The organism is Nocardia carnea (assembly GCF_029868855.1).
GTDB classification, from domain to species: domain Bacteria; phylum Actinomycetota; class Actinomycetes; order Mycobacteriales; family Mycobacteriaceae; genus Nocardia; species Nocardia carnea_A.
Window position 1 is genome coordinate 1 of sequence record NZ_JARWOV010000195.1, and the last position, 49,850, is coordinate 49,850.

The 49,850-nt window shown below is 64.8% G+C and carries 46 protein-coding genes and 2 pseudogenes; 28 read left to right on the forward strand and 20 right to left on the reverse strand.

The window, feature by feature from the left end; translation table 11 throughout:
* The 10 genes from QH195_RS18460 to QH195_RS18505 all read left to right on the forward strand — a co-directional run.
* Positions 1 to 805 (forward strand): acyl-CoA dehydrogenase family protein (locus QH195_RS18460; protein ID WP_280436318.1); only part of this gene is annotated, 805 nt, incomplete at its 5' end.
* Positions 806 to 830: 25 nt separating this feature from the next.
* On the forward strand, positions 831 to 1,778 hold the full coding sequence (locus tag QH195_RS18465; RefSeq protein ID WP_280436319.1) for a VOC family protein: 948 nt from the start codon (positions 831 to 833) through the stop codon (positions 1,776 to 1,778).
* A gap of 206 nt (positions 1,779 to 1,984) precedes the next feature.
* A complete protein-coding gene (locus tag QH195_RS18470) occupies positions 1,985 to 3,604 on the forward strand; it encodes a flavin-containing monooxygenase (protein WP_280436362.1) in 1,620 nt (539 codons plus the stop codon).
* 41 nt (positions 3,605 to 3,645) lie between these two features.
* Positions 3,646 to 4,650, forward strand: coding sequence for an alpha/beta hydrolase (locus QH195_RS18475; protein ID WP_280436320.1), 1,005 nt, complete (start codon positions 3,646 to 3,648; stop codon positions 4,648 to 4,650).
* Positions 4,651 to 4,705: 55 nt separating this feature from the next.
* The gene (locus tag QH195_RS18480) at positions 4,706 to 5,596 is read left to right on the forward strand and encodes an SDR family NAD(P)-dependent oxidoreductase (protein WP_280436321.1); all 891 of its coding nucleotides are present in this window, start codon (positions 4,706 to 4,708) and stop codon (positions 5,594 to 5,596) included.
* Positions 5,596 to 6,480 (forward strand): SDR family NAD(P)-dependent oxidoreductase, encoded by an 885-nt coding sequence (locus QH195_RS18485; protein ID WP_280436322.1) that lies wholly within the window; start codon positions 5,596 to 5,598, stop codon positions 6,478 to 6,480. The genes QH195_RS18480 and QH195_RS18485 overlap by 1 nt, the downstream gene beginning before the upstream one ends.
* The gene (locus QH195_RS18490) at positions 6,477 to 8,450 is read left to right on the forward strand and encodes a flavin-containing monooxygenase (RefSeq protein WP_280436323.1); all 1,974 of its coding nucleotides are present in this window, start codon (positions 6,477 to 6,479) and stop codon (positions 8,448 to 8,450) included. The genes QH195_RS18485 and QH195_RS18490 overlap by 4 nt, the downstream gene beginning before the upstream one ends.
* A complete protein-coding gene (locus QH195_RS18495; protein WP_280436324.1) occupies positions 8,447 to 9,640 on the forward strand; it encodes an NADH:flavin oxidoreductase in 1,194 nt (397 codons plus the stop codon). The genes QH195_RS18490 and QH195_RS18495 overlap by 4 nt, the downstream gene beginning before the upstream one ends.
* 155 nt (positions 9,641 to 9,795) lie before the next feature.
* Positions 9,796 to 10,056, forward strand: coding sequence for a hypothetical protein (locus QH195_RS18500; protein WP_280436325.1), 261 nt, complete (start codon positions 9,796 to 9,798; stop codon positions 10,054 to 10,056).
* A 144-nt stretch (positions 10,057 to 10,200) separates the two neighbouring features.
* Positions 10,201 to 11,067 (forward strand): alpha/beta fold hydrolase, encoded by an 867-nt coding sequence (locus QH195_RS18505; RefSeq protein ID WP_280436326.1) that lies wholly within the window; start codon positions 10,201 to 10,203, stop codon positions 11,065 to 11,067.
* On the opposite strand, the gene QH195_RS18510 is transcribed toward QH195_RS18505, so the two are convergent.
* Complete coding sequence (locus tag QH195_RS18510) at positions 11,039 to 11,692, reverse strand: Dabb family protein (protein ID WP_280436327.1); 654 nt, start codon at positions 11,690 to 11,692, stop codon at positions 11,039 to 11,041. The genes QH195_RS18505 and QH195_RS18510 overlap by 29 nt on opposite strands.
* Before the next feature lie 52 nt (positions 11,693 to 11,744).
* Complete coding sequence (locus tag QH195_RS18515; protein WP_280436328.1) at positions 11,745 to 12,092, reverse strand: hypothetical protein; 348 nt, start codon at positions 12,090 to 12,092, stop codon at positions 11,745 to 11,747.
* Positions 12,093 to 12,185: 93 nt separating this feature from the next.
* On the opposite strand from QH195_RS18515, the gene QH195_RS18520 reads away from it, so the two are divergent.
* On the forward strand, positions 12,186 to 12,854 hold the full coding sequence (locus tag QH195_RS18520) for a PadR family transcriptional regulator (protein WP_280436329.1): 669 nt from the start codon (positions 12,186 to 12,188) through the stop codon (positions 12,852 to 12,854).
* 18 nt (positions 12,855 to 12,872) lie between these two features.
* Here the strand turns inward: QH195_RS18520 and QH195_RS18525 are convergent, their stop codons facing one another.
* Positions 12,873 to 13,652 (reverse strand): IclR family transcriptional regulator, encoded by a 780-nt coding sequence (locus QH195_RS18525; RefSeq protein ID WP_280436330.1) that lies wholly within the window; start codon positions 13,650 to 13,652, stop codon positions 12,873 to 12,875.
* Between the two features lie 247 nt (positions 13,653 to 13,899).
* Here QH195_RS18525 and QH195_RS18530 point away from each other — a divergent pair, with 247 nt between their 5' ends.
* The gene (locus QH195_RS18530; RefSeq protein WP_280436331.1) at positions 13,900 to 14,403 is read left to right on the forward strand and encodes a thioesterase family protein; all 504 of its coding nucleotides are present in this window, start codon (positions 13,900 to 13,902) and stop codon (positions 14,401 to 14,403) included.
* Positions 14,404 to 14,487: 84 nt separating this feature from the next.
* Here QH195_RS18530 and QH195_RS18535 read toward each other — a convergent pair whose 3' ends face one another.
* Together QH195_RS18535 and QH195_RS18540 are read right to left on the reverse strand one after the other, a co-directional pair.
* Positions 14,488 to 14,757: a ferredoxin gene (locus tag QH195_RS18535; protein ID WP_280436332.1), complete on the reverse strand. Its 270-nt coding sequence runs from the start codon at positions 14,755 to 14,757 to the stop codon at positions 14,488 to 14,490.
* Positions 14,754 to 15,902, reverse strand: coding sequence for a Rieske 2Fe-2S domain-containing protein (locus QH195_RS18540; RefSeq protein ID WP_280436333.1), 1,149 nt, complete (start codon positions 15,900 to 15,902; stop codon positions 14,754 to 14,756). Before QH195_RS18540 ends, QH195_RS18535 begins: the two co-directional genes overlap by 4 nt.
* A gap of 296 nt (positions 15,903 to 16,198) precedes the next feature.
* Here QH195_RS18540 and QH195_RS18545 point away from each other — a divergent pair.
* Together QH195_RS18545 and QH195_RS18550 are read left to right on the forward strand one after the other, a co-directional pair.
* A pseudogene (locus QH195_RS18545) lies at positions 16,199 to 17,746 on the forward strand (FAD-binding protein); the annotation flags it as partial.
* A gap of 6 nt (positions 17,747 to 17,752) precedes the next feature.
* Positions 17,753 to 18,304, forward strand: a complete 552-nt coding sequence (locus QH195_RS18550) for a flavin reductase family protein (RefSeq protein WP_280436363.1) — start codon at positions 17,753 to 17,755, stop codon at positions 18,302 to 18,304.
* Between the two features lie 147 nt (positions 18,305 to 18,451).
* Here QH195_RS18550 and QH195_RS18555 read toward each other — a convergent pair whose 3' ends face one another.
* The 5 genes from QH195_RS18555 to QH195_RS18575 form a co-directional block, all read right to left on the reverse strand.
* On the reverse strand, positions 18,452 to 19,675 hold the full coding sequence (locus QH195_RS18555) for a DegT/DnrJ/EryC1/StrS family aminotransferase (RefSeq protein WP_280436334.1): 1,224 nt from the start codon (positions 19,673 to 19,675) through the stop codon (positions 18,452 to 18,454).
* 191 nt (positions 19,676 to 19,866) lie between these two features.
* Complete coding sequence (locus QH195_RS18560) at positions 19,867 to 21,162, reverse strand: LLM class flavin-dependent oxidoreductase (RefSeq protein WP_280436335.1); 1,296 nt, start codon at positions 21,160 to 21,162, stop codon at positions 19,867 to 19,869.
* Between the two features lie 79 nt (positions 21,163 to 21,241).
* Positions 21,242 to 22,135, reverse strand: a complete 894-nt coding sequence (locus tag QH195_RS18565; protein WP_280436336.1) for an aldo/keto reductase — start codon at positions 22,133 to 22,135, stop codon at positions 21,242 to 21,244.
* Positions 22,132 to 22,854 carry an SDR family NAD(P)-dependent oxidoreductase gene (locus QH195_RS18570; RefSeq protein WP_280436337.1) on the reverse strand — a complete coding sequence of 241 codons (723 nt, stop codon included), beginning with the start codon at positions 22,852 to 22,854 and terminating at the stop codon, positions 22,132 to 22,134. Before QH195_RS18570 ends, QH195_RS18565 begins: the two co-directional genes overlap by 4 nt.
* Before the next feature lie 268 nt (positions 22,855 to 23,122).
* Positions 23,123 to 24,442, reverse strand: coding sequence for an MFS transporter (locus QH195_RS18575; protein ID WP_280436338.1), 1,320 nt, complete (start codon positions 24,440 to 24,442; stop codon positions 23,123 to 23,125).
* Positions 24,443 to 24,680: 238 nt separating this feature from the next.
* On the opposite strand from QH195_RS18575, the gene hsaA reads away from it, so the two are divergent.
* The 4 genes from hsaA (at position 24,681) to QH195_RS18595 (ending at position 28,285) form a co-directional block, all read left to right on the forward strand.
* Entirely contained in the window at positions 24,681 to 25,847 is a 1,167-nt protein-coding gene (hsaA, locus tag QH195_RS18580; RefSeq protein ID WP_280436339.1) for a 3-hydroxy-9,10-secoandrosta-1,3,5(10)-triene-9,17-dione monooxygenase oxygenase subunit, read from the forward strand.
* A gap of 2 nt (positions 25,848 to 25,849) precedes the next feature.
* Positions 25,850 to 26,314 (forward strand): VOC family protein, encoded by a 465-nt coding sequence (locus tag QH195_RS18585; RefSeq protein ID WP_280436340.1) that lies wholly within the window; start codon positions 25,850 to 25,852, stop codon positions 26,312 to 26,314.
* Positions 26,315 to 26,558: 244 nt separating this feature from the next.
* The gene (locus tag QH195_RS18590; protein WP_280436341.1) at positions 26,559 to 27,305 is read left to right on the forward strand and encodes an SDR family NAD(P)-dependent oxidoreductase; all 747 of its coding nucleotides are present in this window, start codon (positions 26,559 to 26,561) and stop codon (positions 27,303 to 27,305) included.
* Positions 27,306 to 27,424: 119 nt separating this feature from the next.
* Positions 27,425 to 28,285 carry an IclR family transcriptional regulator gene (locus QH195_RS18595; protein WP_280436342.1) on the forward strand — a complete coding sequence of 287 codons (861 nt, stop codon included), beginning with the start codon at positions 27,425 to 27,427 and terminating at the stop codon, positions 28,283 to 28,285.
* A gap of 250 nt (positions 28,286 to 28,535) precedes the next feature.
* Here QH195_RS18595 and QH195_RS18600 read toward each other — a convergent pair whose 3' ends face one another.
* The 5 genes from QH195_RS18600 to QH195_RS18620 form a co-directional block, all read right to left on the reverse strand.
* Positions 28,536 to 29,567 (reverse strand): ABC transporter ATP-binding protein, encoded by a 1,032-nt coding sequence (locus QH195_RS18600; RefSeq protein ID WP_280436343.1) that lies wholly within the window; start codon positions 29,565 to 29,567, stop codon positions 28,536 to 28,538.
* Between the two features lies 1 nt (position 29,568).
* Entirely contained in the window at positions 29,569 to 30,579 is a 1,011-nt protein-coding gene (locus QH195_RS18605; protein WP_280436344.1) for an ABC transporter ATP-binding protein, read from the reverse strand.
* Between the two features lie 119 nt (positions 30,580 to 30,698).
* Entirely contained in the window at positions 30,699 to 31,604 is a 906-nt protein-coding gene (locus QH195_RS18610) for an ABC transporter permease (protein WP_280436345.1), read from the reverse strand.
* Positions 31,601 to 32,590 (reverse strand): ABC transporter permease, encoded by a 990-nt coding sequence (locus QH195_RS18615; protein WP_280436346.1) that lies wholly within the window; start codon positions 32,588 to 32,590, stop codon positions 31,601 to 31,603. Before QH195_RS18615 ends, QH195_RS18610 begins: the two co-directional genes overlap by 4 nt.
* Positions 32,591 to 32,603: 13 nt before the next feature.
* The gene (locus QH195_RS18620; protein WP_280436347.1) at positions 32,604 to 34,136 is read right to left on the reverse strand and encodes an ABC transporter substrate-binding protein; all 1,533 of its coding nucleotides are present in this window, start codon (positions 34,134 to 34,136) and stop codon (positions 32,604 to 32,606) included.
* Between the two features lie 566 nt (positions 34,137 to 34,702).
* On the opposite strand from QH195_RS18620, the gene QH195_RS18625 reads away from it, so the two are divergent.
* From QH195_RS18625 to QH195_RS18635, 3 genes are all read left to right on the forward strand, one after another.
* Complete coding sequence (locus QH195_RS18625) at positions 34,703 to 35,593, forward strand: crotonase/enoyl-CoA hydratase family protein (RefSeq protein WP_280436348.1); 891 nt, start codon at positions 34,703 to 34,705, stop codon at positions 35,591 to 35,593.
* Positions 35,594 to 35,604: 11 nt separating this feature from the next.
* Positions 35,605 to 36,582: an NAD(P)H-dependent flavin oxidoreductase gene (locus QH195_RS18630; protein WP_280436364.1), complete on the forward strand. Its 978-nt coding sequence runs from the start codon at positions 35,605 to 35,607 to the stop codon at positions 36,580 to 36,582.
* Between the two features lie 278 nt (positions 36,583 to 36,860).
* On the forward strand, positions 36,861 to 37,643 hold the full coding sequence (locus QH195_RS18635; RefSeq protein WP_280436349.1) for a hypothetical protein: 783 nt from the start codon (positions 36,861 to 36,863) through the stop codon (positions 37,641 to 37,643).
* On the opposite strand, the gene QH195_RS18640 is transcribed toward QH195_RS18635, so the two are convergent.
* A complete protein-coding gene (locus QH195_RS18640) occupies positions 37,621 to 39,093 on the reverse strand; it encodes an MFS transporter (RefSeq protein WP_280436350.1) in 1,473 nt (490 codons plus the stop codon). The genes QH195_RS18635 and QH195_RS18640 overlap by 23 nt on opposite strands.
* A 333-nt stretch (positions 39,094 to 39,426) precedes the next feature.
* On the opposite strand from QH195_RS18640, the gene QH195_RS18645 reads away from it, so the two are divergent.
* The 5 genes from QH195_RS18645 (at position 39,427) to QH195_RS18665 (ending at position 44,201) form a co-directional block, all read left to right on the forward strand.
* Entirely contained in the window at positions 39,427 to 40,344 is a 918-nt protein-coding gene (locus QH195_RS18645; RefSeq protein ID WP_280436351.1) for a TIGR03619 family F420-dependent LLM class oxidoreductase, read from the forward strand.
* A 66-nt stretch (positions 40,345 to 40,410) separates the two neighbouring features.
* On the forward strand, positions 40,411 to 41,946 hold the full coding sequence (locus tag QH195_RS18650; RefSeq protein ID WP_280436352.1) for an NAD-dependent succinate-semialdehyde dehydrogenase: 1,536 nt from the start codon (positions 40,411 to 40,413) through the stop codon (positions 41,944 to 41,946).
* A gap of 111 nt (positions 41,947 to 42,057) precedes the next feature.
* The gene (locus QH195_RS18655) at positions 42,058 to 42,840 is read left to right on the forward strand and encodes an SDR family NAD(P)-dependent oxidoreductase (RefSeq protein ID WP_280436353.1); all 783 of its coding nucleotides are present in this window, start codon (positions 42,058 to 42,060) and stop codon (positions 42,838 to 42,840) included.
* Positions 42,841 to 42,995: 155 nt separating this feature from the next.
* The gene (locus QH195_RS18660; RefSeq protein WP_280436354.1) at positions 42,996 to 43,934 is read left to right on the forward strand and encodes an MFS transporter; all 939 of its coding nucleotides are present in this window, start codon (positions 42,996 to 42,998) and stop codon (positions 43,932 to 43,934) included.
* Positions 43,935 to 43,958: 24 nt separating this feature from the next.
* Positions 43,959 to 44,201 (forward strand): hypothetical protein, encoded by a 243-nt coding sequence (locus tag QH195_RS18665; RefSeq protein WP_348536851.1) that lies wholly within the window; start codon positions 43,959 to 43,961, stop codon positions 44,199 to 44,201.
* 53 nt (positions 44,202 to 44,254) lie between these two features.
* Here the strand turns inward: QH195_RS18665 and QH195_RS18670 are convergent, their stop codons facing one another.
* Together QH195_RS18670 and QH195_RS18675 are read right to left on the reverse strand one after the other, a co-directional pair.
* Positions 44,255 to 44,884, reverse strand: coding sequence for a TetR/AcrR family transcriptional regulator (locus QH195_RS18670; protein ID WP_280436356.1), 630 nt, complete (start codon positions 44,882 to 44,884; stop codon positions 44,255 to 44,257).
* A 163-nt stretch (positions 44,885 to 45,047) separates the two neighbouring features.
* Complete coding sequence (locus tag QH195_RS18675; RefSeq protein ID WP_280436357.1) at positions 45,048 to 45,995, reverse strand: SDR family NAD(P)-dependent oxidoreductase; 948 nt, start codon at positions 45,993 to 45,995, stop codon at positions 45,048 to 45,050.
* A gap of 400 nt (positions 45,996 to 46,395) precedes the next feature.
* Between QH195_RS18675 and QH195_RS18680 the strand changes: the two genes are divergently transcribed.
* Positions 46,396 to 46,905, forward strand: a complete 510-nt coding sequence (locus QH195_RS18680) for a MaoC family dehydratase (protein WP_280436358.1) — start codon at positions 46,396 to 46,398, stop codon at positions 46,903 to 46,905.
* A gap of 36 nt (positions 46,906 to 46,941) precedes the next feature.
* On the opposite strand, the gene QH195_RS18685 is transcribed toward QH195_RS18680, so the two are convergent.
* Both QH195_RS18685 and QH195_RS18690 read right to left on the reverse strand, forming a co-directional pair.
* Complete coding sequence (locus QH195_RS18685) at positions 46,942 to 47,571, reverse strand: PadR family transcriptional regulator (protein WP_280436365.1); 630 nt, start codon at positions 47,569 to 47,571, stop codon at positions 46,942 to 46,944.
* 543 nt (positions 47,572 to 48,114) lie between these two features.
* Positions 48,115 to 48,348: a hypothetical protein gene (locus QH195_RS18690; protein WP_280436359.1), complete on the reverse strand. Its 234-nt coding sequence runs from the start codon at positions 48,346 to 48,348 to the stop codon at positions 48,115 to 48,117.
* Between the two features lie 20 nt (positions 48,349 to 48,368).
* Here QH195_RS18690 and QH195_RS35090 point away from each other — a divergent pair.
* A pseudogene (locus QH195_RS35090) lies at positions 48,369 to 49,014 on the forward strand (dihydrodipicolinate synthase family protein); the annotation flags it as partial.
* Positions 49,015 to 49,850: the final 836 nt, after the last annotated feature.

Below are 49,850 nucleotides of genomic sequence, written 5' to 3' on the forward strand. Positions count from 1 at the left end.
GATGAACGGCCGCTGGCAGTTCTCCTCCGGTACCGACCACTGCGACTGGATCTTCCTCGGCGCGATGGTGGGCGGCGCGGACGGGAAACCGCTGATGCCGCCGCAGGGCCTGCATGTGATCCTGCCCCGCTCCGATTACGAGATCGTCGCGGACTCCTGGGATGTGGTGGGTCTGCGCGGAACCGGCAGCAAGGACATCATCGTCAAGAATGCCTTCATTCCCGATTACCGGGTGATGGATTCGGCGAAGGTGATGGACGGTACCGCCGCCAAGGAATACGGCGTCACCGAAACCCTGTACAAGATGCCGTGGTCGACCATGTTCCCGTTGGGCATCACCTCCGCGACCATCGGCATCTGCGAAGGCGTTCTTGCGGCCGGCGTCGACTACCAGCGCAACCGCGTGGGCGCCACCGGCACCCTCGTCAAGGACGACCCGTATGTCCTGCACGCACTCGGGGAGGCGGCGTCGGAGATCGATGCGGCGCGCCAGCAGTTGCTGGCCAATGTCGACCGCATCTTCGATCTGGTCGACCGGGGCGAGGAGATCGACTTCGAAATGCGTGCCGCGGTGCGCCGTGATCAGGCCCGCGCCGCGTGGCGGGCGGTGCGCGCCGCCGACGAGATCTTCGACCGCGCCGGTGGCAACGCGCTGCGGATGGACAACCCGTTGCAGCGGTTCTGGCGTGACGCGCACGCCGGCCTGCACCACGCGATCCATGTCACCAGCATCACCTATCACGCGGCGGCCATGGCGTCGCTCGGTGTTGAGGTCCCGCAGGGGCCGCTGCGCGTGATGATCTGACGGTTCGGAAGGAAGACCCACAACGATGACGGAAATCAAAGCGCTCGGCTATGTACGAGTGCAGGCCACCGATATGGAACGCTGGCGTGAACTCGGTTTCGAGGTACTGGGTTTCGCTCCGGGTTTCGGTGACGAAACCGACGCCCTGCACTTCCGGATGGACGAGCGGCCCTCGCGCATCACCGTCGAACACGGCGACGTCGACCGGGTGACGGCGGTCGGCTGGGAGGTCCGGGACGCACCCGCGCTGCGGCGGCTGACCGCCATCCTGGACAAGGCCGGGTTCGCGTACACCCCGATGTCCCAGGAGCTGGCCGATCGGCGCAAGGTCGAGGCCGGTATCTGCATGAAGGATCCTGGCGGCACCCCGCTGGAATTCTTCTACGGGCCGGTGCTCGAGCACAGCCCCGTGATCACCAAGTACGGCCAGAAGTTCATCACGGGCGACCAAGGCCTGGGGCATGTGGTGATGCCGACGACCAACTTCGACGAATCGTTCGCCTTCTACACCGAGACGCTGGGATTCCTGTCCCGGGGCGCCTTCCGGATGCCGGCACCGCCGGAAGCAGGTCCGCTGCGGATCCGGTTCATGGGTGTCAATCAGCGCCATCACAGTCTGGCGATCATGCCCAGTATGGAGGGCCGTGATCCGGGGCTGATCCACGTGATGGTGGAGGTGGACGAACTCGACGCGGTCGGCCGTGCCTACGACCAGGTGATGGCCCGCGATTTCCCGGTGTCCTCGACACTGGGCCGGCATACGAACGACAAGATGATCTCCTTCTACGTACGGGTACCCGGCGGCTGGGATATCGAATACGGCACCGGCGGCGTGCCTGTCGACGAGACCTATTACACGGCCGAGGAGATCACCGCCGACAGCTACTGGGGTCACGAATGGCTGTGGGCCCGGGAGATGAAGGAAGCCCAGCGCGCCGCGGAAGCCGGCAACGGAGAGCCGGCGCGAGCCTGATTCAGCATTGGCAGCTCACGGGCCTCATAGGCACATGGTGGCCGAAACGGTGCACGCACCACAGGAATACAGGCGGCGGGTTCCCAGGTCGGCGACGGCAGGACTCGAATTGGTGGACCACTGGGTGGGAACAAGCGCTCGACTCATGCCGCAGAGCACTTAATTTGACTTCGAACACCGGTACCTCAGCGAGGGAAGTGAATGTGGTGACAAACCAGGACAGCGATTTCGATGCCGTCGTCGTCGGTGCCGGGATCTCCGGCCTGTACGCGGTGTACAAATTCCGGCAGCGTGGTATGCGAGTGCACGGATTCGAATCCGCCGAGGGAGTGGGCGGCACCTGGTATCACAATCGCTACCCGGGCGCACGGTGCGATGTCGAGAGCATCGACTACTCGTACTCGTTCGACGAGGAGTTGCAGCAGGAATGGACCTGGACCGAACGGTTCGCCACCCAAGAGGAGATCCTGCGCTACCTCGACCATGTCGCCGATCGCCACGATCTCCGGTCGGCCTACGATTTCCTGACCCGGGTGACCTCGGCCGTCTACAACGAAGAGGCCGGCCGGTGGACCGTCACCACCGATACCGGGAAATCCGTGACGGCCCGCTTCTGCATTATGGCCACCGGCGTACTGTCGGCCACCAACAAACCGGATATCCCCGGCCGCGACACCTTCGCTGGCGAGACCTATCACACCGGTGAATGGCCGCACGAACCGGTGGACTTCACCGGCAAACGCGTAGGCGTCATCGGGACCGGGTCCTCAGGCATCCAGGCCATTCCGATCATCGCCGAAGAAGCCGATCAGGTCGTCGTATTCCAGCGGAGCCCCAATTATTCGATCCCCGCCGGCAATCGGCGCCTGACCGACGATCTGCTCGCCGAGGTGAAAGCCAATTATGCCGAGCGGCGGCGGCTGTCCCGGATCAGCGGCGGCGGCACACCGAACAGCCCACACCCCAAGGGCGCGATGGAGGTCGACGGGGCCGAGCGGACCCGTATCTACGACGAATGGTGGCAGCGCGGCGGATATCTGTTCACCAAAGCGTTCCCGGATCAAATGGTGAGCAAGGCGGCCAACGACACCGCGCGCGAATACGTCGAGGCAAAGATCCGGGAAATGGTGGAGGATCCGGAGATCGCTGATCAGCTGATCCCTACCGATCACCCCATCGGCACCAAACGGATCGTCACCGATACGGGATACTTCCAGACCTACAACCGTGACAACGTCACGCTGGTCAACCTGCGGCGGACGCCGATCACCGAGATCACCGAATCCGGTGTGCGCACCGCCGACGCTTCCTACGACCTGGATATCCTGATCTTCGCGACCGGTTTCGACGCGATGACCGGTTCGCTGTCGCGGATCGATATCCGCGGCCGGGACGGACGGGAACTCACCGCGGAGTGGTCGGCGGGGCCACGGACTTATCTCGGGCTGGCCGTCGACGGTTTCCCGAATATGTTCATCATCTCCGGTCCGGGCAGCCCCAGTGTGCTCGCGAATATGGTGCTGATGGCGGAACAGCACGTCGACTGGATCGCCGACTGCCTCGACCATCTGGATTCCCACGGAATCGCCTCGATCGAGGCGACCCGGGAAGCGGCCGACGACTGGGTGGCCGAATGCAATGAGAAGGCCGCGGGAACTCTTTTCCCGGCCGCGAATTCCTGGTATCTGGGCGCGAACATTCCGGGTAAACCACGTGTATTCATGCCTTATATCGGCGGTTTCGGAACCTACAACGCGATCTGCGCCGAGGTGGCGGCGGCCGGATACAAGGGTTTCGCGCTCGACGGCCGAGCAGCGGGCAACTGAGCTTGCCGCACCGAATTCATGGCGCGAGCGCGCTTTCCCGTATGTCGAAGAGTGAGGACGTGGTCGAGATGGGCGGACAACGAAGGCCCGACCTGCATCCGGATGTCGAGGCGATGCTGATGGCGCTCGAATCGTTTCCCGATGTCACCCAGCACACCGCGGCGGAGGTACGCGAGATCATCGCATCGCGTCGCGCACCGTTGACGCGCGAGCCGCAGATGCGGATGGCCCAGGACCGGACGATCGACGGGCCGGGCGGCGAGCTGGCTGTTCGCGTCTACGTGCCGCACGGCGGCACCGGTACGCGGCCGGTGGTGGTTTTCGCCCACGGCGGTGGTTTCGTCTTCTGCGATCTCGACAGCCACGACGAATTCTGCCGGTCGATGGCCGAGGCGGTGGATGTCGTGGTCGTCTCGGTCGACTACCGTCGAGCCCCCGAGCATCCCGGACCGGCTGCGCTGGAGGATATGTACGCCGCCCTGCGCTGGACCGCCGAACACGCATCCCAGTACGGCGGCGACCCGAACCGCTTGGTGGTGGCCGGTGACAGCGCCGGCGGCAATCTGGCGGCGACGGTGAGCCTGGCCGCCCGCGATCGCGGTGGCCCGGCGATCGCGGCGCAGGTCCTGCTGTACCCGGTGATCGACGACGATTTCACCACCGAGTCCTACCGGCTCTACGGCGAGAACTACTACAACACCACCAAAGCAATGCGCTGGTACTGGCAGCAGTACGCCCCGAACGGAACCGACAGCCCGTACCTGGTGCCCACCCGCGCCGAATCACTGGCCGGACTACCCCCGGCCATCGTCGCCACCGCCGAACTCGATCCACCGTGCTCGGCCGGCGACGACTATGCCCGTCGGCTCGCCGCCGCCGGGGTCCCGGTCACTGCGCACCGGTTCGACGGACTCTTCCACGGTTTCCTCACCTTCCCATCGCTGTCGCTCACCGGCCCGGCCCGCGAGAAACTCTGGCAGATGATGCGGGATGCGCTCGCAGCTTCCGGCAACTCGTCCGCCGAGGTGCGCGGTGCGGCCGGGTGACCGCCGCCGAACAAGGACCGGAGCGGACGCGACACCAGTGAGCAGGGAGAGGAATATGACACAGCGACTGGCGGGCCGGACAGCCCTGGTGACCGGTAGCAGCCGTGGAATAGGCCGCGCTATCGCACAGCGGCTGGCGGCCGAAGGCGCGACCGTCGTGGTGACCGCCCGGTCGGCGTCGGCGCCGACACCGTCGGTCCGGGCGGGCGAAGCCCAGCTGCTGTCCGGTTCGCTGGGCGAGACGGTGCAGATGATCGAGAGCGCCGGCGGTAAGGCCATCGCGATCCCTGCCGATCTCGAGGACGCCGAGCAGCGTGCCGGACTGGTCGACCAGGTCGTCGATGCGGTAGGTGGCATCGATATTCTGGTGAACAACGCGGGATTCGCGGACTACAGCTCGATCGCCGAGATGAGCGACGACACTTTCGATCGTACAGTCGAGCACTATCTGAAGGTTCCGTTCGTTCTCAGCCGCGCCGCAATACCGCATATGCGTCAGCGTGGTGGTGGCTGGATCGTCAATATCGGATCCTCGACCGGGCTCGACCCCATCCGACCGTTCCGTGAGTACAACAAGACCTCCGGCGATGTCGTCTACGCCTCCGCGAAAGCCGGGCTGCACCGGTTGACCCAGGGGCTGGCCGCGGAAGTGCTCGACGACGGTATCGCGGTCAATGCGGTCGGGCCGTCGACGGCCATCTTGACGCCGGGTGCGGCGGCGCTGCTACCGGACGGCTACGACACCGAACCCGTCGAGTACCTCGTGCAGACGGTGCTGGAGATGTCCACGGTGCCGGCGGCGGAACGCACCGGACTGGTCGCGTTCAGCCTGCACTACCCGTACGCGACGAACACCCCTGTCATGTCGCTCGACGGACGCACCGAACTGCCACGCCGGCAGCCGCCGACCTGGGCCAACCCCAACATCCGTCCGGAGGGAATTTGATGGCCACCGCTGCGAAGGAACGGTTTTCGGGGGGGACCGCCGTGGTCACCGGTGCCGCGGCGGGGATCGGAAGAGGTCTGGCGCAGCGGCTGGGTGAGTACGGAATGTTCGTCGTCGTCGCTGATATCGATACCGGCCGCGCCGCGCGGGTCGCGGCGGAGATCGTCGAAATGGGCGGCCGCGCGGAAGGGTTCGGCGTCGATGTCGCCGACGCGGCGCAGGTCGAGGCGTTGGCGGCGACGATATTCGAGCGCTACGACAGTGTGGAACTGCTGATCAACAATGCCGGTGTCGAATCATCCGGCCTGCTGTGGGAAATCGAGCCGCAGCGGTGGCAGCGGGTGATGCAGATCAACGTGGACGGCGTCTTCTACTGCCTGAAATCGTTCGTGCCGCGGATGATCGACGCCGGGACGCCGGCCTGTATCGCCAACCTCTCCTCGGTCGGCGGACTCAACACCGTGGCGGTGCAGTCGCCCTATATCGTCAGCAAATTCGCGGTACAGGCGATGACCGAATGTCTGCACCAGGATCTGTCCATCGTGAATGCGCCTATCCAGGTCAGTGCGGTCGTGCCGCATTCCATCCGCAGCGAGATCTTCCTCGCGGCGCAGCGCGAGGCGCCCACGGCCAACTCCACGGCCAACGCCGTTTTCGCCGCTATGCAACGCGACAACGTGGAGAAAGGGCTTGATCCACGCGACGCTGCCGCCCATATGCTCGAACAGATCGCCCGCGGTGATTTCTGGGTCTTCTCCGACGACGAGATGTGCACCGAGGCGGTGGCCCGGCGCGGCCGGCAGCTCCTCGACCATGCCCCTCCCTCGAACCCACGCGATATGCTCGCCCGGATGGGCGTGCCGCTTCCGGAAGGCAGCTCATGACCGACACCATGGACACCGGTATCGACACCGCGACGGACCCGGAAACTCTGCTGTACAACGCGATTGCGGAAGCCGACCCAGCTCCGCTGCTGATGTCGATGGTGCACGTGACCGGGGATATCGGTCTGCTCGAGGAATTCGGCGCTCGGCTCACGATCACCGAACCCGGCAATCACTACCGCACCGGCGCGCGCCCGGCCACCCCGCCCGGCACCTACCCCGACGACGTCGTCGCCGATATCCGTGCCCGCGCCCGCGAGGTCCTTACACCGGAACTCGAACCGAAGCTCGGCGTACCCGACGACGAACTGTTCGGCCGGATGGCCACCGTGTGCACCTCGGAACGAGTGGACGCCGAATTCCTTCCGCTGCTGCTGGAACAGGCGGGCTTCATCAAGGACCGGCGACATGTGCGGGTGACCACCGCCCCTCCTGCCGATTTCGAGGTCATCGTGATCGGCGCCGGGATGGTCGGTATCAATGCGGGAATCAAACTGGGTGAGGCCGGATTCCCGTTCACCATCTTCGAGGAACGCGACGATATCGGCGGTACCTGGCATCGTAATACCTACCCCGGTGCGGCCGTCGACACGCCCAGCCACTACTACTCCTACTCGTTCGAACTGAATCCGAACTGGTCGAGGTACTACCCGACCGGCGTCGAGTATCAGGACTATCTGCTCGACGTGGTCGAGAGGTACCAGTTGCGCGAGCATATTCAGTTCGGCACGCGAGTGCGGTCGGCCACCTGGCTGACCGAGGAGAACCGGTGGGAGGTAGTGACCGAGGATCGGGCCGGTACCGTGCGCAGGCATCGGGCGCGCGCTGTCGTCACCGCGCTGGGCATGCTCAACGCGCCCAATATCCCCGATGTGCCGGGAGCAGACAGCTTCACCGGCACGATCACGCATACAGCCGAATGGAATACCGACCTCGACCTGCGCGGCAAGCGGGTCGTAGTCCTCGGAACAGGCTGTACTTCGGTGCAGGTTGTGGCGAACATCGTCGATGAGGTCGAATCCCTGGACGTCGTTGTCCGCAGCCCGCACTGGCTGGTTCCCGAGAAGGCCGTGGGCGGCGAAGTGCCCGAGGGCGAGAAATGGGCGATGGCCCACCTGCCCTACTACGACCGGTGGTTCCGGCTCCGGACATACTGGTTCGCTTCGGACAACCTCTACGTGCTGCCCCGGATCGACAAGGAGTGGGCCGCTACGCACCTATCGGCCTCACCCGCCAACGATATGGTGCTCAACACGGCGTTGGAGTATCTGCAGAAGAGTTTCCCGGATCGCCCCGACATGATCGAGAAACTCACGCCCGATTTCCGGCCGTACTCGAAACGGATCGTGAAGGATCCCGGATTCTTCGCGGCACTGAACCGCGACCATGTGAACCTGCACCGCGCGTCGTTCCGTGAGATCACCCCGGACGGTGTTGTCACGACGGAAGGGACGTTCATCCCCGCCGACGTGATCGTGCTCGCCACCGGATTCCAACTCCAATTCACCACCGCGATCGATATCACCGGCCGAGATGGCCGTACCCTGGCCGACATATGGAAGGGTGGCGAGGACCCCCGGGCGTACCGGGGCGTGCAGGTGTCGGGTTTCCCCAACCTGTTCATCACCGCCGGCCCCAACTCGGCCCCGAACCACGGTGCCGGTCACAACATCACCGGTGAGGAGCAGGTCCACTACCTCATCGAATGCCTGCAATACCTGCTCGAGAACGAGCATGCCGCCATGGATGTCTCGCAGTCGGCGCAGGACGAATACAACCGCAGGGTCGACGAAGCGCTCGATGAAACAGTATGGGTGCACCCCGGCGCGGAGACCAACGGGTACTACCGCAACAGCTCGGGCCGGGCTGTCGTTCCCTGCCCGTGGCGCCTGGTCGACTACTGGACCTTGATGCGCGAACCACAACCCGAGGACTTCATTTTCCTCTCTGACGGGAAGGCCAGGAAATGACCGACCCGCAAGTCCCTGACGCTCTCACCCCCGCCCGCCTCGGCCCGGTGACCCTCCGGAACCGGATCATCAAATCAGCGACCTTTGAGCATATGTCTCCTGGTGCGCTGGTCAGCGATGAACTCATCGATTTCCATCGTCGGCTGGCGGCCGGCGGAGTCGGGCTCACCACCGTCGCCTACTGCGCGGTCGCTCCGGAGGGCCGCACCGAAGTCGACCAGCTCTGGATGCGCGATGAGGCCGTCCCCGGGCTGCGCCGGCTCACCGATGCGGTGCACGAGCACGGTGGCGCTGTATCCGCGCAGATCGGACATGCCGGGCCGGTCGCGAATGGGAAATCGAACGGGCTGCCCGCACTGAGCGCGTCCCGGCGGATCACGCCGATGGGTCCGCGTATCACCCATGCCGCGACACTGGGCGATATCGCCAGGATCCGGGAAGCGCACGGTACGGCGACCCGATACGCTATCGAATCCGGTTTCGACGCCGTCGAAATCCATTTCGGGCACAACTATTTCGCGAGTTCCTTCCTGAGCCCGCTGCTCAACAAGCGCACCGATTCCTACGGCGGCTCTCTGGGCAACCGGGCCCGGTTGGTGCGCGAGACCGCCGCCGAGGTCCGTGCGGCCGCCGGTGACCGGATCGCGGTGATCGCGAAACTCAATATGGACGACGGCGTGCCCGGCGGTTTCTGGCTCGACGAGGCGATTCAAGTCGCGCGATGGCTCGAAGAAGACGGCAGCCTGGACGCCATCGAACTGACCATCGGTAGTTCGCTGCTCAATCCGATGTACTTGTTCAAGGGTGACGCGCCGCTGGCCGAATTCGGCGCGGTGATGCCGCCGCTGATGCGGTTCGGGGTGAAGCTGGCCGGGAAGTACTTTCTGCACAGCTACCCGTACGAGGATCTGTTCATGCTCGATGCGGCACGCCAGATCCGCGCCAACGTGGATATGCCCCTGGTACTGCTGGGCGGAATCACCGACAAGACCGCGATGGACACCGCGATGGCCGAAGGTTTCGAGTTCGTCGCCATGGCCCGGGCGCTGCTGCGTGAACCGGACCTGATCAATCGGATCCGCGCAGACCACGAAGCGAAATCGCTGTGCATCCACTGCAATAAGTGTATGCCGACGATTTTCTACGGTACGCACTGCCCGCTGGCCACTCCGAGGGTAGCGGCCGGCTAGCCGACGCGGGATACGGCGCGCATCGATCCGGGCGTTCCGGTGACCGGGAGGCACCGGTCCCGCCGGTGGCGGAGCCGATACCGTCGCATCGTGCCGATGCCGAGCATGAGGAGTAATCGAATGATGCGCGATTCCGGTATGCGGGGGTGGACGTGATGACAATGCGTCCGCTCGCCTGCGAAAAGTGCGGTACTCGGGTCCTGGTGGAAAAGTTCAGTCCGGTCCATACAGCGGTGCAATGGACCGCCGACGCTCGGGAATGCCCGGTGATCTCGGCCCGTAGGCTGGGCATCGGCGAACGGGAACGCGGATGCGAGGCCCTGCACCGCAGCATCGATCACGCGGTGCGGGAGCACGAACTGTACGAATCCCGGATCGAACTGCCTCGTGACGACGCGATACCCAGGCTGCATTGACGGGCGCTGTTCCGGGACTTCGACGGCGTGTGATCCGTCCGGTGCAGCGGTAACGGTGCCGGCCGCCGGTTTTGAGGGCGTGCTGTGCCGCTGACCGGGAGTATGCGCCGACAAGCTGCCGTACCGGTGGCAGGCTCGGTATCCATGAGTACCCCAGTCGATTCCCGAACCGTTCCCGAATTGCGTGAGCTGCCGACCGAGCGCGGCGTTCTGCGGTACCGCGAGGCCGGGGACGGCCCGCCGCTGTTGCTGCTGCACGGGTCGGGTCCCGGTGTCACCGGGTGGCGCAACTTCGGCGGTAACTTCGCCACCTTCGCCGAGCATTACCGGACCCTGGTCCTGGAACTGCCCGGATTCGGTGTCAGCGACGATTTCGGGGCGGTGCACCCGATGATGTCCGCCCAGCAGGCGGTCACCGCGTTCCTCGACGGGCTCGGGCTCGACCGGGGCCGCATCATCGGTAACTCGATGGGCGGATTCGTGGCCACCGATTTCGCGCTCGCCGCCCCCGACCGGGTGGAGCGGCTGGTCACCATCGGCGGTATCGGGACGCCGGTGCTCAGCCCGCAGCCGGGGGAGGGCATCATCCGGCTCAGCGAGTTCGTCGACAACCCCACCCGTGAATCCCTCATGGCGTGGCTGCGCTCGATGGTGTTCGACCAGTCGCTGGTGACCGCGGAACTGATCGAACAGCGCTGGGAGCAGGCCACCGATCCGGCGACGCTGGAGAATTCCCGCCGGATGTACAGCAGTGCGGCGCTGGCCCGGATGGCCGCGGCCGCGCGCAGTGTGGATGCCACCCCGAACTGGGCGAAACTGGGCGGGCTCGCGGTACCGACCCTCGTCACCTGGGGACGCGACGATCGGGTCAGCCCCGTCGATATGGCGTTGCTCCCGATGCGCACGCTCCGCAACGGAGAGGTGCATATCTTCCCCAACTGCGGCCACTGGGTGATGATCGAGCAGAAAGAAGCCTGGGAAGCTACCGTCCTGGCGTTCCTGCGCCGCTGACGCGAGGGCCTTCCTCGGTTGCCGAGATGAGTTCCGGCGCCGGGTCGATCACCGGCGCCGGAATCGCGCAGAAGCTGTGGCAGATACGGTCTTTGACGATCTGGTTCGGGCTTTCGGGATCGAACCATTGATCCACCATGGCCCAGTGCACCGGATGGTTCATATAGGGTCCGAGCAGCCCGTCGACGTCGGTGAATTCCTGCTCCCAGACATGCGTCCATTGCGAGGTGCCCGCGGCCCGGTCGACGCGGCTGAGCTGCCACGCCCGGATCGCCGGGATATGGTGCGGCATCTGCAGCGTCGCGTGTTCGAACCGCGCGATCTCCGCCGGTGCGGCGGCATCGTCCACGCGTAAGAGCAGGGTGCGGTATACCGTCGACGGGCCCGCGTCCCGCCGTTGCCCGGACCGGCCGTCAGGGTACTCGACGGAGTCGATATGTTCGATCGCTGAGCCGATCATGGCCTCGTCGACGGTATCGCGGTGCGCGAGCCAGGCGGATTTCGACGCAAATCGGAAATGCGCAAGAAGATCGCCACCGTTGCGGACGCCCGGAAGAGTCCGGGCGACCAGTGGCTTCCGGACGTATGCCGCTTCGGCTGCCGCGGTGATGCGTTTGATTGTCATGTTCGTGGTTATCTCGTCGACAGGGTCAGCGAGGTGTAGCAGGAACGTCACCTCATACATCGCACAGCCCTTCCACGTCCTCGGCGCGGCCCGCCATGGAACGGGTCCGTTCGACGATCATCGGCGCCATCGATTCCCACCACTGGGCCGGTTCGGGATCGTGCCGGGCCCTGATGGTCGCCGCCCACCATGCCCTGGGGCCCTGCACCGTCCAGGTGGCGGTGACGGTGTTCGTCTCACCGTCGATCCAGGCCGGTGGGCTCACCAGGATCCGGTCGAGGGTCAGTCCCCGCTCGCGTGCCCGCGGTGCGTAGCCGCCGAGATACGCGTCGATGAAGGCGCGTGCACTGCCGGGTCTGAGCACGATCCGGTCGACGATATATATGGTGCGGTGGTCCATGAACCGAACGTAGGCGCTACCGTCCGGGCCGGAACCGGTGTCTCCCGGTGGCCGGGAGCGGTCGTCCTCGAAGGCCTTGTAGGCTGCACGATCATGGCCGCCGACCTCGATTCGTACCCCGACTTGCCCGCGACCAGTTGGGCTGTCCTGGGCATGTTGTCCTTCGGCGAGGAACTGACGGGCAACGATCTGAAGAAATGGGCGGATTGGAGTATCGGCTTCTTCTACTGGAGCCCGTCGGTGAGCCAGGTGTACGGCGCGCTGGAGAAGCTCGAGGATCTGGCCTTGGTGGGGTCCCGGGTGGTTTCCGACGAGGGCGTGCGTGGTCGGCGCCTCTACCGGATCTCCGAGATCGGCCTTCGCGCGTTGCGGAACTGGTCGCGCGATGCCGAGGTCGAGATGCCGGTGCTCAAACACAGTGTGATGCTTCGCCTGTACCTGGGACACCTGCACGACCCCGATCAGCTGAAAGAGATCGTGCACAGGCATATCGAGAACCTGCGCGAGCGCGCCCGGCAGGCGCGGTCGCACGCCGACCACTCCGAACCGGAACCCGCGTGGGCGTTCACCCAGATGAGCCTGCGCTGGTCGCAACGGTATTTCGCGGCCGAGATCGAACTGGCCGAACAGTTACTCGCCGAGATCGATGATGTGGCCGCCCGGTATCGCGAATCGGCGGTACGCGACGAACACGATATGCCGATGCCACGGCAGCCGGGTAGGTGGCGCACGGTCGGGGAAGATCTCTCCGACCGTGCATGAACACGCCGAATCAGCCGGTCAGCCCTCGGTCAGGACGCTGGGCGCGGTGGGCAGGGAGCGTAATATGTTGCGGCGCTGCAGTGTAGGCGTAACGCGCACTCCGGCGGAGACGCTGCGCCAGATCGCGTGTGCGGTGAGCTGGACGGGACTGATCATCCGGCTGTCGAAGGTCATCCGGGTCAGCGGTCCGCAGATGGAGACCGCTGTGGTTGCCTCACCTGCTGGGCCGATCGGTGCGGCGATACATCCGAAACCGCTCAAAATGCCGTTGCGCTCGGTGGCGTAGCCGAGGTCGCGGATCCGGGCGTCCGCCGGCATGTCACCGCCGTTGAAGGCCAGCAGTGCTTTTCCCAGTGCAGTCTGCCTAGCCGGCAATCGCCCGCCCACTCGGGTCGGAACGAGCCCTGCGAAACGACCGCCGGTCTTGTCGAGGTATACGACATCGTCGCCGTCGAGTACCGCCAGGTGTACCACCAGTCCGGTTGCCCGATAGAGATGGTGGAGGTGCTCGCTGGAGGCAGCATGGATCCGATCCTGGTGTACCGCGAGCGAGCCCAGTTCGACCAGCCTGATTCCGAGACTGTAGCTGCGTCCTTCCCGTCGAAGCCAGCGCAGGTGAACGAGCCGGTCAAGCATTCGATGGGCGGACGAGCGGGGTAAGCCGGTGCGGAGGACGACGTCCGCCAATCCGAGGCTTTCGCTCCCGTCGAAGGCGTCCAACACGAGCGAGATGCGGTCGAGAATCGCACTGGGGGTCGCGGCCGTACCGGGCTGCATCTCCTGGCTGGTGATAGTCATGCTGTGGCTCCCTTGCCTACCTACGCCATCGCTCTGACATGGCTATTTCTAATAGGAAATATTGCCATATACCCGTCGGTATGTGAAGCAGCTCACGAAACGTGGTGGTCGTAGCTGTACCCGCCCGGACGTGGCGAGGCACACCAGTGCCCACGGCCGAGCCGGCCCGCCACCCCGGTTCCCGGTGTTGTTTCGGTGAGCGGACACCCGCGGGCGGAGACGACAAGGCATATCGGAGGATCGGAGCATGGGACGAGGTATTCCGACAGCTCAGCAGATCCGTGAGATTCCTGCCGCGCTCTCCGCGGCGGTGACCGCGCATGAGATCGATGACAACGGCCATATGAATGTGGTGCATTACCTGGACCTCAGCTCACAGGGCGCGGACGTGCTGATGCGTGAGCTGGGCGTGAACGAGAGTTACCGCGCGCAGCGGCGGCTCGGGGTGTTCACCGCCGAACACCATCTTGTCTACTACAGCGAACTACGCGAGCGCGATCCGTTCACCGTGCACGTCCGGGTCCTCGAACGCAGTGATAAGGCGATCCATCTGATGACCTTCCTGGTGGACGACAAACGCGACGTACTGTCCAACACGCTCGAGATCATGCTGGTGCACGTCGATCTCGACAAGCGCCGCGCAAGCCCGGTCCCGGACAACCTTGCGGCGGCTCTTGATCGCAAAGTAGCGGCGGGCAATGCGCTGACCTGGCCGGCGCCGGTATGCGGTTCGCTGCGCATCCGACGCTGACCGCCGCGGAGCCCGGGGCCCACGAGAGCATGCGGCCGGTGACCGGGCCGGGCACGCTCACGGTGGGCGTGCCCGACGATGCGGTCAGGCCGGCGGGCGCTCTACCACGTGCAGGGCGCCGGAGGCCGCGGCGCCCCGGATGGTTTCCCGCAGCTGCGAGCAGCCCGCCAGGGAAGGCCCCGGCATCGGTGCCGCGCCGAGTTCCCGGCACGTCGACAATGCCTCCGCGTTCCACTGGACGCTGGTCTGGTGCCAGCTGCTCTTCCGTACCAGCAGTTCGGCGGCGCACGCCCGACAGCGCAGCGGCTGCATGGGCGTATCGAGCAGGCGATTGTCGGCGCGGCCGGTGGTCATGTTGCCGAGCCCGCCGCGTCGGCCTGCCGCGCGAGGTTCTCCGCGATCTCCCGGTTCCAGGCTTCCAGCGGGCGAGTGGTGTCCAGTTCGAACTCGAAACGGTCCACCATTTCGGGCTTGATATCGGCGATATCGACGTAGAACTGTTCGTACCAGCGCCTCAGTTGGTACACGGGCCCGTCCTCCTCACACAGCAGTGGATTGTCGATCCGAGCCTTGTTCTTCCAGATCTCTACGTCCTGCTCGAAACCGAGCTGGACCCAGTCACCCAGAGCCACGGCTGTCTGAATCGCCGCTTCTTCCGGAAGATTCGGTGACTTCTCCACGATGATGCCGTACTGCAGGACGAACGATTCCGAATCGATGGGGTAGTGGCAGTTCAGCAGCACGGTCCGCACGTCGCCGTACTCGAAATGGTATGTGAGGTCGTCGATCATGAACGACGGGCCATAGTAAGAAGCCACCGAGGACGTCCCGAGCATTGTCGGCTGCCCCTCCGGAGCCGGGAAGTCGTCGCGGGCACCGCTCTTGAAATACTGCGTGGCGATCGGCCCTTCGAAAACGTTCTTGAAATACGTGGGGAGCGATCCGTGGATATAGAAGAAGTGAGCCATATCGACCACGTTGTCGATGATCTCGCGGCAGTTCGTGTTCACGACGGTGGTGTACCAATGCCAGTCGGTCCACTTATCGCTGCTCGCACCCTCGATCCGCGGAATCGCCACATCCTCGGTCGGCGGTTTGCCTTCCGGGTCGTTCCAGACGAACAGCATGCCGTCCTGTTCGAGCGTGGTCCATGCCCGGGTGCGTGCGAGCGGGGGAACCCGCCGGGCGTAGGGGATCTGCTTACAGCGGCCGTCGCCACCCCAGCGCCAGTCGTGGAACGGGCACGCGATCTCGTCGCCCTTGATCTCGCCCTGGGTGAGATCGCCGCCCATATGCCGGCAGTACGCGTCCAGCACGTTGAGCGCCCCGTCGGCGCCGCGGAATATCACGAGCTTGGTCCCGAAGGCCTGTATTGCGTGTGGTTTTCCGGTGGGGAAATCACGAAGCAAACCCAGACAATGCCAGCCGCGGGCGAACCGCGTGGGCGCGGCCTCGGCTTCGATCCGGCGAACATCCTGGTCCGGTTGCGTCGTTGTCATATCGACTCTCCTCGAGGCAATGGTGCGGAAGCGGGCTGGGACACCGGAGAAACGGGTTGCTTCCGCGACTCCTCGGTTGTAGCAACCTTGCGCACGGTGAAAGGGGTCACATTTCACTGACTGGAAGATTGACGCGGCCATCTCGGTGAACGGAACGCGGGCCCGCCGCGCCCGGATGTTCCTGTCACCATTCGCTCCGTCGGGAAAAGAGCAATGCACTGATCACCGCCACACGCCGTGGGCGGCCACCTGGTCGGCCACGGGGCGCGTCAGTTGCGGTGAGAAAGGGTATCCCCATGAGTTGGGTGGATTCGGCGGTCGAATGGGACGAACGATGCGAGGTGCTGGTCCTGGGGTCCGGCGGTGGCGGGCTGACCGGGGCCTATACCGCCGGGCGGGAAGGACTACACGTCATCGTCGCCGAGGCCACGGACAAGTTCGGCGGTACCACGGCGTATTCCGGTGGCGGAATGTGGTTCCCGGGAAACCCGGTACTGCGTCGGGCGGGCGACGACGATACGCCGGAGCAGGCGTTGGAGTACTTCCGGGCGGTGGTCGGAGACCGGACCCCCGCGGAACTCCAGCGAGCGTTCGTGACCGGCGGCGCTCCTCTCGTGGAGTACCTCGAACAGGATCCGGCTCTGCGGTTCCAGGTGTTGCCCTGGCCCGACTATTTCGGCAAGGCACCGCATGCGCGGGCGCGGGGTCGCCAGATTGTTCCGGTCCCGCTCGACACCGGCGTGCTGGGGGAGTTGGCGGCAGAGGTTCGGGCCCCGCTGGCCACCGACCGCCGCTCCGCGCCGGTGCCCGGCCAACTGGAAGGGGGCCGCGCCTTGATCGGTCGCCTGCTACTGGCATTGCGAGCGCTACCGACGGTCGAGTTGAAGCAGCGCGCGGCATGCCGGGAGTTGATCCGGCTGGACGGCCGGGTGGTGGGGGCTTCGGTGTCCACACCGCAAGGTTTGCGGCGTATCCGGGCAACACGCGGAGTGCTCGTCGCGGCGGGCGGATTCGAGCGGAACACCCGGATGCGTTCGGCTTTCGGGGTACCCGGCTGCGCGCGCGATTCGATGGCCCCGTCCGGGAATACGGGTGCGGCGATGGAAGCCGCAATGGGCATCGGGGCCGATGTGGACCTGATGAACGAAGCGTGGTGGGCACCCGGACTGACCCATCCCGACGGCAGCTCGACGTTCTCGATGTGGTTCACCGGTGGCATCCTCGTCGACAACGACGGCCGCCGGTTCACCAACGAGTCCGCGCCCTACGACCGAGTCGGCCGGGATGTTCTCGCGGCAATGGACTCCGGCCGCCTCGACCTGCCCTACTGGATGGTATACAGCGGCACAGCCGATCTCGCTCCTCCTGTGCTGTTCGCCGGTATACCGCTGGACGAACCCGAGGCGTACCTAGCGGCCGGACTGTGGCATCGCGCCGAGACTCTCGCCGAGCTGGCCGAACATATCAGGGTACCGCCGCAGACGCTGACCGAGACCGTGCAGCGTTTCAACGCTGCCGTTGACGCGGGCACGGATCCGGATTTCCAGCGGGGTGGCGAGCCCTACGATCGGTCGGTGCCCGGTTACCCGAACCCGCTGGTACGGATCGACGGCGGCCCGTATTGCGCCGCGGCATTCGGCCTGTCGGACCTGGGCACCAAGGGTGGACTGCGGACCGACACCGCCGGCCGGGTTCTGGATGCCACGGGGTCGGTGATTCCCGGGCTGTATGCCGCGGGCAACTCGATGGCGGCGGTGAGTGGCAGTGCCTATCCGGGCGGGGGGAACCCGATCGGTGCCTCGATGGTGTTCGCGCACCTTGCCGCGCTGGACATGGCGGCCGCGACCGGGATGCCGGGTGTGCCCGCTGTGCGGCGGTCCGAACCCACGCCCGGCGAGTTCAAATCGGCGCTGAGCAGATTTTGTTCCGGTGTCACCATCGTGACGGCGATCGGTGCGGACGGCCCGGTCGGCTTCAGCTGCCAGTCGTTCTCCTCGCTGTCGCTGGAGCCTCCGTTTGTCAGTTTCTGCCCGGCGGTGACCTCGACTTCCTGGCCCCGGATCCGGGCTGCGGGCAGATTCTGCGTGAATGTACTCTCCGCCGACCAGGACGAAATCTGCCGTGCCTTCGCCCGCAGCGGTACCGACAAGTTCGCCGGAGTGGAGTGGATACCGGGCGACAACGGCGCGCCGCGGCTGGCGGGGTCGCTTGTGTCGCTGGAATGCACGCTGGAGGACGAGGTTCCTGGTGGGGACCACACCATCGTAATCGCGCGGGTCACCGCGGTCGGGCCGATCCGGGACGCCGAACCCCTGCTGTTCTACCGGTCTTCGTTCCACGAACTGGCCTTGGAAGCAGTCGGCGCCGGCGCCTACGGCGCGGACACCTGGCGCTGGGGCTGACCGGCCGGCCCGTCAATCGTCGCCCGAGTCGTCTCATTGATCGCGAATCGGGCCACTGGCAATGCGCTCGGCGGCGCGGCTCAACCGGCCGGCTGCTGCCGGACGAGCAGGGCCGAGAGGAGGTGGCAACCGCCTCGGCGGCACGGTTCAGTCGCGGGTCGGTGCGTAGCGGAGGGCGAATTCGTGCACACTGGCGACGACGTGATCGAGTTCTTCGGCGGTCATGCCGTGGCTCATACCCAGTGACATACCGCGCTCGAATACTTCGTCGGCGTTGGGCAGCCCGCCCTCCGGCACTCGGTATTCCACTCCGCGCATCATCGGATGCCGGGTGACGTTACCGCTCCAGACGGTGCGGGTATCGATACCCGCGGCCTCCAGGTGGCCCTGCAAATCGGCGCGGGTGAATCCGGCGTCTTCGCGGATGGTGACGGGGTAGCACAGCCAGGCGGTATGGAAATCCGGATTCTGCCGGGGCAGCCGGAACAGTGTGGGGTAGGCGCCGAAGGCTCCGTTGAATGCCTCGAAGATTTCGGCGCGGCGTTGATAGTTCTTGTCGAGCTTGGACAGCTGGACCAATCCGAAGGCCGCACCGAGCTCCGAGGGTTCGAAGTTCCAGGGTAGGACGTCGAAGATGAAGTCGTTGTCGTAGGCGACGCCGTCGAGATCCTCGCGGAAAACCCGGCCGGTGCGCGCGGCTTGGGAGCCGAAAAGGTGCGGTTCGGAGCGCCGCCCCCAGCGGCGCAGCATGAGGCCCTTGTCACGGAGCTGTTCGTCGTCGACACAGACCATTCCGCCGTTGCCCGCGCAGGTGATGATGTGCGACATGGCGAAGCTGGTAACGGTGATATCGGAGCGGCTGCCGGTCTTGGTGCCGCGCAGGGTGGTGCCGATACAGTCGCAGGAGTCTTCGATGACCTTCAGGCCGTGACGGTCCGCGATATCACGGATGGCGTCCCAATCGGGGGCGTTACCGGCCAGGTTCGGCAGCAGGATCGCCTTGGTCCGGTCGGTGATCAGCGCCTCGATGGCGGCGGGGTCGGCGTTGTAGGTGTCGGGTTCGACGTCGACGAATACCGGGATCCAGCCGCCGCGGACGATCGGGGAGACATCGGTGGAGAAGGTCAGCGGTGAGGTGATGACCTCCGAGCCCTTGGGCAGGTCGAGCAGTTCGAGCGCGAGGTAGAGCGCCGACGAGCCCGAATTGCACATAAGCCCCAGCTTCTTGCCATAGAGGTCGGCGACCCGGCGTTCCATCTCGGCGACATTCTTGCCGATCTTGAGTGCGAACGGACCGCCCCGCAGAACCTCCAGGCAGGCGTTGATCTCGGCTTCGTCGTGGACGCTGCGTGCGTAGATGACCCTGGTCACGATGAATCTCCTCGTAGTGTGAAATCGGAAAGGGAAATGTCGCCTGGTGTGGCGTCGTGCCGGCTCGTGCGCGCCTGGAGTACTGGCGGCTCGGGCCGGTTGTCTCGTCGGGTCCCGAACGGGGCCCTGGTGGCCGGCGTGGTGCGGCGGCCGTGCTTTCGCGTAGGTGCGTGGTCTGTCGAGGGCCGCCCTCAGCCGTCCGCGAGGTGATCACGCAGGGTGGTGCCTCGATACTGCTTTCGCAGCACACCGCGGTCCTGCAGCCGGGGCACGACCTCGTCGACGAATTCCTGGAGTCCGAGCGGGAGGTCGGCGGGGAGCACGATGAATCCGTCGGCGGCACCGGCCTCGAACCACCTCTGGAGGTCGTCGGCGACCGTATCGGGCGATCCGACGAGCGTACGGTGGCCGATGCTGAGACCCACCCGTTGCGCGAGCTGACGAACGGTCAGTTTCTCCCGGAGGGCGACTTCGGTCAGCAGGGTCGGCCTGCCCACACTGGCGTTGCTGGGCAACGAGTCCCGTAGATCCGGAAAGGGCTCGTCGAGATCGAAACGGGACAGATCGATACCGCCGAAGGTCTGATTCAGGAACTTCAGCGTGGTCTGCTCGCTGATCAGCGACCCCAGTTCAACGGCCAGCTCACGGGCTTCTTCGTCGGTTCGACCGATGATCGGGGTGACGCCCGGCAGCACTTTGACCGCTGAGCGTTCCCGCCCAGCGGCTTCCGCGAGGGCACGCATCGACTCGGCGAACGCGAGCGAGGAGTCGATCGAGTGCTGGGTCGCGAACACCAGATCGGCCACCCTGGCGCCGAGCTTCATCCCGGTCGGTGACGACCCCGCCTGCGCGAGCGGAATCTGGCCTTGTGGGGAACGTGGGATGGTGAGCGGGCCCGCAACCTCGAAGTACCGCCCGTGATGGTCGATGCGATGCAGCTTCGACCGATCGACCCAGATCCCCGCCGCTCGATCCGCGACGATGGCATCAGGGTCCCAGCCGTCCCAGAGCGCCCGGACGACGTCGACGAATTCTTCGCCGCGCACATAGCGGTTCTCGTGTTCGGGGAGTCCTGCCGAACCGTAATTCTCGGCGGCGGCCGGGATCGCGGTGGTCACGACATTCCAACCGGCTCGGCCGTCGCTCAGGTGGTCCAGTGTTGCGAACTGCCGTGCGACCGTGAACGGATCGTTGTATGTGGTCGAACTCGTCCCGATCAGTCCGATGTGGTCGGTGACCACAGACAACGCGGAAAGGATCGGTAGCGGATCGGGGCGGTCGGTGGCGTCGGTTTCGATCGCGGTCGACAGATTCAGCGCGTCCGCGATGAAAAACGCATCGAAGTATCCGTGTTCGGCCGTCCGGGCGATCTGTGCCCAGTGATCGAAGCCGTGCATCCGCTCCGGTGCAGTGCGCGGCGACCGCCACACCGACTGGCCCACCCCCACTCCTTGTGCGAATACGGCCAGGTGCATGAGTCTGCTCATCTGATCGTCTCCTTTCTGCGATCGCGACCGGTGTCCGCCGCTCGCGGGCTGGTGGACAGTTCGGCTGTCCGTCTTCCGGTCACGAGCCGTTCACGTGCGGTGCGTCGAGGAGGGAGAGTTCGTCTGCCGTGAGGGTCAGTGACGCCGCGGCGACCGAATCCAGGATCGACTCGGGGCGGGATGCGCCGGGTATCGGGATGACGACCGCGGACCGATGCAGTTGCCAGGCGAGTGCGACCTGATGAATGCTCACGCCGCGAGCGCGGGCCACGTCGGCAAAGGGCGACCCACTGGCGCCGAGGCTCTTGGCCTGCCGCATCCCGCCGAAAGGACCCCACGACAGGAAGGCGAGCTCGCGCTCTTCGCATCCGCGGATCTCCCGCTCCGCCTGCCGTGCACCCGGTGAGTACTCGTTCTGCACGGACACCAGCGCGTCGCCGAGGATGGACCGAGCCACATCGATCCGATCGATATCGACGTTGGAGATACCGACACGCGCGATGAGTCCTTCGTCATGGAGCGACCGCAGCGCGGACATCGACTCCTCGTAGGGCAGTTGAGGGTCGGGCCGGTGGTGGTGGTACAGCGGGAGGGGGTCGAGTCCGAGCCGCCGGATCGATGCCGTGCAGGCGCGGCGGAGGTGTTCGTAACTGCCGTTCGTCCACCAGGTGTCCGTTTCGGGATAACGGAGGTGACCACCCTTTGTGGCCACAATGATGTCATCCATGGGACCGGGCCAGGACCGGAGAGCGTCCATGAGCGCCAGTTCGTTGACCCCGTCCCCGGCCTCCGCCGGTCCGTAGACGTCCGCGGTGTCGAACAGTCGTACACCGGCGTCGAGCGCGGCGTGGACCGTGCGGCGACCGCGGTCGGCGTCGTAGCCGGTCACCTGTGTGATCGTCATGGCGCCGAATCCGATTGCCGGTACCGTGAGGTCACCCAGTTTCCGGCACGGCAACGAGGTATCGCTCATTTGCCGACCGTTGTCCAGCCGCCGTCGACCGGCAGGCAGATACCGGTCACGAACGTGGCATCGAGTGCGAGATGCTCGATCGACCGGGCCATCTCGTCCGGGGTGCACAGGCGACCCAGCGGTGTCCGTGCCTCCGTGGCCGATACGTCGTAGCCGGTGTCGATCAAGTCCTGGACCATCGGGGTCCGCGTATGTCCGGGCGCGACACTGGTGACCCGGATCAGTGGCGCCCATTCCATGGCGAGGTTGCCGGTGAGTTGGCGCACTGCGGCTTTGGCGGTGCCGTAGTCGGCTTGCCGGTGCCAGCCGCCGTAGGCAGTGGTCGACGAAATCGTGACGATCGATCCGTTCCTGCCGTCCGCGAGCAGCGGCCGCGCGAACGCGGAGGCCACGAGAAACGTCCCCAGGACATGGACATCGAACAGGCGCCGGAGATGTTCGGGGTCGAGTTCCAGCGCCGGGACGTAGGCTCCACGAATTCCGTGACTGGTCACCAGCACATCGGGAGTCGGTGACTGTGCAGATGCCTGCACCACTGCCGATTCCACCGCAGTGCGATCGGTTACATCCACCTGGTAGTAATCCACTCCCTGGTGAGCGGGTGCGGGCTCGCCAAGATCGAGGACGCTCACCTTCAGGCCCCGACCGAGGAAACGTTCGACGACTGCGGCGCCGATTCCGCTGGCTCCGCCGGTGACGACGGCGTGGTATGCGCCCACGATTAGTACTCCTAGTGTGAAAGGGATTCTGTCCGGTGACGTTCGGATACCTCGTCCCGGAAATCGCCGGCCACCCTCCGGGCGGAAGGCCTGAATGCGGTTGAGACAACGGTCGGGTTTCGCGCTTATCGACCGGCTTCCGGAGGCCGGCCCCGCGGCGACCGCCGGACGTGGTTCAACGTATTACCGGCGATGACGAGCAGCAACCAAAGCGTCCACACGGCGGAACGCCCGTTTCGGTGAGCACCGAAACCCATGGTCCCGGTGCTCAGCGCGCGGGCACCGCGAGTGGTTCGCGGAGGTCTTGACCGCGAGTCTCCCGAATGCGGTAGATGGAGACGATCGTGACCACGCCGCAGCACATCGCGAGGACGATCAGCGGAACGCTGCTCGGCCCACTCGCCAACAGCGTGCTTGCGATGAGCGGCGTGAAACCGCCGCCGATCAGTGCCGCCAGCTGGTAGCCCATGGACGCCCCGGTATAGCGGACCGTGGTACCGAACATCTCCGACAGCAATGCACCCAGCGGAGCGAACATCGCCGACTGGATCAATTGGCCCAGCATCATGGCGGTGATCAGCAGCGGGACCGAACCACTGTCGACGAGCGCGTACATCGGCCAAGCCAGCACCACGATGGCGATCGCTCCGGACAGCACGACGGGCCGGCGGCCGATGCGATCGGACAGCGCGGAAAACAGCGGAATGGCGATGAGTGCTGTGGTCGACACGAACAGCAGACCGGTGACGGCGCTCGATCGGTGGTAGCCGATCGAGGTGGCGTAGCTGATCATGTACGTACTGATCAGTGCCGTCAGTGCGAAGGGGCCGATACCGACACCGCAGGCCAGCAGCAGGTTTCCCGGCCGGCGCAGGACCGACAGGAGTGGGATCTGCGGTTTGCGGGTTGTCTCCTCGGCCTCGCGGAACACCGGACTCTCGGCAACGCCGATTCGGATGTACAGACCGGCCGCTAGCAGAATGATGCTGGCCAGGAACGGGATTCGCCAGCCCCACGACATGAGATCGTCCTCGGGAAGCATTGCGACCACGGCCACGACGGCAGTCGAGAGCAACGAGCCGATGGGAGAGCCCATCTGCATGACGCCGTTCCAGAAGCCACGTTTGGACGGATCCGCGTGCTCGGTCACCATCAGAGTGGCCCCGCCCCATTCGCCGCCGATCGCGACGCCCTGGACGACGCGCAGCAGCACCAGCAGCACGGGGGCGACGATGCCGACGACCTGGTAGGTGGGCAGCACGCCGATGAGGAAGCTGGCCGCGCCCATCATCGCCATGGTCAGGACGAGCATGTTCTTGCGGCCGAGCCGGTCGCCGAAGTGCCCGAATACGATGCCGCCGATCGGGCGGGCCACATAGCCGGCGGCAAGTGTGCCGAACGCGGCGATCGTGCCCAGCGCAGGGTTGGATTCCGGGAAGAATACCTTGTTGAAGACCAGCGCGGTCATGGTGCTGTAGAGCAGGAAATCGTAGTACTCGATAGCGGTACCGAGCAGGCTGGAGGCCGCGACCCTGCGCAGCTGCGCTGGGTTGGTGGAAACGGATTCCGGACCGGGTGCCGAACTCATGAAGGGTCCTTCCTCGGAAGTGTTCAGAGCCTCATCCTGAACGGTGGATTCACAGGCGTCTGCGTCCCTTCCTGGTCAGTGGAATTCGCGTTCGGCCGCAGCGGGCGCTCCCGTTTCCGGCAACGTTCCGGTGGTTGAGATTTTCGCGCTCCTGTCGTGGTCTGCGGGCTTACCGTCATCGGCACAGGTACCGGGGCGGAAAACGTGGCACGTCATTGCCAGAGGATCAGGAGAACAGATGAGCAACGAGATACTGGATCGGGTCCGGCCACTGCTGCCTGCGATCCGGGAGCGCGCCGCCGACGCCGACAGGCAGCGGCGGATACCCGCGGAGACGATTCGCGAACTGCGGGACGCCGGGGTCTTCAAACTGCTGCAGCCCAAGCGGTACGGCGGATACGAGCGCAATCCCGCGGACCTGTACGCCGTAGTGCGGGAGGTGGCCGCGGCCTGCCCGTCGACCGGCTGGGTGACCTCCGTAATCGGCGTCCATCCGTGGCAGATCTCGCTGTTCGATGAAGCCGCCCAGGATGATGTGTGGAAGGAAACGCCGGAGGTGCTGGTGTCGTCATCCTATGCACCCACCGGGACACTCACCGAGGTCGAGGGTGGTTACCGGCTGACCGGCCGGTGGAGCTTCTCCAGTGGCAGCGACCATTGCCAATGGGTACTGCTCGGCACGCTGTGCCCGGGCAAGAACGGCGCGCCCCCGGAATACCTCACCGCGCTGGTACCGCGTACGGACTATACGGTCGAGGACGTCTGGAATGTCGTCGGCCTTTCCGGCACCGGTAGCAACGATATCGTCATCGACGACGCTTTCGTCCCCGCCCACCGCGCCTACAGTTCGCTGGAGCAGAATGAGCTGTGGGGCCCGGGCCAAAAGGTCAATACCGCTCCGATCTACAAGATGCCGTTCGGGATGGTTTTCTCCTACGCGATCACCAACGCCATTGTCGGCTGTGCCGAGGGAGCGTATTCCGCGCACGTCGAGCGGATGAAGGAACGGGTGCGCCTCTCGTACGGTGGACAGAAAGTGGCCGCCGATCCGTTCGCGCATGTCCGGGTCGCCCGGGCCGCCGGCGAGATCGAGGCCGCCGCGTTGACCCTGGATCACAACGTCGCCGAACAGACCCGGTACGTCGAAGCGGGGGAGGAGATACCCGAGCGGTTGCGGTTGCGCGCCCGCCGTGATCAGGTGCTGGGCACCGAACGCTCACTGCACGCGATCGAGATGCTGTTCGAGAATTCCGGCGGGCATTCGATCAAACGGGACAACCCCATAGAACGGCATTGGCGCGACGCGCACGCCGGCAGTGTGCACGTGATCAACGATGTCGAACGCGCGCTGGCGATGTACGGTCGCGGGGAGTTCGGGGTACCGATCGACGAGGGTATGTACTGATCGTGTTCTATGACCTGGCCCAACTCCATCATGTCGGTCTCGTGGTCGACGACCTGGAAGAATCGGCCACGACACTGCGTGAACTGTACGGGGTGGACGTGGCACTCTTCGCGGAGGCGCACTACTCCTGCGTGATCGACGGCGTCCAGTACGACACTGTCCAGCGCATGGGCTTGTCCGCGGGACCGCCATTCGTGGAACTGATACGTACGGTTCCGGATTCACCGGTGTGGCAGCCGTGCCCGGGCATTCACCACCTGGGCTTCGTCGTCGAAGATCTCGTGTCCGCCTCGGCGGAGCTGACCGCGCGCGGGGCGCCGTTGTGGATGTCCGGTGGTCGCGCCGGGGTGTCTCCGGGAAGTGCCGTCTACCATCGGGATCCGCTCGGACAGGTGATCGAATTGCTCGACCCGTCGACCGCGGAGCGTCTGGCCGCGCGGCGAGCGACCGCGGAAACGGGCCCTTAGCGCCGCGGCGATCAGCGGCTTTCGCCCCGTGAGCGCCAGGGAGGTCACGGCCGACGGGGCAGCGTGTGTATCGAAAATGCCGGGGCCCCGTTGTTTTCGTTCAGGAAGCGGCGAGCCCTTTCGACGTAGCTGCCCCTCGGCACCAGTGTCCCGCGTCAGCTTCCACTGGATGGAAATTCACGGTGACGGAGTGTTATTGCCGTCGGACACTCGGCGGGGGTCTCCGTGAAAGAAGGCAAACCGTATGCGGGAAAACGAAAAGAACCTGTTCGATCTCAGTGGGAAGGCTGTCCTCATTACCGGGGCGGCGCATGGGCAGGGCGCCGCGCACGCACGGCAGTTGTCGGCCCTCGGCGCGGCGGTGATACTCGGCGATCTCGACACGGCGGCACTCGCGAGTACCGCGGATGCTCTTCTCGGACCTCATTTATCAGTCGAGCTGGACGTTCGTGACGCCGGGGCGTGGCGTACGGCCGTGGACGTGGCGGTGAGTCGGTTCGGGCGAATCGACGTGCTGGTCAACAATGCCGGGGTTCTTCGTAAGGGGCCGTTGTCGGAGTTGTCCGAGGCCGACCTCCGGTTGGTCCTGGACGTCGATCTGATCGGGGCAGTGCTGGGCATGCAGGCCGTGCTGCCCGCGATGGGGGCCGGTGGCTCCATCGTCAATATTGCTTCAACAGCGGGGTTGAGAGGATACGCGGAGGGCCCGGCATATGCCGCGGCGAAATGGGGATTGCGTGGCGTGACTCGTTCGGTCGCGAAAGAACTGGGCGACCGCGGGATTCGGGTGAACACCATATGCCCCGGCGCGATCGACACGGCGATGGTGTCGGAGGAGACGCGCAGCGGGAGGGGGGCGGTCGAGCGATTGCCGATTGCCCGGGTGGGGCGGCCCGAGGAAGTCTCCACCCTGGTCTCCTATCTCGTCAGTGACGCCAGTGCCTACTGCACGGGACAGGACTTCGTGATCGACGGCGGACAAACGGCGTAGTCCGCTGCTCCGCTGCAGGCTGTGAGCTGCTTTACAGCCACGTCATACTGTGGTTACACTCACACCTGTCTTAATCTGACAGATAGACAGAAGCTGACTTTGTTCGGCTGGAGGTATGCATGACAACGGCGCGGATCGGCGAGACCCCCACAGCGATGATCGACCGGGTGGCGTCGATACTCGAATCCTTCGTCGGGCAGCGGCCCCTGACATTGGCGCAGGTGGCGCGTTGTTCGGGGCTGCCGAGGTCGTCGGCGCATCGCATTCTGCAACGCCTCGTCGAGCTCGGCTGGGTAGAACGCAACGAGTTCAAGTACGCGCTGGGGCACCGTATGTTCGAATTGGGTACGCAGTTCACCCGGCAGCGCAGCGTCCACCGGGCGGCTTTACCTGTGATGACCGAACTGCATCGCAGAACCGGCCTCACCGCTCATCTGAGCATGCTGACCGGTGCGGAGATCCTGCACCTCGAACGCGTCGGTGTTTGGCCGGGAGATACCGGTGAATGGGGTGTCGGCGCACGGCAGCCCGTGGCCCGCACCGCTGCGGGCCGGTCGTTACTGGCAGCCATCCCCAAGGGAGAATGGCCTGAGATCGTATTCGGCGCGGCTCCCACTTGTTATACCGTGCGCTCGACCGTCCAACTCGACCGCGATCTGGCCAGAATCCGCGATCGCGGCGGTGTTGCGGTCGACGCGCAAGGTTGCGCGCTGGGAGTGACCGTGGTGGCGTCGCCGATCGCTATCGGAGAGGGCGGGCACTTCGCCCTGTCGTTGTGCGGCCCGACTAAATCCATCCGGACCGAGGTGGTGATCTCCGACGTCCGGCGAGCAGCCGCGGCCGTATGGCGCCAGGCCTCAGGCGTACCGCCACTGCGTGCGCGCACCGCCGACGAAGGGTGGTCCTCCGCGCCCTTCGCACGGGTATCGCGGCCCGTCGGCTCGGCATGGTCATCGGACTCCGCGCCGCTGGTCGGGTGACCGGAGAGCCCTGCTGTCCTGTTGGCTCAGCACACTGCCCGATGGGTCGGCCCTGCACCCTTTGTGGTCGGTCCCGGCTTCAGAACTTGTGATGATTCTGGCTCGCCGCGCGGACCGTGCCCGCCGCCAGAGGGGCGGACGGCCGACGTTCCACCTGGCGGTGCATAACGCCGACCGACCCTGCCACGACTAAGCGATATTCACCGAGGCAGGGTGTCCGTGTGGCCACGACGGTGGGCTCGAGCTGCCCCTAGCCCTGTGCTGTGACCGCAGACTCTGTGGCCTTGGGCGGTTCCGTCGGGAAATGGCATGCGACGTAGTGCCCCGGACCTGTTTCGCGAATCTCCGGTTCGGCCTCGGCGCACAGCGTGGTGGCCCGCGGGCAGCGAGTCCGGAACCTGCAGCCCGAAGGGGGGTCGTGGGGGGAGGGGAGGTCGCCGGACAGTGTGAGCGTGCTCGGCGCGACCTGGGGGTCGGGTTCGGGTACCGCAGACAGCAGCGCGGCAGTGTATGGGTGCGCTGGTTGTGCGTAGAGTGAATCGGGCGGGGCGATCTCGCAGATCTTGCCGAGATACATGACAACCACTCGATCGCTGATGTTCTTGACCACAGCGAGGTCGTGGGCGATGAAAAGCAGTGTGAGGTCGTAGCGATCCTTCATATCCTCGAGCAGGTTGAGAATCTGAGCCTGGACGGAGACGTCGAGGGCCGATACCGGCTCATCGCAGATCACCACTTCGGGTTCGACGACCATCGCGCGGGCAATGGAGATCCGTTGGCACTGCCCGCCGGAGAACTCGTGTGGCCGCCGGTCCGCCGCGGATTTCGGGTCGAGGCCGACCGCATCGAGAATGGCCTCGACCCGCGCGGCGCGCTGGGCGCTGCTGTACCCGCGGGCGATTTCCAAACCCTCGGCCACGATGTGGCGGACCTTGCGCAACGGATTCAACGATGAGATCGGATCCTGGAAGATCATCTGGATCGGCCGGCGGACCGAGCGCAGTTTCCGAGCCGATTTCGTGGTGAGATCATCGCCTTTGAAAAGCACCTGACCTGAGGTGGGCGGTGGGAGCTGCATGATCGCCTTGGCGAGTGTGGACTTCCCGCATCCGGATTCACCGACGAGGCCGAGTGTTTCCCCACGGCGGATGTCCAGGCTCACATCCGATACGGCGTGCACCTTCCCCGAGTGGGCTGTGTCGTACTCGACCACGAGGTTTTGGACGCTGAGCACCACATCGGTGTCGTCCGGGCGCAGGTGGGCAGTTCCGGTTCCGGCCATATCAGAGCACACTCCTCGGATCCAGGGGAAGTCCGGCAGCGGAGGCGCCCGCTGCCGTATTCGTCGCCAGGGCTGCGTCGCCTTCGGAAGTGCCTGCCGGATAGAAACAGGCGAAGCGGTGCCGTGGCCCATCGTCCGGAGTGGCGGTCAGATGGGGCGATTCGGTCAGGCATCGTGACCGGGCGTATCGGCAGCGCGGTGCGAACGCACAACCGGGTGGCGGATCGATGATGGTGGGCGGTCTGCCGGGGATAGCCTCCAGCCTGGTGTGGCTGGGGTCGGCGAGGCGAGGAATGGATCGAAGCAGTGCCTGCGTGTAGGGGTGCCGGGTGGCCCGGAACAATTCCTCCGTCGGTGCCTGTTCGACGACCCGGCCCGCGTACATCACGGCGATCTCATCGGTGCGGCCGGCCACTACGCCGAGATCGTGAGTGATGAGCACCATCGCCATCTCGTTCTCCCGCTGGAGCCGGGCCAACAGCGTCAGGATCTGGTGTTGCACCGTCACATCGAGCGCGGTGGTGGGTTCGTCGGCGATCAGTAGCCGAGGGGAGCACGCGAGGGCCAGCGCGATCACCACGCGTTGCCGCATACCGCCGGACAGATTGTGGGGGTACTGGTAGAGCCGTTTCCGCGCGTCCGGGATCCCTACCGAGGTGAGTAGCTCCTCTGCGCGCCGCGCCGCGTCGGCTCGCGACAGCGGGAAATGGCGGCGCAGAGTTTCGGTGAGCTGAGCACCGATGGTGAGAACTGGGGTCAATGAGGTCATGGGGTCCTGGAACACCATTGCGATCCGGGAACCCCAGAGAGCACGCGCTTCCGCACGATCGAGAGCGGCAGTATCTCGGCCCTCGATCTCGATCCGGGAAGCGGGACGAATGGTGCTGTTGCGCGGGAGAATATTCATCACCGTGCGCGCAAGCACCGATTTACCAGAACCGGATTCGCCGACGATGCCGAGCGTGGTGCCCGGTGCGACCGTCAGATCGACTCCGTCGACCGCGCGGACCATACCGCGCGGGGTGTCGAACCATACCCGCAGGTCAGCGACGGTGAGTGCGGATGGAGATGAGGGACTGAATGCCTCCGGTGCGGCTGAAACAGTGTGAGCCTCAACCTTGTCAAGAGATGTCACAGTGACGACTCCCGTCCGATGCGGTCACGCGTCCAATCGCCGGTCACATTGAGCGAAAGCACGGTGAGGAAGAAAAACGCTCCGGGTACGAGCACGAGGTAAGGTTCCTCGTACAGGCTTTCCCTGCCGGCCGCTATCATGCCGCCCCAGCTCGGCGCCGGCGGTGGCACACCCAGCCCCAGGAAGCTGAGCGAGCCCTCCGCTACCACCAGCGATGCCGCGACGACGATCGCAAACGAGAACACCGGAAGCGCGACGTTGGGCAGTATTTCCCGGACGAGAATACGGAACGTACTCGCACCCAGCGACTTCGAGGCGGTGACGAATTCACGTCCGGCGAACGCAATCGTGTTCGCCCGGGCGATCCGCGCGAAGGTCGGCATCCCGACCAGCGCGAGCCCGACCACCAAGGTACCGATGCTGGGCTCCATCACCGCTACCAATGCGATGAGCAGAATCAGCGGCGGGAAAGCGAGAACGGTGTTGGTGCCGATATCGAAGGTCACGTCGACAGTGCGCCGGAAGAAGCCGGCAGCCAACCCGAGGGCGGTCCCCACGGCCAGCGCCAGCAGTGTCGCACCGATCGCCACGGCCAGTGAGATCTGCGCGCCGTGGACGACCCGGCTCAGAAGATCTCGACCGAGCGGATCGGTACCCAGGATATGCGTGGCCTGCCGGAACGGGGGAATCGAATACTGATCGGTGATCTTCGCGGGATCCGGTAGCGGGAGCACCGGCGCCGCCACGGCAGCGAGCGCGATCGCGATGAGCCAGATCCCGCCGGCGATGGCACCGATATTGCGGCGCCGCTTACGCCGGGTCGGTGGCCCGGCGGGTTGGTCGGGCGGTGTTTTCGGGTTGGCACGGCCGGGAGCGGCCGGTTTCTCGGTGGTTGTGCTCATGACGTTCTCACTCTCGGGTCGAGCAAGGGGTATGCCAGGTCTACCAACGCGTTGATCAGGACATATCCCACCGCGACCACCAGGACGATGCCCTGCACGAGCAGATAGTCCCGGGAATTGATCGCGGTGATCACGAGGGAACCCAATCCGGGCAGCGCGAAAATGGATTCGACGATCACTGTGCCGCCGATCAACCGTCCCATCGACACACCGAGGACGGTGAGCAGTGAAAAGGCAGACGGGCGCAGGGCATGGACGAAAAGGATTCGGCCGGTGGGGATGCCGCGGGCCCGTGCCGACAGGACGAAATCCTGCTGCAGGGTGGCGACCATATCGTTGCGAAGCAGCCGGATGAAGGCGACGGCCTCGATAGCGGCGAGCGTAGCCACGGGCAGTATCAGGCCGCTCACGTGCGGACCGATACCTTCGGACAACGGTGTCCAGCCCAAGACCGGCAGCGCCTGCAACGTCACCGCGAATACGAAGACGAGCAGCACGCCCAGCAGAAAGCTGGGAATCGACAGCGTCACCGAGCACAGGAATGTCGTGACCCGATCGGCCGCGCCGCCCGGACGGTAACCCGCCCAGACGCCGAGTGGAACAGCAACCACCAGTGCGAGGAGGATCGACAGCCCCGCCAGTTCGAGCGTGACGGGAAGCCGCTCCAGGATGGCGTCGGTCACCGGCACCTGCGACTGCATCGACCGGCCGAGGTCGCCCTGCAGCGCCGATCCCAGCCACTCGAAATATCGCTGCAGCAATGGTCCGTCGAGGCCGAACCGCTCCGCTGCGGCCGCCCGCATCTCTGGTGTCGCGCCCTCGGGCAGCAGCGTTGCCAGGGGGTCGCCGGGGATCATCTCCAGGAGCAAGAAGGTCGAAATACTGACCAGGGCCAGTACGGCGAGCAGCTTCGCGAGATACGCGGCGAATACCCGCCGGGTCACCGATCTGCCCACCAGTGTTGTGCCGGGTAGGCGTTTGGGCACTTCATATCGGACTTCACTCCTGTATCCAGGCCGATTCCGGGCGCATCCAGTACTGGTACGCCGGTTCGACGCCGTAGACCTCCGGACGGAGCAGCAGACTCGTCTTGGAGGGACGCCAATATCGGTAAGCGGTGGTGGCGACGAGTTCCCTGATTGCCGTCCGGTATGCCTTGTCGACGACAGCGGGATCGCTGGAGGTATGGGTCAGCTCCAGTGCCCGGTCCACGGTCGGGTTCGAATACTTCGCCGGGTTGCCGGATCCTTTCGTATGGAAAATCCGGAACAGGTTCTCGGGGTGCGCGGTGCCGAGCGAGGAGAGGATGAGATCGTAGTTTCCGGAAACCAGCGCGCTCGCGTAGCCCGCGCCGTCCAGTGGTTCGATGACGAGCTCGAGGCCATCCGCCTGCTGGAGTTGTGCCTGCAGAACCTCGGCCACCCTGGTCAGGACCGGGCTGCCGGCGGTGGTGATATACGACAGGACGACCTTCCCGCCGCCGTGGCGGGCGCGATAACGGTCGATGAGCAGTTGGGCACCGTCGACGTCCTTTTCAGGCCATTTCGCCGTCTCGTCGAAGAGTGGGTGGTCCTCGGGCATGAAGTAGTCGGCGCCCTCATCGCCGGGGAAGGCTGCTGCCAGGATCTGTTTGTTGTCGATCAATTTCCCGATGGCGGTGCGCAGGTCGGGATCGGCCAAGGCTCCTCGGCTGCTGAGGCGCACCCCGTTCCCGCCGAGCATCGTGGACTGGACAACCTCCATACCAGCTGCCCGTGCGCGGTCAGCGTATCTGTCGCTTACCACCACCATGACATCCACTTCGTCGGCCTGTAATGCGTTGTAGCGCTGGTCGTCGGCGGGAATCGTTTTATAGACGAACCTGTCCAGATACGGTCGCGGGCTGTCCCAATAGCCGGGGTTGCGTTCGAGGACCAGCTCGGTGCCGCGGGCCCAGGAGGTGAAGACGAACGGGCCGGCGCCGACCGGTGCGTTGGCGAAATCCGCGCCCTTGCGTTCGATGGCGGTCGGGGAGCCGACAAACGCCAGCGATTCGGTCAGTTGATACGGGAGTTGGTGGTTGACGCTCGCGGAGGTCACCGCCAAGGTCAACGCGTCGACCACCTCCCAGCTCATCGTTTTCGCCGCCGCCGAACTGGGGGAGAGCTTGCTGGGGTCCAGCGCGCGTTCCCAGTTGAACGCCACCGCGGCGGCATCGAACGGGGTGCCGTCCGTGAAGAGGACACCCGGGCGGAGTTTCAGTGTCCAGTGCTTCCCATCTTTGCTGGTGAACGACTCCGCCATCCCGGGCACGACCTCGCGGGTGTCAGGATCGTAGTAGAGCAGGGCTCCGTAAATTGCCTGGCAGGGGCCGAGCCCGATACCGATTGCACAGGTCACCGGGTCGACGGATTGGGACTCGGTATTCCAGGCCAGCGTCACGGTCCCCCCGTGCCGGGGTGCACCGGCCGGCTGACGTTGCACGGTGGCCACGCCTGCACACGAGGTGAGCAGTAGTGTTGTGGCGGCTACCGCGCCCAGAGCCGAAGTCATACGGTCTCGGATTCGCAAGAATGACTCCTTTGTCATGGTGCAGCGTGCAGCCGCCGACCGTGTGCTGTTCGTCGGTGGTCGAGGTCTGCGACCAGAGCATCCACTGCCGCAACGGCGGATGAGCGCACGAATAGGGTCGATTGCCGTGTGGCGTCCTCCCGGAACATTTCGCGAGAGCTGAGAGAATTACGCCACCGGTCACAGATTGTGACCAGAGCTGTTCCCGTTGAGCGGGAGTCGGGCTGAAGTTGCCGGTAGACGGGCGTAAAGGCGGTAAGGAGACGGGGGTTCCGCCGAGGAGGAAGCTTCCGGACCCCGCTATCCGCAGCGACCTTGCGGACCGACCCGGATATAGTTACTATCCGTGCACGGAACGTAATTTGGATGGTGTAGCCGTCCTGGCCCGCCGCAGGTCACTGCTGCGGGTGGCTGGGCCTACTCCAGCCCGACCGGCGAACAAATGCGCTCGGACAGCATCCGAATCTGCTGAGCGGAGCGCCGCCCCCGGAAACGACGATTCCGCCGACTGGGCGGCCCGGGACGGCCGTGCCTCACGAAGGGTGAACATGCCTCGTCAAACCGTCCGCTACGACGTCACGGGCTCGATCCTGACCCTCACACTCGATCGACCTGACCAATTGAACGCGTTCACGGTCGACATGGCCGACGATCTGGTGGCTGCGTTCGAGGAAGCGGCCACCGACCCGCGGGTCGCCGCGGTCGTCGTCACCGGGTCCGGGCGCGCTTTCTGTGCAGGCATGGACCTGACGAGCGAGGGGAACGTATTCGGACTCGACGAGTCACTCACACCGACCCTCGACGATATGCGCACCCGCCTGCACGACCCGGAAATCGAGCGCGGTGTACGAGACACCGGCGGGCGGGTCGCCCTGGCGATCTACCAGTGTCCCAAGCCGGTGATCGCGGCGATCAACGGGCCCGCGGTGGGCATAGGCGCGACCATGACTCTGCCCATGGATTTCCGGCTGGTTTCGGTGGAGGCGCGGATCGGGTTCGTCTTCGGGCGGCTCGGAATAGTCCCGGAAGCATGTTCGACCTGGTTCTTGCCCCGGATCGTCGGAATGCAGAACGCACTCGAGGTCGCGTATCGGGCCGATATCTTCGACGCTGAACAAGCGCACCGCTATGGCCTGGTGCGAGCTGTGTACCCGCCCGAAGAACTGTTGCCCGCCGCATACGAATTCGCGCATTCGCTGATCGACGGCCGTTCGGCTGTCGCGACGGCGCTGACCCGGCAGATGCTCTACCGGAACAGCGCAGCAGCCTCCCCGCTCGAGGCACACCGAATCGAATCCCTGGCGATGTTCTATGCCAGCACCGGCGACGGAAAAGAAGGGGTCGCGGCCTTCCTGGAGAAACGCCCACCGGAATTCCGCTCCGATATCCCGGCCTACCTACCGGCGTTCGCCCGCGACTCCGAAAGATGGCAACAATGATCGAGAACCCGATGTTCGATACGAAATTCACCCGGACATTCGGTGTCCGGCACCCCATTGTCTGCGGCGGCATGGTCGCGGTGGGACGTGCGGAACTCATTGCCGCCGTGGCCGAATCCGGCGCCCTGGGATTCCTGAGTGCGCTGACTCAGAAAACCCCGGAGGGGCTCGCCGAAGAGATCGCGCGAACTCGTGAGCTCACCGACGCTCCGTTCGGTGTGAACCTCACAATTCTTCCTACCGTCGAACCCGTACCCTACGACGAATACCGGCAAGCCATCATCGAATCCCGTGTCCGGGTCGTCGAAACCGCAGGATCCAATCCTGCCCCGCATCTACCGTCGTTCCGGGCGGCGGGGATCAAGGTGATCCACAAGGTCGTTTCCGTTCGCCACGCGGTCAAGGCGGAACAACTCGGCGTCGACGCCGTGAGCATCGACGGCTTCGAATGCGCCGGACATCCGGGTCCCGACGATGTACCAGGACTCGTACTCATACCCGCCGCCGCCCGGAGCCTGACGATCCCGTTGATCGCATCCGGGGGCTTCGCGACCGGCGCCGGTCTGATCGCGGCACTCGCACTCGGAGCTGATGCAGTCAATATGGGAACCCGGTTCGTCGCCACCACAGAGTCCGGTGTCCATCAGAACGTCAAGGACCGGATTGTCGCGAACTCCGAACTCGACACCCAGCTGATCTTCCGCGAGTTCGGCAACACCGCCCGCGTCGCCCGCAACGCCATATCACAGGAGATCGCCGAACTATCGGCTCGAAGCGGAGCCACCTTCGCCGATATCGCTCATCTGGCCTCGGGCGAGCGCGGACGACGCAAGGTACTGCAGGAAGGCGATCTGGACGGCGGCCTATGGTGGGCCGGACAGGCCCAAGCGCTGGTGGAAGAGGTCGCACCGGTGGCCGAGGTGGTCCGAAACATCCTGTCCGATGCACAGCGGCTCGTCGCGAAGACCCTCCCCGATCTGCTCGTCTGAGCACGGACACGAGCACTCTCGAGCCTGAGGTAAACGGTGCAGGCCACTGCTCGGGCGATGAGGGCCCGAGCGCGGACTGCGCCAACACTTCCGGTGCCCATTCAGTGGAAAGACCGTCGGACGCACCAGGGGGTACGGCGTCATGATCGACAGTGACGTGGTAACTCCCAGTATGCCGTCTGCTTACGGCGGCTCGCGAACATTACCTCCGGCGCCGGTGAGGGCCGGTCGCCGACAACCCGTCTGGAATTGTTCATCGAAACTGATCGGCAGGCTTCATGTTCTCGGAACGCGCGTTCTTCTCTTTCATCGATCTCACCGATCCCAGCGTGCATCGCGAATACAACCAGTGGCATCAGCTCGACCACCGTCCCGAGAACCTGCTGCTGCCGGGTGTCGCCTGGGGCGATCGATGGGTCAGACCGGCAGAATATTCCCCGTTGGATCGGTCATCGTCACAGGAACTCGGCGAGATCGACTATGTGGCGATGTATTGGTTCCGCCCGCCCTATGAGGAGAGTGTCGCAGCGTGGACAAAACTGGGCGAAGACTCCTTCCAATGGGGACGAGGCCCACAGCTGCCCGGAGTCAGGCGGCCGCTGCTCGGGTTCTTCACGCCCGTCAAGGGATATGCGGCACCCCGGATCGGGGTGTCGGCGGATGCACTGCCTTTTCGGCCCAACCGTGGTTTGCATCTCACCGTCACCCATTTCGCGGACCCGCACGGAACCGATGTTCACGAGCAGTTCCGCTGGGACGACCGAGTCGCCATTCCCGCGCTGCTGGAATGCCCAGGAGTGGCTGGCGTGTGGACCTTTTCGCTGCATTCGCTACAGAAACATCCCACGCTGTCTCTCGGCGCCGGCAACCGCGAGTTCGCACCGGGATCGGTCCGCATTCGAATGTTGTACCTCGACTCGGACCCGGCCGAGGTGACTCGTTCGGTGTCGGAGTTGGAGCAGGATCTGGCCATCGCAGATGACGGTTCGCCGCGGCCGCCCGTCGGTGACTCGCTGTTCGACGGTCCGCTGCGGTCGATCATTCCCTGGCAGGACTGGTAACCGGTCGCGAGGAACGCCGGCACACGATGAGCAGGCCGGCGAGTACCGCGGCGGCCGCCGTAGTACCGGCAGCGATCCAGAACATGGTGGTGAACGCCGTCTCTCCGGGATAGTGCCGGTCGCTGATAGTGATGCTCCAGGTGCTGCCCGCAGCGGCCATGGCGGCGCTCGCCGTCGATGTTCCCACCGACTGGAGCAGGGCGCTGATGCTCGTGGCCGAAGCTGATTGTGTGATCGGCACTATCGTCATGACCAGAGTGGGGACGGCGGCGATGGTGAGGGCCAGGCCGATGCCGACCACAACGGCTCCCGCGAGCATCTGCCACGGTTCCCGGCTGAAGGGAACACGGAGAGCGAACGCCAGGGACAGTTCCATCGCCGCTCCCAGCAACACTGGTTGCGGACCGTAGCGTGCGATAGCGCGCCCGGCGATCGGCGCCGTGGCCATTCCGGCGAGCGCGATGGGCATGAGCCAGAACCCCGCCTCCAGGACGCTCTGGCCTGCACCGAATCCCGTCGCGGTCGGCAGTTGCAACAACTGCGTGGTGAGCAGGATATTGCTGAACAGTGCGAAACCGATGAGCAGCGCACACAGATTCACCAGCAGCAACGGCGGTCGCGCTGCCACGCGCAGATTCACCAGCGGAGCCTTGGAGCGGAGTTGCAGCGGCACCCACGCCACGAAAAGGAGCACGCTCGTTCCGGCCAGAAGTAGTGTCGCAGGGCTGGACCAGCCCCACTGCCCACTCTGGGACAGTGGTAGCAGCAAAGTGGTCAGCGCACCGGCGAGTACCACCGCGCCGAGGACGTCGAATTTTTTCCGTGCGCGCGGCGGTGAGGGTGGGACCACCTTCGCAACGACCAGCATCAGGACCGACCCGGCCAGGGCTACGGCCCAGAAGATCCAATGCCAGTCCAAGAATGTGACGATCAGGCCGGACAGCGGCAATCCGGCGGCGGCTCCGATGGCCATCGAGGCGCTCATTGTGGCCACTCCGCCGGGGACTCGGTGCGGTGGCAAAACATCGCGCATAGTGGCCATCGCGACCGGAATCAACGCCAGGCCGCATCCCTGTACAGCGCGTGCGAGTACCAGTGGAAGTAGGTCGTCACTGAGCGCACCGAGTATCGACGCGGCGATGACGAGCATGAGCGTGAGCACGATCAGGAGTTTCTTGCCGAACATATCGGCGAGCCGTCCGATCAGCGGTGTGACGACAGCTCCCGTCACCAGGGTCGCGGTCACCAGCCAGGACGCATTGCTCGGGGAGGTGTCCAACAGGGACGGCAGGGCAGGTAGCAGGGGCAGGACCATGGTCTGCTGGAGTGCCATCAGGTACCCGCAGGCGGCGAGAACCACGACGATGCCGGTTCCGGTCTTGGCATGGGTATCTGTCGGCGGGACTGGGTGGTGATCGGGCGGCGCAACGCGCTGGCGCGTGCTCACCATCGGCCGGAGCCCCTTTGCTGCGGGCGAGTGTCGATGACGCGGTTCGGGGGCATCGTCTCAGAATCGGGCCCGGGCACCGCTGTCGCAAGGAACCCCACCGCTCAGTGGAACCGAGCCGGGCCGGTTCGCGACCAGCCTGCCTGCAACACCGGGCGGCGCTCCCGGTCAGCGGAATGGACTGTGTCCGTCGAAAGAGGTTCTGACCTCTACTGGATGTACCCACGACATGGCACCCAATTCTTCGTATCGGCGGTGTGCCGTTCCATGGAAGCCTTCTACACAACCTCCCCGGTCGGTGGCCCGCACGAAAGGACTCGTAACGAATGAAATTCGATGTCATCCTGCCGGGAACCAACCACATCCCGGGCTTCTACCCTTGGTCACACGCTGGATGCGGACGGTTTCCGGCGTATTCTCACCACTCTCGACGAGTTGGGCTTCCATGCCGTGTCGGTCTCCGAGCACCTCGCTATGCCGCTGTTCGAGGTGCCCCGGCTAGGACCGTACTGGCAGGATGCGCTGTCGACGATGGCATTCGCCGCCGCAGTGACCCGCCGGATAAGGTTGGACACGGCTGTTCTGGTGCTGCCGTACCACCATCCGTTGCGGCTGGCGAAATCGCTGGCGACGATCGATGTGCTGTCCGGCGGCCGGGTCAACGTATCGATCGGCGTCGGCCACGCCGAACAGGAGTTCGCGGCGATGGGGGTGCCGTTCCGAGAGCGTGGTGCGGTCACCGACGAGATCCTGGGTGCATTGAATACGCTGTGGACTGCTGAGCAGCCCGAGCATCGCGGTCAGTATTTCGAGATCACCGAACTCGCAGTGGATCCGCGCCCCCTGCAGAAGCCGCGACCTCCGATCTATGTCGGCGGGAACTCCAAGCCTGCTCTCCGTCGTGCGGCGCGGTACGACGGCTGGCAGCCGAACCCGACGAACTTCACGCTGGAGGAGACTTCGCCACTGCTGGATTACATCCGCGATCAACCGGCTTATGCCAGGAAGGAGGATGTCTTCGATGTCAACTGGCTCAAATCTCCTGTCGGCGTGACCCTGAGCCACGGATTTGCCAGTGCGACCGGGTCCGAACTGAATGGGTACCGGGACGAGTTGGTGGATGCCTACTGCGGCGACTACCGGAAGGCAGGCATCACTCGCGTGGTTGCCGAGCCGCCGCGGAGCGTGGGCTCCGAGCACGAGTACCTGGACTATCTGCGCTGGTTCGCCGATGAGGTCATCCCGGTGGCATGACTGTCTACGCCGCAGCGTGCGAGGCGAGCACGATGACACCGGAGTCAAAGGTGCGGCGAGAGGCTTGTGGGCAAGACCACACCAGATTATATTACGTGTCTGACACGGAATGAAAAGCGAGAGATTCTTATGCCCGCTCGGGATGCATATCCGGCTATCAAACAATTCATCGAAGGGAGGTGGGTGGACGGGGACGCCGACACGTCGGAGAATGTCCTCGATCCAGCGACGGCGGAGGTGTTGGCGGCTTATCGGCATGTGACAGCCGGTCAACTCGACTGCGCGCTGGACGCTGTTTCGCGCAGCGCGCGGGGCTGGCGCGATCTGTCGCCGTTGCATCGGTCCGACATCATTCGCCGCGCTGCGCAATTGCTGCGCGACCGGGCGGATCGAATCGCGTTCGTGGTATCGAGTGAGCAAGGCAAACCTCTACATGAGGCACGCGCCGAAGTGTATGCCAGCGCCGACATCATCGACTGGTGCGCGGAGGAGGGCCGCCGCACCTATGGACGAATAGTGCCGTCCGACAACGACAGCCGGTTGATGGTCACCACCGAGCCCGTCGGGCCGGTAGCCGCATTCACTCCCTGGAACTTCCCGGTCCTCACAGTCGCCAGAAAGGTCGCGCCCGCCCTGGCTGCGGGATGTCCCATTATCGTCAAGGCGGCCGAGGAGACCCCAGCGGGCGCTATGGCGGTAGTTTCGGCCTTCGCGGACGCGGGCGCGCCGCCCGGGGTCGTCAACTTGGCGCTCGGTGTCCCCGCCGAGATATCGGAGCATGTGCTGTCGGCAGGCATTGTGCGGAAGGTCTCGCTGACCGGATCGGTCCCGGTGGGGCGGACATTGTCGCGGCTCGCCGCCGAGCATGATATCCGAACCACCATGGAACTCGGCGGCAATGCGCCGGTGATCGTGGAGCCGGATATCGACGTCGACGAGGTGGCGCTGCGCTGCGCTACATCGAAATTCCGCAACGCGGGGCAGGTCTGCAACAGTCCCAGCCGGTTCTTCGTCCACGCGGCGGTGCACGACCGGTTCGTCGCCGCAGTGCAACGATTCGTTCGGGATATCCGGCTCGGCGCCGGAACGGCGGAGGCCACTACGATGGGACCGCTGGCCAACTCGCGCCGCGTCGAGTATGTACGCAGGGCGCTTGCCGACGCGCTCGACCGTGGTGCGCAGATCGCCTGCGGAGGTGGGATACCCAGCGGTGCCGGTAACTTTGTCGAACCGACAGTACTGACCGAGGTCGCCGACTCCAGCACGGTATTCGCGGAAGAGATCTTCGGTCCGATCATGCCCATCGTCCGGTATCACGATTTGGACGATGCTATTACCCGCGCGAACGCGACGACCTATGGCCTGGCCTCGTTCGTCTTCACCGGTTCGCTGGCGAAAGCGCATCGGATGGCGCGGGAACTGGAAGCCGGGATGGTCGGTATCAACACGACTGTCGTGTCTCGCGCCGAGACGCCGTTCGGTGGAATCAAAGCCTCGGGCCACGGTTTCGAGAGCGGTCTGGAGGGGGTCGACGTATATCTGCGCCGGAAAGCAATTCTGGAGCATGACCCCGCCGCACCCGGCCGAGGCGTTTCGCATTGAGCCCACCGCGGGGCCGCGCATAGAGAGCAGGACCGACAGGGGAACGCAGGAAACGACCGCGGAGCGGTTATCGGGGACCTTCCCGATTGTCGAAACACAAAAGGAACAGTTATGTCCGAATTGACCGGAAAAGTGGGAATTGTGACGGCCGCGGGCAGCGGGATGGGTCGTGCCGGTGCGATCCGATTCGCCCGCGCCGGCGCCACCGTGGCGGTGGTTTCGCTCGAGGACGAGGAGACGCGGGAAACGTTGGCGCTCGTCGAGGCCGCTGGAGGCAGGGGCCTAGCGCTCGCCGGGGATCTGGCCGACGAGAATTTCGCCCGCGTGATCGTGGATGCGACCGTGGAGAAATTCGGCAGGCTCGATTTTCTCTGGAATCACGTCGGATATCCGGGCCCCGCCGCGGTGGAGGACATCGATCTCGCGGCCTTCGACAAAACGATCGATCTCAACCTGCGGACGGTGATGGTGACCACGTCGCGCGCAATCCCGCACCTGAAGAAATCCGCTGACGGCAATGTCCTGTTCACGTCGTCGTCGTCCGGATTGGCCGGATCGCCTTGGAGCCCGGTGTATTCGATGGCGAAATTCGGCGTCGTAGGGCTGATGCGAGCCCTTGCCAAGAAGTACGGTCCCGAAGGGATCCGGTTCAACGCGGTGTGCCCAGGTTTGATGGACACACCGATGTTGCGTGTATTCGTTGCCAGGCCGGACGACGAGCGGTCGCGGGGTGCGGATGCCGAGGTGCTGAGCCGCAAGGCCGCCGAGGCGATACCGCTTCGCCGGCTGGGGCAACCGGAGGAGGTCGCGAACGCGGCACTGTTCCTGCTCTCGGAGGATGCCTCGTTCATTACCGGTGTGACGCTTCCGGTCGATGGCGGCACCGTCGCCTGAGTCGGCGGCACTTTGTAGAGAAGGAACGACGATGGCCATTGAACTGACCACAACTCCCGCAGACCGAGCCGAAAGACCGAGGCTCGCCGGTCCGCCGTTACGGCGGGTGCTGGTTGCCGCGGGGGTGGGCAGTGTTATCGAGTACTACGACTTCGGTGTGTACGCATTCCTTGCAACCACGCTCGCGGTGGTATTTTTTTCCGGCACAGGATCCAGCCACCGCACTTCTTGCCACGCTCGCGATCTTCGCGTCCGCCTTCGTGATGCGTCCGATCGGTGGGGTGGTGATCGGTCATATCGGTGACCACTTCGGCCGTAAGGCGGGTCTGGCCACGGCAGTAATCATGATGGCCGTGTGCACCGCGGCGATCGGTTTGATTCCTTCCCATGCGTCCATCGGCATCGCGGCGCCGATACTGCTGGTTCTCCTGCGTTGCGGTCAAGGTTTCGCCGCGGGCGGTGAACTCGGCGGCGCCAGCTCGTATGTCGCCGAATCCGTCGCCGACGACCGGCGTGGCTTGTTCTCGAGTATTCCGCAGCTGGGTTGCCTGGTCGGGACGGCGCTCGGATCCGTTACTGTCGCGGCTCTGACGATACTGTTGACCGTGGAGCAGATGCAGGACTGGGGCTGGCGGGTGCCGTTCCTGTTCTCGGTGGCGCTGAGCGTGGCGGCCGTCCTGTTCCGCCGCAAGATGGCCGAGTCGCCGGATTTCGAGAGCCTGGAGGCCGGTGACGCCGTCCGCAAACTCCCGGTCTTCGAGGCCGTCAAGAAGCACCCGTCGGCGATAGTCAGTGTATTCGGCATCAACCTTGTCTCGTTCGCCGCATTCTATCTCGTATTCACCTACATGACCACCTATTTCGACGTGGTAGATGTGATGTCTGCACGATCGGCGAGTTGGGCAGTGGTCGTGACGCAGATACTGGCCGCCCTCTCGATCCCGTTCTGGGGACATATCTCCGATCGAATCGGACGTAAACCGGTATTGGTCGGAGTGTGTGTCGCGAATATCGTCCTCGCGATCCCGTTGTTCGCGCTGATCGGTTCCGGGAATACGGTTCTCGCAATTGCCTGCCTGGTAGTGCTGGGATAATTCGAAGGCGCTTACCTGGGTGTCATCTCCTCCTGTTACTGCGAGATGTTCCCGGCGAGTGTCCGAGCCAGCGGATTCAATCTCGGGTTCAACCTGTCCGCAATCATCGCGGGCGGTTCGGCGCCCTATATCGCGACCTGGCTTATCGAGAAAACCGGCGACAACAAGTCACCGGCGTACTTTCTGATCACCGCAGCCGTGCTCTCGCTGGCAACCGTCTGGAAGATCAAGGAGACAGCGGGTAAGCCGTTGCCGCTGGATAGCTGAATACCCAGGCAGAAGACAGGACCGCTTTCTCGGGGCTGCGATCCCGTCTTCCACTATCCCTTCGTGGCCTCGTCCGAGACGAGGATTCCGGCAAGTAGCTGATCCACCACGGTTCGGGCCCAGTCCGCGGACATTTCGTCGCCCGCGATATAACCGGCGTAGAACGCGCCGATGAGTGTCTGGGCAACAATCCCGGCATCGACCTCTGCGCGTACCTGGCCACGATCGATCGCCTCTTGAACCATCATTCGGATGCCATCGCGGCGCGGTTTGATCGCGGTCTCCCGCCATGCCTGCAAGAACTCGGGATGGCGGGACTCCTCGGAGAGGAGGACACCGACCATGCCCATATGGCCGATGCGCTCGTATGCGCCCCGCACATCGTTCAACTGCGCGGCGAGATCCGCGCGCAGATCGCCGGTTGGTTCGGCCTGGTCTCGATCCGAGTGGGCTATCGCCGCCGATATCAGCTCGGCTTTGTTGTTCCATCGCCTATAGACCGAAGGCTTCGATACGCCGCTTTCCTCTGCGATTCTGGCGATACTCAGCGCTTGATAACCTAAGCGTGGCAGCAGGCTCAACGCCGTTTCGAGGATGTGTTCATCGGCGTGCACGCGGGGACGACCGACTCGCGGGGGCCACGGTGTCTCATCGAGCATGCCGGTCGCGGTTCGGTCGATCATGCGAGGAACTCCTTCGATAACGCAGCGGACGGTTGGTTCCAGTGTCCCATCGGCGACCACTCAGACGACGCGCGCCGGCCGGACCGCGTGACCACTCTCCAGGTGACCGGCTCGATACGATCGAGTTCCTCGCGCCCGGCCGACCTGGTGAAACCGATCAACACTAGAACACGGTGCCGACCCCGTCCTGCCAGGGAATCCGTGGGTCGAGCATGACCTTGTCCAGCGTGTTCCGTGCGATGATATGACCTTCGGTGCTCATGACGGTCGCGAAGTTGTCGCGGATCCTTTCCATGGACAGCGCCCCGGGTTCAGCTTGATGTCCCCGTCCTACGCCGACAAACACACGGCGCATATGGTCGCCGCCGATCACGAACATCTCTCCCGAGACGGGAACGTCACGGTGTGCGAGGAAGCCAACGGCGGGTGCCGCGGACTCGGGCGGATAGTATTGCGCCATTCCGGCGGCGATACTCTCGCCCATCAGTCCGGTCATCCGCGCCGCCGCGGTCGGCATGACACAGTTGATTCTGATATTCCTGCGTTCCGCAGCGGCGCGATGGGCGAGGTTGCGGGTGAGCCCCCAGGTCGCTCCCTTCGCGGCAGGATAACCCGCAGAACTTCGCATGCCCAGAAACGCAGACGACGATACGTTGACGATACGACCATAGTCACGGTCCCACATGTGACGCCAGGCCGCGCGGGTGACGAAGAAGGTGCCGCCTGCCGCGACCATCAGGTCTGCCTGGTACTGCTCGTCGGTGTTGTCGTCGATCGGTCCGCGGGAGATGACGGCACCGGCGTTGTTGACGACGATATCCACCTGCCCCCAGATGTCGAGCGCTTGCTTGATGATCGCCGTGCCGCCCGCGCCGGTGGCGACCGTGTCGAAGTTGGCTTCAGCGGTGCCGCCGGCGTCGACGATCTGTTGCGCCGTCGTCGTTGCGGGACCCTGATCGGATCCGGTGCCGTGGATACTGCCGCCGAGATCGTTGACCAGTACGCGCGCCCCGCGCTCGGCCAGGAATAGGGCATACGCTCTGCCCAGCCCGTTTCCCGCGCCGGTTACCACCGCGACCTGCCCGTCGAACCCCATTGTATTGCTGCCCATGAGCACGAGAATTGCTGATCCTGCCGAGATTTCGAAGCACGTGAACCGCTCAGTGGAATCACTTCCCATTGAAGACATCACGCGGTGTTGCGGTCGAGCCCGGATGTTGCTGGGACGTCCGCGAGTGGGGTCGCCCTGCGGTCGCCTGTAAGTACGGCGATTACGCAGAACCGGTCTCACTCGCCCATTGTGTAGGATTTCGCCAACGCGTGATCTCGAGGCCCGAGACCGCGACCCGCGCTGGTAGGCCTGGTCCACTGAACGGGAACCTGCTACCGCAGATCCGAGATGGCCGGAATGATAGTGGACGATTCGCGGGCACGCCGACCTTGCCGACGCGCGGAATCGTGGTCGGCGCGTCCGCGCCGTGTACCGGATATCCGGGACGAAGGGATGTTTCATGAGCACCGGTGAAACGGGTTTCGACGTGCCGGAGCCGGTGCCGGCGGTTGCGGAGCCGCGGCGTGTCGTCGGGCTGGGTGGGCTCCGTGCATTGGTGGGGGTACAGCTCGGGCCCACAGACTGGTTGCGGATCGATCAATCGCGGATCGATGGTTTCGCCGACGTGACCGGAGATCATCAGTGGATCCATGTGGATCCGGAGCGGGCACAGCATTCGCTCTTCGGCACCACGATCGCGCACGGCTTCTTGACACTGTCACTGTGCAATTTATTTCTGCCACAGCTGCTTCGTGTGGAGAACGTCAGCATGGGCGTGAACTATGGGGCGAACAGAATTCGATTCCCCTCGCCGGTCACTGTGGGATCGCGTATCCGGGGTCATTGCGAAATCCTGGCTTGTGACGACGTACCTGGTGGGGTGCAGGTCACCATCCGAATCACCGCAGAAATCGACGGCTCGCCCAAACCGGCCTGTGTCGTGGAGAAGCTGACCAGGTGGTTCGCCTGAGGGCAGGCGCCAGAGTAGGGGCCACCCTCACCGGCGTCATGGGCCTGTCGGAGTGCCTCCCGCATCTGTCTCGCGGACGCGCTGTTCGACCTCGCGCCACCGGCCCGGGACGGGGTGAGGATTCGCCGACTGCTCGTCGTTTGCAGCTTCGGTAAGGGTGCTTTCGGCAGCGTCGATTTCCTCGATCAGTTGCTGGGCGAGAGAGCGTTCGGCGGCGCAGTACCGTTGGGTCCAGTTCAACACAAGGTGTGGATAAGCCCAACCCGGCTGGGATTCGGCCGCGCGGGCGTCCAAAGAGGCCTTGCGCTCGATTCGGCGGACATCGGCAATGTGGTCACGCAGGATCTCCTTCAGTCGCGTCGGCGAACTGAGGTGTCCGAACATCACCCGCAACATCACATGGTGCTTCAAGACCGTGTGGTCCACCGGCGTGTGGCGCGACCACGCGGTGACCGCATCCCAGCCCGCCGGCGTGATTCGGTAGAGCCGACGCCCGCGCAGAGAGTTGTCGCTATCCACGCGAGACTCTGCGAAACCGTGCCGCTCGAGTTTCTTCAACTCGGAATAGATCTGGCTGTGGGACGGGCTCCAGTAGAAGTAGCGGATGCTCCAGTCGGCCCACTTCTTCAGATCATAACCGGAAAGTTCCTCCTCGTAGGAGAGCATAGCAAGAACGGTCCAGCTGGTAGGTGGCAGATTGACCTCTGTCGGGTCGGCTTCGTTCCTCGCCACAGCTGAATGCTATCAACCCGCGCGGCGGACCTCGACTTGACGGATTTGGGTCAGGTCTCGGGGCTCGTGATATCCGAACCGTTCTTGCTCCACATCGGTCTTCGCCTGTCCATCTTTGTGCGTTCCAACCCATGCTGCGTGCTGACGCTTCGCGAAGGGCGGCGCCCGTTGTGGCTCCGAGTCCGGAGACGAAGGTAGAAAGGAAACTGTGAAGCCGACCCGCACAGCTCAGTGCACCCACATCCAACACCGCCCGGCCCAACGATGATCGGTGGCACACCAACGGCGGTCGCCGGATAGTCGGCCGCAACGGCCGGTGCCGGGACCTGATGTGGACGATCGAAGTTCGGCTGACTCCCCTGAGCAACAACTCCTGCGCACTTGGCCGGTCTGTCGGTTGTAATTCATCGCGCACGCCGGAGCAGCTACTCTGACCACCCCGTCAGACCTGCTCGCGACTGGGCGCACAGCCTCGGATTACCTGCGGTGGTCGCATACTTCGCGCCCGGCGATCACACCGAGCTGGTCGCGGCGCTGCTGCACGATATCGGCTATCTGCCGCTCGGTTATACGTGCGAAGGCGTGGTCCGGCTGGATCGCCACCAGCTCGGCGTGCAGCGGATTCGCGAACTGGCGCGCTGCTGGGTGACTACGCGATGCCGCCGAAGCCGTGGTCGCCGTCGAGGACGGACACAGCCCCCGGTATTGCACGCACCTCTTGACGCGCTGAAACTCGCCGCCGGCGCGCAGACTATGCGCTCGCGCAGCACGACTGCGTCCAGGGTGTCAAAGGCCTGGTCGTGCTCAGCCATGCCGCCGAAGGCACATTCCTGACTCAGGACGAGCAGGTCCGTACCATCGCCGCCTTCCGCGAATCGGTACAGGACCGGCTGCCTATCATCGCCGGCATCACCGGTGAAGGCGCCGCGGTGGCGGTCGAAGAGGCTGGCGTGCGGGTCGATGCCGGTGCGAGCGTGGGCCTGGTGTATCCCTCGCACGGCTGGCTCCGGCTCGGATGCCAGCAGGGGGCTCCGCAGGATCGCTACGAACAGATCTACGAACAGGCCGGGCTCCCGCTGATCCTGTTCCAGTACCCAGACGTCACGAAGGCTGGTTCTGATCGCGGCGGGCAAGGCCAAGGACTATGTCAAGGCCCGCTGCATCCATGACCGGCTGCTGCCGGTGACCGCGAACGTCTACCACCGCGGCTCACATATGGAGGGCGCGGTGGCGCTCAAAGAGGGCCTGGTCGCGCGTGGCATTCTCGAGCATGCGACGGTTCGCTCACCACGGCTGCCGCTTCAAGAGGGAGCCGGTGCAGAGATCGCGGCCGCCCTACGCTCCGCCGACCTGGGCGCCGTGACCGCACTCGCCTGATCCGGGCTCCGCCCCGGGAGCCCGGCACGCACACTCCCAGGGCGGAGCCACGCAAACCCATCGAACCTCCACGGCCTCCCATCTGGCGGACGCCAGGAAAAACCGCAGGTAGACATCAACAACCACTGGTTACCTGCCGTGTGCGAGTGGGACTCGAACACTCGACCCTCACCAGGGGTGTAAATGTCGCGTTTTGGTATGCGAGGGGGACTTGCGCACCAAGAAGTAGTGAAAGCACCCCCAAATTGGGGGTTGAGCGGTCATGAAGTTACCTTGCACGGCGCTTGGCTGTCAAAGGCCACGGGACCGCCTCAGGCTGCGGTTCTGCGCCTTCCGCAGCTAGCATCCAGCTTCCGTTGGCGGGGGCGATTGTGAAGATTGTGGAGAGAAGGCTGTTGGTTGGCGCGTCTGGGGGGTTTCCTGGGTCGACGCAAGGGGGTGCGGTTCGCCGGTCATAACGGATAAGGCAGTCGCGACCTCCTCCAGGGTGGCCTTGGAGTAGAGCAAGGTCGTGCCAGAGATGCCCGACGGGGCAGCATGCGCTGCGAACGCGCGTGCTACGGCGTATCCGAAGCTTCGTTCTACCCAGGTGAGTGTGGTGTGGCGGAGCCAGTGGGTGCTGACTTGTTGGATTTCCACCCAGGGAACCTGTTTGCTCACCCGCTGCCAGAGGCGGTCGTAATAGCGGCGAGTTAGGGGCTGCTGCACGATCAGGTGACAGTGGTTATGCAGCCTGACCGGCTACTGCTGGGGTCATGATCGTCTCGTACTCGATCGGGGTCAACCGGCCGAGCCGGGTTTGCCTCCGTCGGCGGTGGTAGGTCCGTTCGATCCAG

Coding starts and splice junctions, on each gene's coding strand:
- QH195_RS18465 (WP_280436319.1), top strand. CDS start 831: ATGACGGAAATCAAAGCGCTCGGCTATGTACGAGTGCAGGCCACCGAT.
- QH195_RS18475 (WP_280436320.1), top strand. CDS start 3,646: ATGTCGAAGAGTGAGGACGTGGTCGAGATGGGCGGACAACGAAGGCCC.
- QH195_RS18480 (WP_280436321.1), top strand. CDS start 4,706: ATGACACAGCGACTGGCGGGCCGGACAGCCCTGGTGACCGGTAGCAGC.
- QH195_RS18485 (WP_280436322.1), top strand. CDS start 5,596: ATGGCCACCGCTGCGAAGGAACGGTTTTCGGGGGGGACCGCCGTGGTC.
- QH195_RS18490 (WP_280436323.1), top strand. CDS start 6,477: ATGACCGACACCATGGACACCGGTATCGACACCGCGACGGACCCGGAA.
- QH195_RS18495 (WP_280436324.1), top strand. CDS start 8,447: ATGACCGACCCGCAAGTCCCTGACGCTCTCACCCCCGCCCGCCTCGGC.
- QH195_RS18500 (WP_280436325.1), top strand. CDS start 9,796: ATGACAATGCGTCCGCTCGCCTGCGAAAAGTGCGGTACTCGGGTCCTG.
- QH195_RS18505 (WP_280436326.1), top strand. CDS start 10,201: ATGAGTACCCCAGTCGATTCCCGAACCGTTCCCGAATTGCGTGAGCTG.
- QH195_RS18510 (WP_280436327.1), bottom strand. CDS start 11,692: ATGACAATCAAACGCATCACCGCGGCAGCCGAAGCGGCATACGTCCGG.
- QH195_RS18515 (WP_280436328.1), bottom strand. CDS start 12,092: ATGGACCACCGCACCATATATATCGTCGACCGGATCGTGCTCAGACCC.
- QH195_RS18520 (WP_280436329.1), top strand. CDS start 12,186: ATGGCCGCCGACCTCGATTCGTACCCCGACTTGCCCGCGACCAGTTGG.
- QH195_RS18525 (WP_280436330.1), bottom strand. CDS start 13,652: ATGACTATCACCAGCCAGGAGATGCAGCCCGGTACGGCCGCGACCCCC.
- QH195_RS18530 (WP_280436331.1), top strand. CDS start 13,900: ATGGGACGAGGTATTCCGACAGCTCAGCAGATCCGTGAGATTCCTGCC.
- QH195_RS18535 (WP_280436332.1), bottom strand. CDS start 14,757: ATGACCACCGGCCGCGCCGACAATCGCCTGCTCGATACGCCCATGCAG.
- QH195_RS18540 (WP_280436333.1), bottom strand. CDS start 15,902: ATGACAACGACGCAACCGGACCAGGATGTTCGCCGGATCGAAGCCGAG.
- QH195_RS18550 (WP_280436363.1), top strand. CDS start 17,753: ATGCCGGGTGTGCCCGCTGTGCGGCGGTCCGAACCCACGCCCGGCGAG.
- QH195_RS18560 (WP_280436335.1), bottom strand. CDS start 21,162: ATGAGCAGACTCATGCACCTGGCCGTATTCGCACAAGGAGTGGGGGTG.
- QH195_RS18565 (WP_280436336.1), bottom strand. CDS start 22,135: ATGAGCGATACCTCGTTGCCGTGCCGGAAACTGGGTGACCTCACGGTA.
- QH195_RS18575 (WP_280436338.1), bottom strand. CDS start 24,442: ATGAGTTCGGCACCCGGTCCGGAATCCGTTTCCACCAACCCAGCGCAG.
- hsaA (WP_280436339.1), top strand. CDS start 24,681: ATGAGCAACGAGATACTGGATCGGGTCCGGCCACTGCTGCCTGCGATC.
- QH195_RS18590 (WP_280436341.1), top strand. CDS start 26,559: ATGCGGGAAAACGAAAAGAACCTGTTCGATCTCAGTGGGAAGGCTGTC.
- QH195_RS18595 (WP_280436342.1), top strand. CDS start 27,425: ATGACAACGGCGCGGATCGGCGAGACCCCCACAGCGATGATCGACCGG.
- QH195_RS18600 (WP_280436343.1), bottom strand. CDS start 29,567: ATGGCCGGAACCGGAACTGCCCACCTGCGCCCGGACGACACCGATGTG.
- QH195_RS18605 (WP_280436344.1), bottom strand. CDS start 30,579: ATGGTCCGCGCGGTCGACGGAGTCGATCTGACGGTCGCACCGGGCACC.
- QH195_RS18610 (WP_280436345.1), bottom strand. CDS start 31,604: ATGAGCACAACCACCGAGAAACCGGCCGCTCCCGGCCGTGCCAACCCG.
- QH195_RS18620 (WP_280436347.1), bottom strand. CDS start 34,136: ATGACTTCGGCTCTGGGCGCGGTAGCCGCCACAACACTACTGCTCACC.
- QH195_RS18625 (WP_280436348.1), top strand. CDS start 34,703: ATGCCTCGTCAAACCGTCCGCTACGACGTCACGGGCTCGATCCTGACC.
- QH195_RS18630 (WP_280436364.1), top strand. CDS start 35,605: ATGTTCGATACGAAATTCACCCGGACATTCGGTGTCCGGCACCCCATT.
- QH195_RS18635 (WP_280436349.1), top strand. CDS start 36,861: ATGTTCTCGGAACGCGCGTTCTTCTCTTTCATCGATCTCACCGATCCC.
- QH195_RS18640 (WP_280436350.1), bottom strand. CDS start 39,093: ATGGTGAGCACGCGCCAGCGCGTTGCGCCGCCCGATCACCACCCAGTC.
- QH195_RS18645 (WP_280436351.1), top strand. CDS start 39,427: ATGTCATCCTGCCGGGAACCAACCACATCCCGGGCTTCTACCCTTGGT.
- QH195_RS18655 (WP_280436353.1), top strand. CDS start 42,058: ATGTCCGAATTGACCGGAAAAGTGGGAATTGTGACGGCCGCGGGCAGC.
- QH195_RS18670 (WP_280436356.1), bottom strand. CDS start 44,884: ATGATCGACCGAACCGCGACCGGCATGCTCGATGAGACACCGTGGCCC.
- QH195_RS18675 (WP_280436357.1), bottom strand. CDS start 45,995: ATGGGCAGCAATACAATGGGGTTCGACGGGCAGGTCGCGGTGGTAACC.
- QH195_RS18680 (WP_280436358.1), top strand. CDS start 46,396: ATGAGCACCGGTGAAACGGGTTTCGACGTGCCGGAGCCGGTGCCGGCG.
- QH195_RS18685 (WP_280436365.1), bottom strand. CDS start 47,571: ATGCTCTCCTACGAGGAGGAACTTTCCGGTTATGATCTGAAGAAGTGG.